This window comes from Campylobacter concisus (genome assembly GCF_015229955.1).
In the GTDB taxonomy this organism is placed as follows: Bacteria; Campylobacterota; Campylobacteria; order Campylobacterales; family Campylobacteraceae; genus Campylobacter_A; species Campylobacter_A concisus_AT.
Window position 1 is genome coordinate 288,356 of sequence record NZ_JAAKYZ010000001.1, and the last position, 56,516, is coordinate 344,871.

The window sequence follows — 56,516 nt, forward strand, 5'->3', positions numbered from 1 at the left end:
AGCTGATCAAAAAAGAGAATATCAAATTTTTCTCTCGCGGCGATAAATCAGGCACCGACAACAAAGAAAAAGGTATCTGGAAAAAAATCATCGGCGAAGTGCCTGAAAAAGACGGCTGGTACATGCAAACGGGCCAAGGCATGCTAGCTACTATCAACGCAGCAGCCGAGCAAAAGGGCGTAACGTTCACCGACCGCGGCACCTACATCAAGTACGAGGACACCAAAAAAGGCGCGCCTGAGATGGTTATCATCAACGAGGGCGACAACGACCTAAAGAACTTCTACTCGCTAATCGCGGTAAATCCGAAGCACTGCGCTAAGGCCGACATCGAAAACGCGAATAAATTTATCGAGTGGGCGACTAGCGAAGAGGGTCAGAAGTTTATCGGCGACTTTAAGCTGCTAAATAAGCCGCTTTTCACGCCTGATGCGAATACTCGCAAGAACTAATTTTTTTACGTGCAAATTTGGGTTAAATTTAGAGCTTAAATTCGCGTGATTAGGGCGCGCTTTGCGCCCTTTTTCTTTCTTAAATTTACTCTTTTTAGTTTTTAAATTTAATCAAATTTGACCGCCCAAACCCGTATCTTTACGGCGTAAAATTTCAAATTTGACCTTTTCGCGAGCCGAATTTTAATCCGCTTAAATTTAAATTTTCCCGCCGAACATCTCGTACATCGCCTTTTCCTCGCCCCAGAGATCGCGGTGCTTTTTGATACAGGATTTTATCGCGCCAACTAGATATAGCACGTCTTGCTCGGTGTGCGTGTAGTGCAAGCTCACGCGCACGAAGCCGGGCTTGCTCTCGGGCATGCGACCCTCCTTGATACCCAGCAGATCGTGAGCGTACGGCCCCGCGCACATCACGCCCGCGCGCGTCTGGATACCGAAGTCATTGCTAAGGCTCGCGGCGAAATCATACGCCGAGACGCCGCGCACGTTAAAGGAAATTATCGGCAGTCGCGGCGCGCCCTTTGGAGCGTAGTTTATGACCTCGTCAATGCCTGCTAGCTCGCGCTCAAAAAGCCGTGCGAGCTCGTCCTCGGCGTTTTTTATTTGCTCGAAGCCCACCTCGTTTCGCAGCGCGTAAGCCAAATTTGCCCGCATAAGCCCGATAATAGGCGGCGTACCGCCTTCTTCTAGCTGCTCGGGATTTTTCAAAAACACGTGCCCTTCGCGGCTAGCGTAGGCGACCGTTCCGCCCGCGGCAAATGTCGGCACGTCGCTACCGAGCAGCTCTTTTTTAATCGCCAAAAGCCCGCAGCTAGCAGGCCCTCCTAATAGCTTATGCGGCGAGAGGAAAATCGCGTCAAAATAGTCACAATCTAAATTTGCGTGCGAACTCAGCGCCGCGCAGTCAAAGGCCACGATGCCGCCCGCAGCTCTGATTAGCTCGCTGATCTTTTTATAGTCGCTAATGACGCCCGTGACGTTCGAGGCGGCGCTAAACGAGCCAATAATGCGGCGTCCGGCATTTAGCTTCAGGATGCGCTCAAGCGCTAGCAGATCGATCTCGCCTGATTCACTAAGTGGCACGCGCATGTAGTCGCAAAGCCCCTCGCGAAAGCTAAGCTCGTTTGAGTGGTGTTCGTACGGCGAAACGAGCACGAGCGGAGGCTGCGCGGCGCGTAAATTTGCCTCGCCGATCGCGCTTCTGGTTGCAGGCGGCAGGTAGATGCCAAGCAGCTCCTGAAATTTCTTGATCGCTGCCGTCGCACCCTGCCCACAGGCGATGAGATAAAACCGCTCGTCAAGGCCTAGCAGCTTTTTTAGGCTCTCGCGCGCGCCCTCGTAGCGCCGCTGCGTGATGATGGCGCTCGAGCTACTGTCGGAGTGTGTGTTGGCGTAGGTTTTGAGAACATCTGCTATCTCGCGCTCTACGGGCTCATAAGCAAGCCCGGAAGCCGCGAAATCAAAATAATGCACGCCCGGTTTTAGGATGATATTTTTTCTTATTTCGTCTAAATTTGCCATTTTTTACTCTTTAAATTTGATACAGTAATTATAGTAAATTTTCGCAAATTTCGGGCTTTTGCTGTGGAAATGATTTAGTAAATTTGGAGGTTAAATTTGAACAAGCTAAATTTAACCGCAAAGCGGCAAATTTAACTTAATAAAGCAGAGAATCGCGAGCCACAGAGGCTCACGACCATTTTATTATTTGTTTATAAAATTTTTCTCTAGCCACTCGATAGCTTTTGCTTCGCTCTCGAAGCGTCCGCTTTTAGCGACCTGATTTTGCCCCTCGTAGAAGCGAATCCTGATACCGTCTTGGACGCTATCTACCTTTATTCTAGTGATCTTGTCTTTGTTTAGATAGACCCTATCGTTTAGTTTTACGTACATTTTTTCTCCCTTAAATTTGATGTGGTTTTATTTCTTTTTATCGTTTGCGTCGTCTTTGGCCGAGTCCTTTTTCTCGCCGTCTTTTTTCAAAAACAGCTCCTTAAAGCGCTTATCCGCAAAGTCCTCGATGTCGTTTTGTAGCTGCCTATAGGCGTTTATGAGCTCATGCGCGCGCTCGTTTAGCGTCGTGCCGGCGTTTTCGCCGCCGCCTTGTTTGGTGGTAAAGAGCTCCTCTTTTAGATTTTTTTGCAAAATTTGCAGATGAGTCCAGCATTTTTTATAGTTCATGCCTAGGATTTCGGCGGCCTTTGAGATCGAGCCGACCTCGGCGATGACGTCTAGGACTTCGGTTTTGCCCTTGCCGAAGATCAGCTCGCCCTCGTCGTTTTCTATCCAAGTTTTGGTTTTTACTCTCATCTTTTTTCCTTTCTTCTCCTTAAAACACCCCAACTGGCAGTATTTTACGTCGATTTTATAGTCTTTTAGCGTCGAGCGGATCGTCTTTAGTCCCACGCCCCCAGCCGCGTCTCTAGCGTCTTTGCACAGTATTCTGCCCTTTTCGTCGGTCATCTGTTTTAGCTGCGTCATCACGGTGTATTTGCCGCGTCCGTTTTCCAGCCCGCCAAACTGCCCCAACTCGCAGTTATCGATCTTTACGCCCATTTTTTCGGCCTCGTCGCTAACCTCGCCGATCTCTACGCCTAGCTTTGCGGCGATCTTAAACGCCGCGCCGCAGTCTAGCCTGCCCTTTGGATTTAACAGTTTTGTTATCAGTTCGCGGATTTGCTCACTCATAGATTCTCTCTGCGCCGCTATACACGTTTATGTTTTCGCCGCGAGCAAAGCCGCACAGCGTTAGGTTAAATTTACGCGCTATCACGACGCCAAGACTAGTCGGAGCTGTACGCGAGACGAGCACTGGGATGCCGTGCATGACGGCTTTTGCGACCATTTCGGAGCTGAGCCTGCCGCTCACCATCAAAAACGAATTTTGCAGCTGCGCGCCGGCTAGTATAGCTTTGCCGACGGCTTTGTCTATGGTATTATGCTGAGCGATATCCTCGCCGATGTAAAACTGCTCTCCGTTCACGAAAAGCTTAGCCGTATGCACGCAGCCCGTCATCTCGTAAAGCTCGCACTGCGTGTAAAACTGCCCCATCTGGCGCAAAATTTCGTCTTTGTTAAATTTGACGTCGGCCTTTACGGAGCGCGCCGCCATAGCCCCCGGGTCGATATTTGCCGTCGAGCTGCGTCCACAGCCGCTGATTATCACCTTTTCTTCGTCAAACTGCTCGAGGCGCTTTTCGTTGATTTTAGCCTTTACCCGCACGCTTAAAGCGTCGCTTGAAAGCTCTATGCTCTCGATATCTTCAGGGCTTGCGATCAAATTTTCGCTGATGAGATAGCCAGCAGCTAGAGCCTCCTGATCGGTCGGAGTCGCCATGAGCGCGCCGAAACGCTTGCCGTTTATGTAGATCTCAAGCTTGATCTCGCGCACCAAAATATCATCAACGACGCTTTTTTGCGCGCCTTTAAATTTGGTGATTTGGGTCGTAAAAATAGGTTGCATGATTTTCCTTAATTTTTGCGAAATGATAGCTTGAAAATCTAAATTTAAGATTTGATTCTAGTGAAATCTTGCTTAAATCAAGCAAAAACTTAAACGTATTTTAGCGCGTTTTTATCGGCATCTGATGATGATTTATATATGCAAATTTAGCATATTTCTTAAGATATTTTTTGACTAAGATTTTATCATTATCTGTTATTTGCATAAGAAATGAAGGAATAATAAAAAATAGCATAAGGCTAGAACGAGATCGCACATAACTTGCCGCATATGTAGGTTAAATCTTGAAAAATCATAAATATAATTTGCGGCCTGACGTAAGACCGAGAAGGAAATTTATATTATAGAGTCGAGTCAAAAAACTAATTTTTATCAAGCCGTATTTTACTGTTATATAGCCCGTGCATGACTCAAACACGCCGACCGTATATAAAAAGCCCTTAATTATATTCATTAAGGGTTTTTATATGAAAACTTAGACATTTTGCCGATGAAAAATCATTTTCGAGCGATAAAGTTTCGTCTAAGTTTTTATATTTTTCTTTTTACCTGACCAAAGAAAAATATAGGCCGTCTGTCAAGACCTTGCAGCTAACTCATTTGAGTTTGCTAAGTAAGTATTAACATATCGTCCTATGTAGGAGTTGTTTGTTATTGATGTTTTGATAAATGATATTAAGTTCTAAGACTGTACGGTGGAATTAGAAGCTGTTATTTTTTTATTAAGTTAAAGTAAATTTTGGTTTATAGGGAAATTTACTTTTGTTTTTTTATTTGGTATTTTAGCACAAATTTTAAAAATTAAGATGTTGCTAGTTTTCTTATAGCATAAATAAAGATTAAAGTATGTACTGTTTTTGAGCAAGAAATAAGAATCAAAAAGAAGAGTATTTTTGTGTGGGATTAAGATTATTTAATAAAACAAGCATCGTTATAATATAGCCGTATTTATTTTTGTAGACGTATTAAAAATCTCGATTTTATCGTGTTAAAAATATATTTATACCATAACGATCTTATTTTTTCCAAATTACTAACAGTCGTATTTGCAAAAAAGCCCCGATTTGATAATCAACAAAGCTTAATATTTTCTTCTGTATTGACTTGAGTATTTGCTAGATAATTAATCTCACTCAAACTATCGCCACTCTTTTACCGCAAGCTTTTATGTAGTTAAAGAATGTTTTATACTTGATATTATACGCTCCGCTTTCTATCCTAGCTACGGCTGATTGGGTTATGCCCATCCTTTTAGCTACCTCGCTTTGAGTTAGCCCGGCTTCGCTTCTGGCGTCTATTAAAGCTTCTATGGCTTTATATTCGTCCTCTAACGCATCGTATTGCGCTTTAAATTCCGGATTTTTTAGCTCTTCTTTTAAAACTTCTCTAAAATTAACGGTTCCCATCTTTAAACTCCCTTAATCTTTGTTCCGCCAAATTTAGTATGCTTTTTGGCGTTTTTTGCGTTTTTTTGACAAAAATTAGCAGGATTATTATTTTTTTGCCGATTTCATAACAATATATGCTTCTAGCTATTCCTTCATCCGACTTTATACGTATCTCAAATAGTCCGTCCTTTAGGCTTTTGGTGTATGGCTCCCCTAAGGTATTGCCCCTAGCCTCTAAGAGCTCGAACATTTTATAACCTCTTTGCCTGAGACCGGTCGGCAGCTCCAAGAACTCGTCTTTTATGGCTTCGCTTGCAAATTCTACGCTCCACATCGCAATCCTTCTGTGTAACTAAGCCGTATTATACCATACATGATATAAAATGCAGTTTGTTTTACGCATTTGTCGCCGAATAAGTAACTTGTATAAACCTACTCATACAAAGATTCCACCATCTCTCGTCCGCTATCTGGCATTAGTTTAGCGTATCTTAAGGTATGGTTGATATCAGAGTGATTCATTAGCTTTTTTATCGTTAGTATCGGAGTGCCCTTTATAGCAAGATGCGAAGCGAACGTATGCCTAAGGGTGTGAATGACTACTCTATTAGTAGCATCGCTTATATCCAAATTTTGATTAAAAAGCTTATTAAGTAACGGCTGTAAGACATTTTGAATAGTGGCTTTTGGTTTATTTACTAAAAAGTCGTTCGGGGATAGGGAGGTATAAATTTGATTGATCATTTCTAGCGCCCTTTTGCTTAAAAACCCCGTATACGTGCTCTTTGTTTTAAAATCGCTTATGGTAACTGATTTAGTAGATAGCGCCAAATCCTTTTTTTTAATGTTTAAAATTCCTTCTAATCTAGCTCCCGTGCAAAGCGCAAGATCAACGAATAGCTCTAAGGCAAAATCTCCTTTAGCCGCTACTTCTTTGCGCAAAAGTTCTATCTCTATAAGCTCTAAAAATCTTTCTCGCTTGTTGTTTGGTTTTTTTAGCTCTATCTTGTACGGGCTAATATGATCGATAAGGTCGTTTTTTATAGCGTGATTAAAAATCGTCCTAACTATACCCATTATAGCGTTTATCCTGGATTGCGACAGCTTTCGTTTGGTTTTAGGCGAGATTATCTGAGAAATATCTTTATGATGCTCATTTATCATCTCGGGTGTTATCTGTGTCGTGGCTAGACCGCCTAACTTATCCTTATGGTAAATTTCGTAATCTCGTCTTTGCTCTTTTATATTGACGGCGTTATCGGGTTCTTTTTCTAGCTTAAATCCGAAAAATGCGTCTGCGATCTCATCAAATTTAAGCGAGTTTTTGTTGTTCTTGGCTATTATTTTCTTGGTTATGCTATCTGGCAATTCGCCATTTCTTTGCTTGGCGTCGAATTCTTTCTTTTTATTATATGCGTAGGTTATATTTACGCCTTCGGATTTTGATCCGATTTTTACGTTGGCCTTTTTGCCTTCAAGCGTAACTCTCATATAAAAAACCACGTCGCCGCTAGCTAGATTATTAAAGAAAATTCCCGGATATTTATTGACTCCAAAAGCAGAGTTGTAATTTTTAAGCTTTCCTGCCATAATACCCCCTAAATTTGTTCCCTATTTGTTCCCGAAATTTGTAAAAATGTATGATATTTTAGTGTAACTTAGAGTATGCTTAAGCTATTAAATGGCGTATTTTAGGGATTTATAGAGTATTTTGGAGTATTTAAGAATTATATATTTTTGAACCCAGCATCCGGAGCCATTTATATTCAAAAATCCTTTTAAAATCCCGATTTTAACGATGTTTCAAGAACTTTAAGTTTTCTTATTTTTTGTATTTTTCCCTTTTATTTACCCTCAGATTTATTTGCTGTTTCAAAGTATATCGTTCTGATTAGTAATCAAAATGCGATTAGATATTCATCTTTGGACGAAGTTAAAACAATTTTTCTTTATTCATTCTAGCTTCATTTAAGACTTTTATAATGCGCTCATCCAAACGAAAGTTGGAAATCAAAAATAAAAGGATCAAAAATGAAAAAAGTATTAGGTGCAGCAGTTTTAGCAGCAGTTTTGGGAGCGACAGGTTTGCAAGCAGCTATCACATCAAAAGAGGCTTTAAGCATAGCTGAGAAAAACTTCCCAGGCTTAAGCGTCAAAGATATCGAGATGAACGTCAAAAAGGGCGTGACTTTTTACAAGATAGAGTCATTTAAAGATGGCGTCAAACAAGAGATCAAGATCGATGCTAACAGCGGTCAGATCGTTAAAGTAGAGAATAAAAATAAAAAACATATCTTGCCGATCGAAGCGGTAGATTTTTCAAAATTTGCTCTTAGCATCGACGAGGCTGTGGCTAAAGCTCAAGCGCTCGAGGCTGGCTGGAGCCTTGATGAGGCAGAGCTTGATAATAAAAATGGTGCTTGGATATACAAAGTAGAGCTTAAGCGCGACAGGAGCGAGAAAAAAGTGATCATAAACGCTCAAACAGGCGAGATAATCGGCAACTATACAAAGTGATCTAGCGCCCTTTTTGGGCGTTAAATTTTATAAAGGTGAAAAAGATGAGTGAAAATTTAGAGCAAAATTTAAACGATAACGTTGGCGAACAGAGTTTAGAGAGAAATTTGAATAAAAATTTAAGCGAAAATAAAGTCGCTGATTTTAGCGAAAACGAGAGAGAAAATTTAAGTAAAAATGCTGCTAATAAAAATAGTTACGAAAATTTAGAGAAGAGCGAGCAAAGCCCTGAAAATTTGGATAAAAATCCTATTGAAGCAAGCAGTAGCGCAGAAATTTTAAGTCAAGCTACCTCTAAATGCAAAGCTCAAAATTTCTTTAAAAAAGCGCTTGAACTTTCGCTTCAAGGTGTGGCGGATGCGCTAATTTGCACTGGTAAGGCTGGAGTGTGGCTATCAAACGTTCAAACTGCTTAAAAGACGAGGCGCAAAGGGCGGAGATATCAAAGATAAATGAAGAGCAGGCTAAATTTGAAAGAGTGGCTTGCATCTTGCCAGAAAAAGTTAAAGAGATCGTCATAGAGCGCCTAAAAACCAAGTCAGAAGAGGTGGAATTTGCACCGATCTATCTAGCGAAAAAACAAAGCTTTGGCACATTTTGCACGGAGTATTTTTATGATGCAAGGGCTAAATTTAATGGTTTTTTATATGATTTTAAGATCGGCGCAATGAATGGTGAAATTTTAAATCTAAAAATAAAAAGCCAAATTTGATAAAATAGCTAGCAAAACCAAGAGAGATAAGATGAAAATTTTAGTCGTTGAGGACGAAATAGACCTAAACAACGTCATAGTAAAGCACCTAAAGAAAAACGGATATAGCGTCGATAGCGCATTTAACGGCGAGGAGGCGATGGACTTTACCGCCGTGGCGCACTACGATCTCATCGTGCTTGATCTTATGATGCCAGTGATGGACGGGCTTACATTTTTGCAAAGATCACGCGTTGCAAAGCTTGCGACACCCGTACTGATACTAACGGCAAAGGACGATGTGGACGACGTCGTAAAGGGGCTCGATGCGGGTGCGGACGATTATTTGGTTAAGCCATTTGACTTTAAGGAGTTGCTAGCTAGGGCGCGCACGCTCATTCGCCGAAATAGCGGCAACGTGGCTAGTGAAATTTGCGCAGGCGAGCTAAAGATCGACCTTTCTAAAAAGTCAGTCGAATTTAGCGGAGAGCAGATAGAGCTAACTGGCAAAGAGTATGAAATTTTAGAGTTTTTGATGCTAAACAAGGGCAGAATTTTAACTCGTGACCAGATCAAAGAGCACGTTTGGGACTTTGAATACACGGGTGGCTCAAACGTCATCGACGTGCTCATAAAAAACATAAGAAAAAAGCTTGGCGAGTGTGATGTGATCCAGACTAAAAGAGGGCTTGGCTATGTTGTTAAGGATTAAACAAGCGCTTGCAAACATACCAATAACGGCGCGCGTAACGCTTTGGTACTCGTTTTTTATCATCGTTATCGTAACGGCTCTAGTTGCTATCTCGGCGGTCGTGGCGGATGAGTTTTTTGAGGATGCGAGCCAAAAAAAGCTAGCCAAATCAGTCACCAAAATCGCCAATGATATGGATGAGTTTGAGCCATATGATGATGGGATATTTTTTATAAAATATAACGCAAAAGGCGATGTGATCGGCGGTTTAGCGCCAAAGCGCTTTCAAATTTCACTTAAAATGAACAGCGGTGCGGTGCAGCTTTATGAAGAAGGCGAAAACCGCTTTTACTACTACGATATCGCAGCTAAAGACAAAGATGTCTGGGTCAGAGGCGTGATAAATGCGGAGAAATTTTTCAAAAAAGAGGGGCTATTTTTACTAGCGCTTGGCGTTCTTGTGCCGGTTTTATTTATCTTTGTGCTTTACGGCGGCTACAAAACGATAAAAAACGCGATGAAACCAGTCACTACGATGTCAAAGACTGCCCTTGAGATAGGCAGCAGCCGGGACTTTTCAAAGCGTATCGACTTGCCTGCTGGCAAAGACGAGCTGCACGCACTTGCGAGCGTTTTTAACCAGATGCTCGACTCGCTTGAAAAGGTCTATCAAAGTGAAAAGCAGCTCACCTCAGACGTCTCGCACGAGCTGCGAACGCCGATATCTGTCATCATGGCTGAGAGCGACTACGCTAAAAACTACTCACAAAATTTGGGCGAGGCCAAGGAGTCGCTGGAGGTCATCTCTAGGCAGTCAAGAAAGATCACCTCGCTTATAGATCAAATTTTAGAGCTCTCAAGGCTGGAGGCTGGCAGAAATTTACAGCTAAAAGATATAAATTTAAGCTCTATCTTGCAAAATTTAGCCAGCGACTATGAGAAGCTAGCAAGCGCAAAGGGGCTAAAATTTAGCTGCGTGGTGGCACCAGATGCCGTAATTCTCGGCGATGAGCTGATGATATCAAGGCTGGTGGATAACTTTTTAAGCAACGCACTTAAATTTGCTTCGGCTAAGATCGAGCTAAATTTAAGCGTATCAAAAACGCACGCACTTTTGTCTGTAAAAGACGATGGCATGGGTATCTCTAAAAAAGATAGCGAGCTAATCTGGAATAAATTTTATCAAGCTGATAGCTCAAGAAACAAAAGCCTAAACACAGGCAGCGGTCTTGGTCTTGCTATCGCTGCAAACGTCGCTAAAATTCACGGCGCAAAGCTTGGAGTAAAAAGTGAAGTTGGAGCTGGAAGCGAATTTTGGGCTGAATTTGAGCTTGTAAATTTAAAGCAAGTGTAAATTTAGGCAGTTTGCTAGGATAAAATTTACGCAAGCGCAAAACAAACACGAGCATAAATTTAAACGTCGCATAAAACGGCGTCTATATTTTTAAGGCAAAGTTAAATTTATAAACTTTTACAGAAATTTCATGGTTAAGTTGCCCAAAAGAGCTCTTAGGGCATACTCATATCATAAGCACCAACAAAGACTATCAAAGATGCGAGATAGATGAAGATAGTAGCGGTTGAGGTCTATATAGTAAGTAAAGCATTAAGATGCGTGATTAAAAGCCTATTTAAAAGAGTTTGTAAAAAGATGTTTTTCAAAGTAATGTAAAGAAATTTTAGCCACTTTGTTTTTGAGCAAAACTCATTCTATCTACGAATAAACCGCACCTTTTTATGCTTTTTATAACTTTGATATCCAACAAACTTTACAAAATTTAGCCCAGAGCCACGAGCTGCAAGGCGCACGATTCACGAGCCACACAAGAAAAAAAACAAAAGTCACATGAGCAAAAAACCAAAAACCAAAAACCAAAAACCAAAAATGCAAAAGGCACTAAATTCAGTGCCTTTTATCGCTATCTTTCGCCAAGCTTTCCACATGCATCAGCGCGGCATCTACTGCAATGCGACATTTGATTTATGTCACTACCTATTGATCTGCGGATGCGGTGGATCTCATCGGTTGAAGGGGATTTTAAATTTTCAAAAGGCGTACCATGCACCGGTATCATCGCCATGCAGTTCATTATGTCAGCTCCCCACTGCTTTGCCTTTGCTGAGATGCTTTGGACGTGGTCCATATTGACCCCGGGGATGACGACGGTGTTTATCTTTACTAGCATGCCAGCCTCTTTTAGCTTGCGGATGCCCTCGTCCTGGCGCGCTAGCAGTATCCTAGCAGCCTCTTCGCCGTAGTAGTTTTTACCTTCATACCTCACCCACGAATAGACCTTCGAGCCAACATCTGGCGTCACGGCATTAACAGTCACTGTCACGTGGCTCACGCCAAGACGCACGATCTCATCAACATGCTCAGGCAGAGCTAGTCCATTAGTTGAGAGGCATAGCAGGGCATTTGGGAAGTGGGACTTACACTTTTCAAAGGTCGCTAGTGTCTTGTCAGCGTCGCACATCGGATCTCCAGGTCCAGCGATGCCGATGACGGAGATGTCTTGTCTAAATTTAAAGAGCTTTTCTAAAAATTTCACCGATTCATCTGGAGTTTGCACCTTTGCTGTTACGCCAGGGCGGTTTTCATTAGCGCAGTCATATATGCGGTTGCAGAAGTTGCACTGGATGTTGCAGTGTGGGGCAACTGGTAGATGCACGCGTCCGTAGTTAGCGGAGGCCTTTTTGTTAAAGCAGGGGTGGCTGTCTAGATCAGCCTTAGTGCGAAAAATCATTAGTTCTTTTTCCTTCCAAATTTAATGGCATTTGCATGGCAGACATTGAGGCAGTCTCCGCAGTTTGTGCAGTTTGTCTCATCAGGTCTTGTCCCCATTTCGCACTTACGCAAGCACGCGTCGCAGTTGTCACAAGCGCTTGTTTTATAGACGCGAAAGATCGAAAATTTACGCAAAATTTCAAGCACGCCACCTGATGGACAGACGAAACGGCACCAAAGGTTGGCTACGATCAGCGAGGCTAGCATGATTGAGACGATGATCACCGTGCGAGTGACCCACTCCCACTCGCCAAAGCGAAGTGATAAAGTAACGGCAGTTAGGTACTCATCGCTCGTTCTTATAGGTATCATCATGCGAGGATTGCCCCAGACGAAATAGACCCAAAGGCTGATTGCTATGGCAATTAGCATGCCTATTTGAGCGATTATCAGCTTTTTGCTGCGAATTTTTAGCTTGAAAAAGGCAAATTTACCAAGCATTTGATTGACAAAGCCTGCTGGACAGACCCAGCCACAAAATGCCCTACCAAAGAGGATGACAAGTGCTGGGATAAATAGCCAAAATCCAAAAAACAGCGACGTGATCCGCCCCCAACAGGTGATGATAGGGCAGTTTTGGCAATTCACAAAAGGCACCACAAAAGGGCATCTAAAAATGCCGTAATATGCCCATTGACCGATGCCAGCTATAAAGATGAGCTGCACTAGGCGTCTTATCTTTGTTGTGGGAGAGTTTTTGCTTTTCTTTTTTAAATTTACATTGCCGCATGCACTGCCATTAGAGCATGCGCTATTACAGCTACTACACATCTTTTACACCAAACCTTTCTATAAGCTCTAGCCCACGCGCTGAATAAATGGAGGTAAAGCCATGTTTTTCAAAAATTTCTTGCCCCTCAGTGCCGCAAACAAAGTCTGCAAAGTCATTTGCGAGCCTTTCATCTTTTACATATTTCATTATATTTAGCGTAAAAGTGAGCGGTCCAGGCGGGATGAGCTTTTCATCGATGGGCATATACTCGATCTTGTCTTTAAACCTATCGTGCGTTGTTAGGCGCTTTTCGATGATCGAAGCATCGCCCTTGCCATCAACTAGCTCGCACATCATATTTATGACGCATGATCCATTTGCGACCATGTTTTTCATCACCGCATCAGTTAGGTTTGAGTTTTTTAAGATCCCTTTGACCGGGCCACTGCCAGGGGGCGATGATCTAAGAGGCAGCATCACTCTAACTCCTGGCTCAGCAAGGTCTTTTAAGTCGCGAATGCCAGCAGGGTTGCCTTTTGGCACGACTAGGACGTAGTCAGTAAAGCATAGAGGCCTAAAGTGGAGGCTAAGACCAGCTTTGCGAAGTTTTTTAGAAAGCTCTAAAACCCTTGCTCCAAAGAGCTCGGTCGTGCTTTGAAGTGCTAAAAGCGACTTGCCAAGAGCGCCAGCAAAGGCGCCGGTGTATTGGATGTTGTGCCCTGTTCTTGACTCGTAAATGGCGTTTAGCTCGTTAAAAGCTTCAGACAAGCCTCCACACGACCAAACCTGAAGCGAGTCAGACTTAAATGGCGTAAAGCCAGCCAGCATCGTTTGTGGCGTGGCAGCAGCCGCTGTGGCTAAAGCACCTTTTAAAAAGCCACGGCGTGATATACCGGTTTGTTTTAATTCCACGAAATCTCCTTTTGGGATTTAGAAATGTAAATTTGATATTTTCGGCACGCGAAACTTGTGAAATTTGACTTTTGAAATTTGCAAAAATGGTAGTTGAAGGTAAATTTATGCAAATGTAAATTGCGACCGCAATCTAAATTTGAGTGATTATAGCCAAATGCTAACTTAAAAATCGAGATAAATTTAAAAGATGCAGGGGTAAATTTTCTAAAGTAAATTTATCGTTTAAAAAATAATTAAGATTTTAGTCGTCAATTTGATGTATTATTTTTGAAATAATATAAAAATGTATTGTTAATTTTTACATTTTTTGATATACTTCGGTCATAAAAGCATTAGTATTATTTTTAAAATAATACAGAAAGGGGCATCTTAAAATGATAAAAATAAGCGACATATCTGAGATAAAAACTGGTCTAGTTTTAATCCGCAAAAAGGCGGACAAAAATGTAGATGAGAAATTTCGCTATAAAGTAGTCTCGTTAAAGTCCTTTAACGAAAATGCACTCTTTGATGACACATTTGCCGATGAGTTCATATCAAGCGAAAAAATAAGCGATGAGTATAAAGTGAGCCGTGGCGATGTTTTACTGCGCCTTAGAGAGCCAAATTTTGCCGTTTATATAGACAAGGACTATGACGATCTTATCTACACATCTTTGATGGTTCGCATAAGAGTTAAAAACGCTAAATTTGATCCGCATTTTGTGGCTCATTATCTAAACAGCAGCGCCGTTAAAAGAGCCCTTGCGCCAGATGTTTCAGGCACTACAATAGCGATGATAGGCGTTGCAAGTATAAATAATCTAAAAATACCGCTTGTAAATTTGCAAACTCAAAACAAGATAGTAAAATACCTAAATTTAGCTCGCCAGGAGAGCGAAATTTTACAAAATTTAGCAGCCCAAAAGCAAAGATACCACAAAAGCATATTTGAAAATTTAATAAAAGAGGAGAGCTAAGATGCAAAAGACCACACAAGATACCATAAATAACGTAGTTTGGAAGGCTTGTGACACATTTCGTGGCACGATGGATGGAAGCGACTATAAAGACTATGTTTTAACGATGCTTTTTGTTAAATATCTATCTGATTTTTATAAAGAAAAGCTTGAGTTGCTAAGAGCCGAATACGGTGACAAGAGCGAGAGGATCGAAGCAAAGCTAAAGAAAGAGAAATTTAAGCTTGATGAGAGTTGCACCTTTGAGTATCTTTTAGCGCACAAAGAGGCTGCAAATTTAGGCGAGATAATGAACAAAACGCTAGAAAAGATCGAAGAGGACAACAAAGATAAGCTCGAAGGCATCTTTAGAAGCATAGATTTTAATAACAAAAACAAGCTTGGTGACACAAAAGAGAGAAACGCTATCTTGAAAAATTTACTTGAGGACTTTAGCGACGCTAGGCTAGATCTTCGCCCATCTATGCTTGAGGGCAACGACATAATAGGCGACGCATACGAGTATCTTATAGCTCACTTTGCAAGCGACGCTGGCAAAAAAGGCGGAGAGTTTTATACGCCAAGAGAGGTTTCGACGCTTCTTGCAAAGCTAGTTGAGCCAAAAGAGGGCGATATGATCTATGATCCTACTTGCGGCTCTGGTTCGCTTCTTATCAAGGCTTCAAAAGAGGTCGGCAGTAAAAATTTCCGCCTTTACGGACAGGAGAAAAACGGACAAACTCACGCACTTTGCAAGATGAATATGTTTTTGCACGAGATAAATGACGCCGTGATCGAGTGGGGCGACACGATCAGAAATCCTCTTCATCTACAAGACAATCTTATAAAGACCTTTGATATAGTCGTGGCAAATCCCCCTTTTAGCCTAGATAAATGGGGCGCTGACTTTGCTCTAAACGATCCTTTTATGAGATTTGCTAGCTATGCTTTGCCGCCAAAGAGCAAGGGCGACTATGCATTTGTCGTGCATATGATAAAAAGCCTAGGTAGTAACGGCAAAATGGGCGTCGTGCTTCCACATGGAGTGCTATTTCGCGGAGCAAATGAGGGCAAGATCCGCCAAAAGCTGATCGAAGAAAATTTGCTTGACGCCGTCATTGGCCTACCGGCAAATTTATTTTATGGCACGAGCATCCCTGCTTGCATACTTGTTTTTAAGAAAAACCGCGCAAACGAAGATGTGCTATTTATCGACGCTAGCAAAGAATTTGAAAAAGGCAAAAACCAAAACTCGCTAACCGAGCAAAACATAAAAAAGATAGTCGCTACCTACAAAAACAGAAGCGAGATAGAAAAATACTCCCACCTAGCAAGCCTTAGCGAGATAAAAGAGAATGGCTACAACCTAAACATCCCTCGCTACGTAGATACCTTTGAAGAAGAAGAGCTTGTAGATATCGAGGCTGCAAAGGCTGAGATTTCACGCCTAGAAGCCGAGCTAAAAAGCGTTCAAAGCAAGATGAGCGAGTATCTTGCGGAGCTTGGACTATGAGCGAATTTAAAAATTTACCGAGCGGATGGAGTGTCGTGAGGCTTGGGGATGTTTTAAAGATCGGGAGCGGAAGAGATTATAAACACTTAGAGCTTGGAAATATACCAGTATATGGAACAGGTGGCTATATATTATCTGTTGATGAATTTTTGTATGATGGTGAAAGTGTATGTATCGGTAGAAAAGGGACTATCGATAAACCTATATATTTAAATTGTAAATTTTGGACAGTAGATACCTTATTTTATACATACGGATTTAAAAATTCTTTGCCTAAATTTATTTACTATATATTTTCGACTATAGATTGGCAAAAATACAATGAAGCAACTGGCGTTCCAAGTTTGTCTAAAAACACTATATGTAATATAAGAGTAAAACTACCATCATTAGACGAGCAAAAAAAGATAGCGGAAATTTTATCTACTTGGGATAAGGCTATAAATTTAACTATAAATTTGATAGAAAGCAAAAAGCAGTTTAAAAAAGCTCTTATGCAAAATTTACTCACAGCCAAAATCCGCTTTCCCCAATTCAAAGACGAGTGGGAAGAGACAAAGCTTGGTAAAATTCTAAAAGAGCGTAAAACGTATCAAAACAAAGGTTTTGATTTGGAGCATGTATCTTTAACAAAAGACGGAGTTGTTCCAAAGTGTGAAAGATATGATAGGGATTTTTTAGTAAAAGATGATAATAAGCAGTATAAAATAACAAGATTAAACGATATTTGCTACAATCCAGCAAATTTAAAATTTGGTGTAATTTGTAAAAATATTTATGGCGATGGCATCTTTTCACCCATATATGTAACATTTGAATGTTGCAATGAGCTTGATAATGATTTTGCTGGATTTTACCTAACTCAAAATGATTTTATACAAAAAGTTAGAAAATTTGAAGAGGGGACCGTGTATGAAAGAATGGCAGTTAGTCCAGAGGATTTTTTAAGGTTTAAAATAAAGCTTCCAAATTTAAACGAACAACAAAAAATCGCAGAGGTTTTAACGGCTTGTGATAATGAGGTAAATTTACTAAATTTAAAGCTGGAAAATTTGAAAAAACAAAAACAAGGCTTGATGCAAAAACTACTAAGCGGAAAGGTAAGAGCAAAATGATAAATTTGGCTAAATTTATATTAAATTTTAGTTCTTTTGTTTGGATAATAATGTTATTTGTTTTGTCTAACTTATCAAATGGAGAAAATTTTTTAAATAAATATTTTGATTTTAGGATAAATTGTTATTTTTTTGATTTTCCGATTGAAGTATTTTATTTCATAATTACTATTTTTATTAACGTGTTGTTATATTTTTGCATAAATTATTTTTTAAAAAATAAAACATGTGATAATTTAAAATTTGAAAAAATATATCCAGTTTATAGTGAATATGTTGCAAGTTACTTCGCTGTTTGTGCAGCGGTTTTTTCAATGAGCTTTTTAAATAATATAAGTTGGCTTTCAAGTATCATAATTTGCATTTTTCTATTTTTCGTATTTTATATGAATAATATAGGCTATCTAAACCCATTTCTTTATGTGGTCGGTAAGAGAATTTACAAAGTAGAATCGATCGAAGGTAGCTTTATTATAATTATTGATAAAAGTGAACAAGTAAAAAAGAAAAAAGAAATTCAAGATTTAGTAAAAATAGATGAAAACGTGTTTTATCATATAAAAAAGGATGAAAAATGAACTCAAGATTAATGGCTGCAGGAGATGGTATCTATAGCGTTTTTAATAAAGACAACGATGAGATTACTATAAAAAGTGACAATGATGTATTTTTTAATAAGGTTAATATTTCTGAAGTGTATGAATATATACGTAATCCAGATAGAGCATTATGCAGGACAGACAATAACATGTGCGATGAATGGTTTTTTGTTAATCTTGATTCTTTAGATGAAGATTTGCAAAATGAAATTTTAGGACTTTTTAATGTTTTCGATAATACCGGTAGCTATCCAAATTTATCAAAAGATTGTTTTTTAAAAATAAAATACTTTTTTTATGGCTTTGACTCTGGAAAAGATAAAATTATAAATATACAAAATATCAAAAGTGGAAATCTTATTAAAGCTACATCATTTTTTGAATTTGGCAGTAGTGATGTAAAGTATAAAAAATTTGAAAAAATTTTAAAGTTTTATAATAAAGTTGATATTTTTATAGAGAAAAATAGAAAAAAAATATATTTTCAAGATTTTAATCAGTTAAAGTACTTTAATGGCAAATTTATAGAAATTTACAAAGAAGCTACTGAAGAAGATTGCACAAAATTTAAAGATACTGTAAATCAAACACTTAGTTTGTTTTCTATGAACATCCAACATTCTAATATAAGAAGTAGAAATAGCAAGAAATTAAAATATATACTTGATAATAATATGCTTGAAAAATTTAAAGGAAAAGAAGAGTCGATAAGACATTATATGGATAAATATGGTATTTCTAGCAATCTTGAATACAAAGATAATAGATTTATTATAAAAGAAAACAAGCATCTTACTAGCTTAATAGAAATATTTTTTGAGCAACATTATACTGGTGCCATAACAGAACAGCACTTATTGGCAAGTGGAAACGAGATAATAGAAAATAGTTAAATTGAAATAGGAATAAAAAATGACCCCAGATACTTCAGAAAATAAGATCCAGCAAAACAGCATAAATTTACTTCAAAGCTTGGGTTATAAATTTATAAGCAGGGAGGAAAATTTAAAGCTTCGTGGCGGTAAAACTAGCGAGGTTTTGTTTAGGGAAATTTTAACCAAAAAGCTTGGCGAGATAAACGGTTATGAGTATAAGGGCAAGCGATATAAATTTAGCCAAAGCAGTATATTAAAAGCAGTCGATGAGCTAGCGGGGGTTTCACTAAACGAAGGGCTAATAGTCGCAAATGAAAAGATCACGAATTTGCTCTTGCTTGGCACTAGTATCGAGGAAAATTTAGAGGATGGCACAAGAAGGAGCTTTTCTTTTAAATTTATAGACTTTGAAAATTTGCAAAACAACAACTTTTACGTAACGGAAGAATTTGAAGTAAGCAGGGCAAATCAAGGCGAGGCGCAAAAACACAGAAGGCCCGATCTTGTGCTTTTTATAAACGGCATACCCATAGTCGTAATCGAGCTTAAAAAATCAAGCGTGAGCTTTGAAAACGGCATAAAACAGCTTGAAAAAGAGCAGGGCAAAGATGAGATAGTGCATCTTTTTAAATACATCCAGCTAACCATCGCAGCAAATGGAAGCGGGGCAAGATACGGTACAACTGGAACGCCGTTTAAATTTTATAGCGTGTGGAAAGAACAAGACGAAGCAAAAGCAAAAGAGAGCTTAAAGAGCGTGATAAATGGTAGAGAGGTAAGTGCGCTTGATATGACGCTCTTTGCGCTACTATCTAAAGATAGGCTGCTAAGGCTAGTTAGGCACTATATAGTGTTTGATAAAAGGATGAAAAAAGTTTGCAGATATCAGCAGTTTTTTGCTATCGAAGAGACGCTAAAGAGGGTATCGGCGAAAAAAGACGGAGCAAGAGCGGGCGGACTCATCTGGCACACGCAAGGAAGCGGCAAGTCGCTCACGATGGTGATGCTAACAAAGCTTTTAAAGCAAATTTACATAAACTCAAAGATCATCGTCGTAACTGATAGGATAGATCTAGACGGACAGATACACGAGACTTTTGAAAACACGGATGTAAAAGCAGGGCGAGCAAGTAGCGGAAGCGATCTGATAGAAAAGCTTCAAAGCGGCATTAGCGTGATAACTACGCTCGTGCATAAATTTGAAAAGATGAAAAATCAAAAGGTAGTGATAAGAGATGGCGATATATTTGTGCTAGTGGATGAGAGCCACCGCACGCAAGGTGGAGACCTGCATAAGGCTATGAAAAAGGCGTTGTCTCTTGCTTGTTATATAGGATTTACCGGCACGCCACTTTTAAAACGCGAGAAAAACAGCTTTGCGAAATTTGGCGGAGAAATTCATAGATATACGATAGATGATGCGGTAAAAGACGGAGCTGTCTTGCCGCTACTTTACGAGGGGCGATACGTGGGTCAAGAGGTGCTAGACCCTGATGGGCTAACTAGGAAATTTGATCTCATATCAAGAGAGCTTGGCGATGAGGCCAAAAGGGACTTGCAGCAAAAGTGGGCAAGGTTTGAGCGTGTGGCATCAAGCGAGCAAAGGCTGGAGCTAATAGCTGTGGATATAAATGAGCATATCAAAAAGACTTTGAAAAAAAGTGGTTTTAAAGCGATGCTTGCAACACAAAGAAAATACGACGCCATAAAATATCATCAGATATTTGAAGAATTTGGAGAGATAAAAAGTGCTTATGTGATATCAAGCAACGAGCACGAGGAGCTTGAGGGCGGGCATAAAGAGTATGTCGCAAAGGCGTGGCAAGAGACTATAAGGGGCTACGGCAGCGAGGAAGAGTATCTAAAGCATGTGAAGGATGAATTTGTTTACGGCGATGAGATAGACCTGCTTATAGTCGTGGATAAGCTTTTAACAGGCTTTGACGCACCAAGAGCAAGCACGCTTTATATAGATAAACAGCTAAAAGAGCATAATCTGCTCCAAGCCATAGCTAGAGTAAATAGGCTTTATGATGGGAAAGACTACGGCTATATTATTGATTATAGAGGGCTTTTAGGCGAGCTTGATGAGGCGCTTACTAGCTATGCTTCGCTAAGTGGCTTTGACCCAGAGGATATAACTGGAGCCGTGATAGACGTAAGAAGCGAGATCATAAAGGCAAAGACTTACTATACTCATCTGGACGATCTTTTTAGCAGTGTGAAATTTAAAGACGATCTAGAAAGCTACGTGGCGGTTTTAGAGGACGTGCAAAAACGAGATGACTTTAAAGAGTGGCTATCACAGTTTGCTAGGGCGTTTAAACTGGCGCTTTCAAGTGAGAAAATTTATGACATATTAAGCGAAGAGGAGATCAAAGCTTATAAGCAGAGGGTTAAATTTTATAACGAGCTAAGAAAGGCGGTGCAACTAAGGTATCACGAGGCTTGCGACTTTGGCAAATACGAAGCGCAGATGCAAAAGCTGCTTGATACTTATGTAAATGCACAAGGGGTCAATGAGCTTACAAAGCTCGTAAATATCTTTGAGACGGAATTTGACGATGAGGTGCAAAGGGTTGAGGGTAAAAATGCAAAGGCTGATACGATCATCAGTGCCGTAAGCGCGGTGGTAAAAGAGAAAATGGACTCAAATCCAGCGTTTTATAAATCAATAGCGCAGCAGATACAAGACATCATCGACGAGTATAAAGCAAAAAGGCTAAGTGAGGAAGAAAAACTTGTCAAAGCAAAACTACTAAAAGACCTAATAACTGGTGCTTTAAAGCCAAATGAAGACAGGTATCCAAAAGAATTTAATGGTAAGAAAATTTTGTTTGCTATTTATGATAATTTGCTTGACATTTTGGGAGATGTGGAGCTTGTGGATGTTGAGGTGGTTGCTAAAAATTTGAGCGTGAAATTTTATGAAATTTATGAAGAAGCCTCAAAAAAACCGGAATGGCACAAAAATAAAGACGTAGAAAATGAGATAACAAGTCAGATGGAAGACGCTCTTTGGGAGATAGAGGACGAATACGGCGTTTCTATCGATGAGAAGGAGAAAATTTACCAAACTATCCGTGGAATAGAGATAAGCTTTTATGTTAAATGAGGTGAAAATCATCAAAAAAGAGGTGAAAAATATCACCTTAAAAGTTAGACCAAATGGTGAAGCGATCCTAACGGCGCCAAAAACGGCAAGCGATGAGCATATAAAATTTATCATAAAAAAAAGAGCTAAATGGATAGTGCAAAAGCGCGCGTTTTTTTCCTCGTTTAAGACGCCCGAAAAAGAGTACGTAAGCGGCGAAGACTTTAAATATCTTGGGCGAAGTTATCGGCTAAAAGTGGTGCAGTCTAAAGAGGAGCGTGTAAAGCTACAAAGGGGCTATCTGGAGCTCTTTGTGAAAGATAAAAGCGACCTAGAGCGAAAAGAAAATTTAGTCTATGAGTGGTATCATGAAAAGGCGACGTTATATTTTTTTAATATCTTGCAAGAATTTAACAAGATAGTAAAACAAGATATCAAAAGCGTAAAGATAAGGCAGATGAAAACAAGATGGGGGAGTTGCAACCCATATAAATCATATATAAATTTAAACATAGAGCTTATCAAAAAGCCAAAAGCATGCATCGAGTACGTCATATTTCACGAGCTTGCTCACCTGCTGTATCCAAATCACTCAAAGAAATTTTATGACTATCTAACGCTTTATATGCCTGATTGGCAAAAACGCAAGGAAATTTTAGAAAGAGTTTAGAAAATTTGGCTTAAATTTTGGACTATTAAACATTTTTGTATTTTAAAAGTATTTTAAAATCTAAGGAAAAGTGATGAAAAATTTTTAATTTTTTAATGTTGATAAAGTAGGTGGTGGGTTCACCAGGACTCGAACCTGGGACCATCCGGTTATGAGCCGGATGCTCTAACCAACTGAGCTATGAACCCACAGTTGAAAGAAAATCGTATTATACAAGAAAAAGCTTATCTAAATATAAAAAATAGTCTTTTTTATGTGGAGCATAAAATGAATAAATTTAAAAAGAAAAGCCCTAAAATAGGGCTTATAAATTATTTATAATTTTTTATCGCAGCGTCTAAAATCTCTTTTGCAGCATTTGCATCTTTAAATTCTTTCACTTTAACCCATTTGTTTGGCTCAAGAATTTTATAAGTTTCAAAGAAATTTTTGATCTTATTTAGCGTTGCAACTGGTAAGTCTTCGTAGCTTTTTATCGCTTCATATCTTGGATCGATCTTTGTAACTGGCACAGCCAAAAGTTTCTCGTCCATGCCCGCTTCATCTTCCATCACCAAAACGCCTATTAAGCGGCAAGGGATGACGCTGCCAGCTTGGAGTGGATACTCGTTTAGCACCAAGATATCAGCTGGATCGCTATCGGCTGCAAGTGTATTTGGCACAAAACCATAGTTTGCTGGGTAGAACATCGCTGAGTAAAGCACGCGATCGACCACGACTGCACCGCTATCTTTATCGATCTCGTATTTGATATTTGAGCCATAAGGTATTTCGATTACGGCATTGATTTTGTCTGGGTTTGAGCCAGCTTTGATTTTTGAAACGTCCATATATTCGTCCTTTATGTTAGAAATTTTCGTGATTTTAGTATTTTTTGCATTAAATGCGTGTAAATTTTAACTACCTTATGATTTCTACGCTATCTACGTCGATCTCTGTTTTCATAAGGTCTTTATCTATCTCGCCTCTTATTCGTAAAGGTGTATCTTCATTGACTGTTATGTTGCCCCATTTGTTATTGTCGATTTCAACAACAATAACATCACCATTTTTATCAATAAATTCATATTTGTCTGATTTTATATGTGATTTTATCTTACCTTCTAGCACAACTTTGGTGTCGTCGTTTAGTTTTAAGGCATCTTTTACGCTTATCGTTTCGCTTGGGTGCTTTGATATAAAGCCTCCAGCCATCGCAATGCTAGCAGATATTGCAGCGATTATGATCTTTTTCATTTTTATCCTTTAAAATTGGTTGTGAAATTTTAAGGGATAGTATATTTTTGATATTAATAAAAGGTAAGTTTTTACATAAAATCTTTTGTAACAATCTTATAGATGTTTTTAGCGGTAATTGGTAGTGCTCTATCTGCATTGCCGCCAAGAAAGCCATATCTAATCTCGACAGTAACGTTAAATTTGGCCACCTCTTTGCCACTTTGATCTACTAAATTTACAACTGCGAGAGTCTCAGATTTACCAGCTCCACCTATGCCCAGAGTTAAGTGTCTAAGGATCCTAACTCCATTTTTTGTTCTTTGTATATCACATTTTATGATTAAGTCGTCACCGTATTGGTCTTTCTTTTTTAAAAAGGTATTTATGTATCCTTCTAGCTTTTTATCAAGCTCGGTTTCGCCACAAACCGCTTTAGCACCGCTGTACTTATGTGTAGTATCCTTTTCAACCATCTCTATATACTTTTTGGCACATCCTGTAAAAGTAAAAATGGCTATGATCGCAAGTAGTATTGTAAATTTAAATTTATGCATAATTTCATCTTTGTTTAGGTCTGTTAAAAATAGGTTTAGAATTGTAGGGAAGTTACATTTAAAATAAAATTAAAAATAAGCATATTTGAATGATATTTATTTAGGACCTTGCACCTTTCGATGCAAGGTCTGCGAGTTCATAAAAGTTTAGCTAGTAAATTTTTGATATCAGCTACGATCTCGTCGATGCCACGCTCACCATTTACTACGTGAAGTAGCTCTTTTTCGCTGTAAAATTTGCGGATAGGCACGATCGGATCAAGATAGACTTTCATACGGTTATTAAAGACTTCGTTATTATCGTCAGCACCTCTTGCACGTCCAAGTACTCTAGCTCTTGCCACATCTTCGCTAACATCTACTTCGATGACGCCTTTTAGAGAAATTTCTTTTTGCTCGCTTAAGACTTTGTCAAGCTCGGTCATTTGCTCAACGCTTCTTGGATAGCCGTCTATTATGATGTTTGATTTATTTGAGCTTTTGATAGCTGAGACGATCGCATTTACGACGACGTCAAGTGGGACCAAATTTCCTTTTGAGATAAAGCCGTCTATAAGCTCGCCAAGCTCGCTACCGCTTGCGACTTCAGCTCTTAAAAGATCGCCAGTTGAAAAGTGCGCAAATTTCTCATCTTGTTGTGCGATGATCGATGCATCTGTTGTTTTGCCGGAGCCTGGAGCGCCGATGATTAAAAATAAATTCTTCATTCTTTCCCTTTTTTATATTTTTTGAGCGCCTTTGAATGAGTTTGAAAATTTCACCCTGTAGCAGACTATATGTCTAGCTTTGGGATGAAATTTTCTGCACAACATCCAAAATCATCTCAAAAATTTAATCTTTAAATAAAATAACTCAAATTTAGACATCTAAAAGTCTAAATTTTAAGCCCTTTGCTCTTTTTCTCTTATCCTTAGTCCTAGCTCCCTAAGCTGTTCGTTACTAGCGTGGCTTGGTGCCTTTGTTAGTGGGCACTGAGCACGTTGTGTTTTAGGGAAGGCTATGACGTCACGGATCGAGCTTGCTTTATTGACAAGCATATTTAGTCTATCAAAGCCGATCGCGATACCACCATGTGGAGGCGCACCAAATGTCAAGGCATCAAGCAAGAAGCCAAATTTCTCACGCTGTTCCTCTTCGTCTATACCAAGAAGCTTAAAGACTTTTTGTTGGATATCATTTTTGTGAATTCTTATACTTCCGCCGCCAAGCTCAAAGCCGTTAAGCACGACGTCGTGAGCGATAGAGAGGATATCCTCAAGGTCAGGCTCGTCTATATTTTTTGGCATAGTAAATGGATGGTGCATCGCAGAGTAGCTTCCATCGTCATTTTGCTCAAACATTGGGAAGTCAAGCACCCATAAAAACTCAAGTTTGTCTTGATCGATGATGCCCATTTGCTCAGCTAGGAAAATTCTAAATCTTCCCATATAATCAAGCACGATCTTCTTCTTACCAGCACCAAAGAATACAACGTCACCAACTTTTAGTTCACATCTTGAGACGATCTCGTCAAGATCGCTTTGTTCAAAAAATTTGCAAAGTGGGCCTTTTAGTCCTTCTTCTTTCATTTGGAAGTAGCCAAGCCCTTGCGCGCCAAATTTACGTACAAATTCCTCAAATCTATTCATCTCACGCTTGCTAAAGATGTTGTCGCCATTTGGCACTTTTAGTGCTTTGATGCGGTTTTTCTTCTTATCTTTTGCAATTGAGCTAAAAATTTCATTGCTTGAGCGCTCGAAAATATCGATAACATCGATCATTTTTAGATCGTATCTAAGATCAGGCTTGTCTGAGCCGTAAGTCTCAGTGGCCTCTTTGTAGCTCATACGTCTAAATGGCGTTTTAATATCGTATCCGCAGGCTTTAAAGATATCTTTTAGCATCGTCTCAGCCATATTTATGATATCTTCTTGCTCGACAAAGCTCATTTCTATATCTATTTGAGTAAATTCTGGTTGGCGATCAGCTCTTAAGTCTTCGTCGCGAAAGCATTTTGCTATCTGGAAATATTTATCAAAGCCAGAACACATCAAAAGCTGCTTAAATAGCTGTGGGCTTTGTGGGAGCGCGTAAAATTGACCCGGATATACACGGCTTGGTACTAGGTAGTCTCTCGCACCTTCTGGAGTTGCGCGTGTTAAAACTGGAGTTTCAAACTCGATAAAGCCCATTTTATCTAGGCTATTTCTAGCTGCGATCGCTGCGCGAGAACGCATTTTAAATATATTTTGTAAGCGCTCGCTTCTAAGGTCTAAAAAGCGGTATTTTAGCCTAATGTCCTCATTTACGCTCTCATCGCCTATCATAAATGGTAGCGGCTCGCTCGGATTTTCGATGATTAGCTCACTTACTATTACTTCTATCTCGCCAGTTTTTAGCTTTGGATTGGTTAGTCCTTCGCCTCTAGCTCTTACTTTTCCTTTTGCTTTTAAGACATATTCATCTCTTACTTTTGCAGCCACGTCATGTGCTTCTTTGCTATCTGCCGGATCGCAAACTAATTGTATAAGCCCACTAACGTCTCTTAAGTCGATGAAAACAACGCCGCCATGGTCTCTATATGTGTTTGCCCAGCCACAAAGTATTACTTCTTTACCGATATCAGCTTTGCTAAGATCGGTGCAATAATGACTTCGCATAAAATGCTCCTTTGCAATGTTTTTTAGGCAATTATAATCGCTTTTTTCTTTTGAAAAGCTTTGTTAAAATAAAATATGTTACAATCATTTACATGAAAAATGAACAAAAATTTAATGCTTTTTGCATAAAAAAAGTAGGACTTATTGCTAAAGATTATCCATTATTTAGGCAAGATTTAGAAAAATTAGAAAAAATTTTAAAAAAGTATAACGCAGAAATTTTGCTTGAAAGAAATTGTGCTAAGCGTGTAGAAAAAAATGGTTTTGAGCTGATAAAACTAGCCAAAGAGTGCGAATTTTTGATCACTCTTGGTGGAGATGGCACGATCATTTCAACTTGTAGAAAGCTAGCTCACATCTCGCCACTTGTCCTTGGCATACACGCTGGTAGACTCGGATTTCTAACCGACATAATGATTAATGAGAGTGAGAAATTTTTTAAAGACTTTTTTGATGGTAAATTTGAAGTAGAAATGCCTTTTATGCTTGATGTGACGCTTCATAAAAATGATGGCAAAACTGAGCAAAAGATAGCATTTAACGATGCAGTCATTGTTAGTAAAAATGGTGGTTCGATGACGCATATCGAGGCACTTTTAAATGAAAAATATTTTAATTCATATTTTGGAGACGGCGTTATAGTAGCGACACCTGCTGGAACAACGGCATATAACATGAGCGCAAATGGCCCTATTATCTATCCATTAAGCGAAGTTTTTACAGTAACTCCTATATGCTCGCACTCACTTACACAGCGTCCAGTCGTGCTTACCAAAAATCATACGGTCAAATTTAGAACAAATAGCGACGCCATTTTAGTAATAGACGGACAAGATAGATTTGATATGAGTAAAATTTCAGCCGTCAGCATGAGCCTTAGCAACAAAAAAGCGAGACTGATACGTCATATTGGTAGGGATTATTTTCAAATTTTAAAAGAGAAACTTCACTGGGGTTATAATGATTGATCGAATTTTGATTAAAGATTATCTAAATTTTAAAAATGTCGAGCTAAATTTCAAAGAGGGGCTTAGCGTATTTACGGGTGTTAGCGGTGCTGGTAAGTCGGTGCTGATGAGTGCCATAATGGCTATTTTTGGGCTAAAAGATAGCGAGGCAAGGCTGATAGAAGCTGACGTGGAGCATAAATTTGAGCTTGATGAGTTTGGTATAGAAAACGAAGATGTCAATATTTTCAAGCTTTTAAAAGATAAGAGCACGAGATATTTTATAAACCAGCAAGCCATCTCAAAGAAAAATTTAGCCCAAGTGGCGCGTGAGCACATCAAATATCTCTCGGCAAAAGAGGCAAACGAGTTTGAAAATGAGAAATTTCTAAATTTGCTTGATAGGCTTGAAATTTCAAAAAATGAGAAATTTAAAGAGATAAAACAGGAATTTGAAGAGGTTTTTTTAGAATTTTCTAAAATTTCAAAAGAGCTAGCCACTATCAAAGAGGAAGAGAAAAAGGTCGAGGAGCTAAAAGAGCTTGCTAGCTTTGAGATCGAGAAGATAAGAAGCGTAGGCCCTAAAAAAGGCGAGTTCGAAGAGCTTATGGAGACTAAAAAAAGGCTTAGTAAAAAGGATAAGATAAATGAGGCGTGGGCTAGAGCCGAGCGGATATTTGAGCTAGAACACAGCGTAAATGAGGCGCTAAGTATCAGCGACCTTGACAATGGCTTTTTTGAAGATGCGATGAACGAGCTAAGGGTCGCAAGAGATAGCCTAAATATGGAGGAGCTTGACGATATCGACGTCGAGAGCGTGCTTGATAGGATAGAAGCTCTTAATGCCATTATTAGGCGCTACGGCAGCGAAGAGGAGGCGTTAGAAGCGCTTGATAAAAAGGAAAAAGAGCTTGCTAGATATGAAAATTTAAGCTTTGAAAAGAGCGAGCTTGAGAAGAAATTTGAAATTTTAAACAAAAAGGCAAATGAGCTGGCTGAAATTCTAAACAGAGCAAGGAGTGCAAATTTAAAAGAGCTTGAGGCTATGATAAATTTATACTTAAAAGAGCTTTATATGCCAGATATCGCGCTGAGGATCGAGGCTAAAAAGCTTGATATTTTGGGGCTTGATGAGGTTTGTTTAAATTTAAATGAGACTTCGCTTAAAAATTTAAGCTCAGGCGAGCTAAACCGCCTAAGGCTGGCCTTCATAGCTGCCTCTAGTGAGATCACAAAAACGGGCGGTGATGTCATCATTTTAGACGAAATAGATGCAAATTTAAGTGGAAAAGAGGCGATGAGCATCGCAAATGTCTTGCTTAAGCTTGCAAATTTTTATCAAATTTTTGCCATTTCACATCAGCCACAGCTTAGCTCAAAGGCAAATTCACACTTTTTAGTAGAGCGTTACGGCGAGAACTCAGTCGTAAGAGAGCTTGATAAAGAGGAGCGCGTAAATGAGCTTGCGCGTATGATAAGCGGCGAACATATAAGCGAAGAAGCAATAAATTTTGCTAAAGGGCTTTTAAAGTAGCTTAATTTAAATTATTAATTTAAGCTTTGTAAATAAATTTATTTGATAAAATCGCCACTAATTTGATAAAAATTTTTGTAGGAATAATATGGAAAGAATCCTTGTAGTTGATGATAATAAGGCGTTAGCAAAGCTGATTGTTATGCAAATGGAAAAGACTATCGATGACATGACAATTGATGTCGCATACAGTTTTGCCGAGGCTAAGACGCTAATTAGCGAGCATGACAAAGATTATTTTATGACTATTTTGGATTTAAATTTGCCAGATGCTCCAAATGGCGAAATTGTTGATTATGCACTTTCCAAAGAGCTTTCGGCTATCGTTTTAACAGGTAGCATTGACGATGAAACAAGGCAAAATTTTATAAATAAAGATATTGTGGATTATGTTTATAAAGGAAATATGGATGATATCAACTATATCTTCCAAATGATAAATAGACTGAGCAAAAATAGACAATATAAGGTTTTGGTTGTTGAAGACTCACTTCCTTTTAGAAATATGATAAAAAAGATATTAACCAGCCTTCAGTTTAAGGTTTTGGCCGCAGCTCACGGCGAAGAGGCAATGAGTTATTTTGCGGATAATCCTGATATAAATCTTATAATAACTGATTATAGAATGCCGGTAAAAGACGGTCTTGAAGTTTTAAAAGAGGTCAGAAAAGAAAAAGATAAAAATAGTCTTGGTGTAATCGTTATGACTTCGCCTAGCGAAAAGACTGACGCATCAATATTTTTAAAAAATGGTGCGAGCGATTTTATAGCAAAACCATTTTCAAAAGAAGAGCTAATATGTCGTGTTAATAATACGATTGAAGCGATGGAAAATATAAACAAGATAGCAAATTTTGCAAATCGCGACTTCTTAACAGGAGTTTATAATAGAAGATTTTTTTATTCTGACGTAGAAGAGTATGTTCAAGTAGCTGAAGAGACTAATGAGCCTTACGCTTTTGCGATGATTGATGTTGATTATTTTAAGAAAATAAATGATAAATATGGCCACGATGGTGGAGATAGGGTACTAAAATCAATCGCAAAAATTTTAAATGACAATACAAAAGGAAGTGATATTGTTGCTAGATTTGGCGGCGAAGAATTTTGCGTTGTCCTTAAAAAAATAAATAAAGAAGAAGCTGTTAAATTTTTTGTAAATTTAAGAGCCAAAGTGGCTGAAAATGAGGTAGTTATAAAAAAACAAAAAATAAGAGTGACCATATCTATAGGTGTATCTTTTGGCAATGGGCATTGCGAGATAGACGATATGCTTGAGGCTTGCGATTCAGCACTTTACACCGCAAAAGAAAATGGTAGAAACAGAGTAGAAATAGCTTTATGATTATAGATACGCATTGTCATTTGGATAGTAAAGTTTATGATCCTGACCTTGATAAAATTTTAGATGAAGCCAGAAATTTAGGGCTAAAAGGCTTTATTATCCCGGGAGCTGATATTAATGATTTACCAAAAGCGGCTAAAATAGCGCATGAAAATTCTGACATTTTCTTTGCCGCCGGAGTTCATCCATATGATAAAGAGAGTTTTAGTATTGAAATTTTAAGAAATTTTGCCAAAGGTGAAAAGTGTGTGGCGATTGGTGAATGTGGTCTTGACTACTTTCGCTTGCCAAAAGATGAAAATGAAAAGATAAAAGAAAAAGAGGATCAAAAACGTATTTTTTTAGCTCAACTTGATTTGGCTGTTGAGTTAAAAAAACCCGTTATTCTTCACATTAGGGAGGCTAATGAGGACTCTTTTAATATCTTAAAAGAGTATGCACCAAAGCTTGAAGCTGGAGCGATTTTGCACTGTTATAATGCTTCGCCACTTCTTTTAGAGCTTTGTAAATTTGGGAATTTTTACTTTGGCATAGGCGGTGTTTTAACATTTAAAAATGCTAAAAATTTAGTCGAAATTTTGCCAAAAATCCCATTTAATAGGATAGTTATTGAAACTGACGCTCCTTATCTCACGCCAGAACCAAATCGTGGCAAGAGAAATGAGCCGGCGTTTACGACATTTGTTGCTAAAAAGATAGCTGAAATTTTAAACCTTGAGTTTGAAGTTGTTTGTGAAAAAACTTCAAATAATGCCAAAAGGTTGTTTAAGTGCTTTGCTTAAATTTTGGGCATTGCACTTGTTTAAGATGCTAACATCTTAAGTTTTGACACGAAAAAGGATAGAAATGAAAGCAATGCTTAAAATATTTTTAATGTTTGCATGTAGTACCTTGCTACTAGCAAATACACCTGAAAAAAGCTCATACGACACTCAGGTAAAAATTTTAAAAGAGCTGGATATTGACGCTAGCTTTATGAAGACTTCTCACTATGCAAAGATGAGGCAAGGTATCAAACAATCACAACTTGAAACATTTACAGAAGCTCTAAAAAATGGTTATATGTATATACCGATGGTAAAAGAGCAGATCAAAAAATCCGGCGTACCTGAGTCATTCTTTTATCTAGCCATGATAGAATCAGGCTTTTCAAATCACACAGTCTCAAACGCAAAAGCTACTGGCATGTGGCAGTTTATGGAGCAAACGGCTAGACTGCATGGTCTAAAGGTAGGACAGTATGTCGATGAGAGAAAAGATCCAGTAGAGTCTACTATTGCAGCAACAAATTATCTAAAGTCGCTTAAAAATCAATTTGGCAAGTGGTATCTAGCAGCTATGGCCTATAACTGTGGCGATGGAGCCTTAAAAAGAGCCATACAAAAAGCTGGCACAGATGACCTTGTAACGCTTCTTGACGCAGAGAAAAAATACCTTCCAGCTGAAACTAGAAATTTTGTTATTAAAATTTTAAGAGCAGCATATACTGCAAAAGACGCAGACTTCTTGATGTCTAAAGATTCATCTTTATTGAATATAAACGGAGGACTAAAGCTTGTAAAAGTAAAAGTTCCAGGCGGTACAAATTTAGCTCAAATAGGCGATAGTATCGGTCTTAGTACAAAAAAGATGAAAAATAACAACCCGCATTTAAAATTTGTATTTACTCCACCAACTCTAAAAGATTATTATGTTTATATCCCTGAAAACAAAAAACAACTTTTTGCAGAAAATTTCAAGCCATTTAATGGTAAAAATAATTTTTATGCCTATGTCGTAAAAAAAGGTGAAACACTACTTTCTATCTCTAAAAAAACAGGTGTTAGTCATAGAGCGATTAAGGACTACAACGAGCTTAGCACAAATGCCGTAAGCTATAATCAAAAACTAATTATTCCATTTTCCGCACAAAATAAATCTCAAAACTATATAGTCCAAACTGGTGACACGATAGCTTCTTTATCTAAGAAATTTAATGTGAGCGAAAAAGATTTAAAAGATGCAAATTCTTTTGCTAGTTCAAATTTAAATGTTGGAGCAAATATTGTCATACCATAAGAGCCTAAAATTTTATATAGGACTAAGTTTTACTCTTTTAGTTACTGGTTGCTCTTGGAGTGGAGCACCATTTACACCAAGTGGCCCAACTAATGTAAAGGGCAACAATTCAGCTTCTATCCAAAAAGCAACAATGAGGCCTTACACGATAAATGGCAAAACATACTACCCAACCGTTGTAAGCGTGGGTGATAAGGCAAGTGGTACGGCAAGCTGGTATGGTCCAAATTTTCATGGCAAAACAACCTCAAACGGCGAAATTTATAATATGTACAACATGACTGCAGCACACAAAACTTTGCCGATGAATACGATCCTTAAGGTAACAAATTTAAGAAATCAAAAAAGCGTCATTGTTCGTGTAAATGATCGCGGACCTTTTGTGGCTGATAGAGTTTTAGACCTTTCAAAGGCAGCTGCAACTAAACTTGATATTATCGGTACAGGCACAGCTCCAGTCAGTATGGAAGTCATAGGCTTTAATGAAGATATAAATGCTGTTGCAAGCATTAACACTCAAGCAAAACCGACAAGCACTGGCATAAAAGTGCCAAATCCAGTCTCTCCAACAGCTCCAACTGGAGGCATTATTATTTCGTCAGAGCAACGGGTTGTAGGTGGAGATTTTATGGTGCAAATTGGCTCATTTAAAAACCTTGAGGGCGCAAATAGATATCAAAGAGAGCATCAAAGTATAGATGGCTATAAGTCGGTAGTTAAGACATTTACCATAGACGGCTCGACCATTTATAGAGTATTTTTAAATGGCTTTAGAAGTGAGGACGAGGCTAGAGATTACGCAAGAAGCGGTAAATTCCAAGGTGCATTTATAGTAAGAGGTTAGGGCGTGAGAGAAGAAATTTTAGAACTAACTAGAAATACAAAAGAGACACAAATCTCAATGAAGCTTAAAATTTATGGCTCCGGGGTTGCAAAGATAGATACTGGCATTGGCTTTTTTGACCATATGCTTGAAGCTTTTACAAAGCATTCTTTGCTAGATCTTGAAATTTCATGTAATGGCGATACGCATGTGGATTTTCATCACAGCGTTGAGGATGTAGGCATAGTTTTGGGTCAGCTTTTAAAAGAGGCTTTATATCCTTTAAGTGGCGTTGAGAGATTTGGCGAGGCAAGTGTCGTTATGGACGAAGCTGCTGTTTTTTGCGCGCTAGATCTTAGCAATAGAGCCTACCTCGTATATGAAAATTTTAACCAAAACGCTAAAGTAGGGGAGTTTGACACTGAGCTTGTGGAGGAATTTTTTAGGGCAGTTGCTATAAATTCTGGTATCACGCTTCATCTAAATCAAATTCGCGGTAAAAACACTCACCACATCATTGAAGCAACGTTTAAATCATTTGCTGTAGCACTTCGTAGAGCACTTGCTAAAAACGCAAGGATAGGCACTCCAAGCACAAAGGGTGTTTTATGATAGAGATTATATTTTTAGATATTGATGGCTGCCTGACTGATGGCAAAATCATCTATAATGCAAACGGCGAAGAGCTTAAATTTTTTGATGTAAAAGATGGTTACGCGATAGAAAGCTGGCTAAAACTTGGCAAAAAAGTAGCTATCATTACAGGTAGAAAGTCAGCCATCGTTGAGCGAAGGGCTGAAGATCTAAAGATAAATCACGTCTATCAAGGTGTTGGTGATAAATTTGAAGTGGCGAGTGAGATATTAAAATTTGAAGGGCTTAGCTTTAAAAACGCAGCAGCTATCGGCGATGACTACAATGACTATAAAATTTTAAATGCAGTTGCTTGGAGCTTTAAGCCAAAAGATGCGATAAAAGAGCTTGATGTAAAGACAAAACTAAAGCACAAAGGTGGCAATGGCGCGGTTAGAGAAATGATCGAGCTTATTATAAAATCAGAAAATTTATATGACGAGTGGTCGAAGCGTTGGTTGTAAAAATTTTCTACTTCGTCGTGGCCATTTTTAGTGTCGTGATGATATTTTTGGCGGCTCAAGATCCATACCTTGCAAATGTTTTAAAGATCGACACAAAGATATCAAATATGCAAATAAATGATGTGATAGATTATGAGATAAATTCCACGAAAATAAGCGGAGTCTACGAGGCTGATGAGCTAAATAGATACAATGATAAAGATGAATTTTTGAGTTTTAAAGCAAAAATTTTAAGAGGAAATTTAAAACATTTTTTAAGCTCAGACAAAGCAATCTCACAAAATGACGAAATCATTTTTCAAAAGAATGCGAACTATGAAAACAACGATAGTTTGAGGTTTATAAGTGACGAAGTGATATATGGAACAAAAACAAAAATAGTAAGATCTGAAGCAAATTTTACGCTCATAAGAAATAATGATAAGGCACTGGGTGAGAGTGGAAGCTATGATCTTGGCAAAAAACAAACGCAGGTAAAAGGGTTAAGGGCATGGGTAGAAGAAAATCAGCGATTTTAGCGGTGATATTGGGTTTTACATTTTTAAATGCAGAGCAAGTTGAAATCACATCAAATGATTTTTTTGCAGATGAGAATAAGCAAACTAGTGAATTTATAGGTAATGTAAATATCAAAAAGGGCTCATTTGATGAGCTTAAGGCAGATAAGGTGGTCGTCTATTTTGACAAAAAACGCCAGCCTATAAAATATGTGGCCACTGGCAATGCTAGAGCAAAAATTTTTATAAAAGATAAGCACTACGACGGCAAAGGCAATACTCTTACATACGAGCCAGCAAAACAGATCTATACTGTTAGTGGAAATGGCTATTTACATGAGGTAGAAACTGATAAAAATGTTTATGGCGAAAAGATCGTTGTCAATCAAAAAGATGGCACATATAGCGTAAATAGTGATGAGAAAAAGCCTGTTAAATTTATCTTTCAGGTAGAGGAAAAAGATAAGTGATAAGGCCACTAAGTGCTAAATTTATCACATCAAGTCCAAGTATAAAAGAGGCTCCAAGTTTCGTAACAAGCGAAGTCGTCTTTTTGGGGAGATCAAATGTTGGTAAAAGCAGCTTCATAAATACACTTGTAAATCAAAAAAATCTAGCCAAAAGCTCATCGACTCCTGGCAAAACTCAGCTTATAAATTTCTTTGAGGCTGAGTTTTGTGAGCAAAAAGACGAGCAGGAAGAAAAAGATAAATTTAAGCTCATTTTGGTTGATTTGCCAGGCTTTGGCTATGCAAAAGTGGCAAAGTCAAAGCATGATGAATGGCGTAAAAATTTAGATGAGTTTTTGAAATTTAGAAGCGACATTAGACTTTTTATACATCTAATTGATGCTAGGCATTTTGATTTAGATATAGACGTAAATGTGGATGCTTATCTAAAAAGCTTTTTAAGAGCTGATCAGAAAATTTTAAATTTATATACAAAAAGCGATAAGCTAAATCAAAGCCAAAAGAGTGCGGTAATGAAATTTGATCCAAGCGGCATCTTGGTCTCAACTCTTAATAAAAGTGGTATCGAAAAGGCTAGAGAAGCCATCATAAATAACGCTCTTGGTAGATAAAATGCAAACCATAAGCAGCTTAGATATTAAAATTTTTAAAGAATTTTGGTGGGCTGTTTTTTTATTCTCATACGAGATCGCAACTACGCAATTTGGCTTTTTGCCACCACTCATTGGTATTTTTTTTACTTATATGATTTTGGAGTATTCAAGAAAACAAAAGCAATACGACGAGTTTAAGCATAATTGGTACTTTGCGATAATTTTTATAATATTTGCTGAGCAAATTCATGGATTTCATCTTTTTTCAACAATTATTGCATTTTTGCTTTTTTATAATTTTATTTTAGACTGGCTATATACCACGATGAAGTGGCGAAACTGCCTACTTATCATCTTTGTAGCAGCTGGATATACTTTAACATTTCTTGTAAATAATCTATTTGCTTACGTTTTAAATGAGCAAAATTTAGCATTTTCGTCTGAATATCTATTTTTTATAGCATTTGAAAGTATCCTTGCTATCGTTCTTTTTAGGGATAAAGTGCTATGAGGATGCGCATCGTCTTTAGTGTGATCGCTCTTTTTTGGATTATACTTTTGGGACGAATTTATCACCTAAGCATAAACTCAAATACCTACTACAACGAGATTGCAGAACAAAACGCGATAAAGACTATTTATATTCCACCAGTTAGAGGTATCATCTTTGACGCACATGATAAGCCAATGGCTGTTAATCGTCTTGGTTTTTCGGTATCCATTAGACCACATTTAAGTGCTAATAAAAAGGTAAAAATTTTAGATGATGAGCTAGCTTACATTGGCTCACTATTTAGCGATCTAAATGTTACAAAGCTTAAAAATGAATACATAAAAAATGACTCAGCTTATAACCAAGATTTTATAAATGTGGTTGAATTTATTGATTATGATAAATTTTTGCCATTTTTTGCATCACTTTCTTTGCGTGAAAATTTAGAGATAAGGCCCGCTTCAAAACGCCACTATCCGTATAACGACCTAGCTTCTCACATCATCGGCTATGTCGGTAGGGCAAATCAAAAAGATATGGATAATGATCCTTTGACAAAGCTTACAAATTACATTGGAAGAAGTGGCGTGGAGCGGTTTTATAATCCGATCTTACAAGGAATTCAAGGGTTTAAAAAGATAAAGGTAAATGCTTTAAATGAAGAGATCGAGCAGATAAACTTTCAAGCGCCACAAAGTCAAAACATCAAGCTTGCAGTCGATCTTGAGCTTCAGCAGTTTGTGGCTGATGTCTTTGGCAAAGATGCAGGAAGCGTCATAGTCATGAGTCTAAAAGACGGTGCTATCATAGCTGCTGGTAGCTTTCCAGAGTATGATCTAAATCCATTTGTACTTGGAATTTCTCAGCCTGAATGGGAAGAGCTTGTAAAAAACGTCGATCATCCTTTTACAAATAAGCTAATAAACGGCCTTTATCCGCCAGGTTCGGTCGTAAAAATGGGTATGGCACTTGCGTTTTTGGATAATGGCATGAGTAAATACGATAGCTTTTTTTGTAGTGGCTCGTATGAGCTTGGAGGGCGTAAATTCCGCTGCTGGAACTCTCATGGACATGGAAATGTTAATATGAATACGGCAATTAGAGAGAGCTGTGATGATTATTTTTATAAAGGTAGTCAAAAGATAGGGATCGATGCTATTGTGCCGATACTGGAGCGTATGGGTTTTGGTAGAAAAACCGAGGTTGATTTGCCAAATGAGTTTGTGGGGACTTTGCCAAGTAGAGAGTGGAAGATGAGGAAGTACGGCAAAGCGTGGTTTCAAGGTGAGACCCTCATCACCTCTATCGGACAGGGAAATTTCTTGGTCACGCCTATGCAAGTGGCAAAATATACAGCAGGCCTTGCAACTGGGTTAAATGTGACTCCACATTTTTTAAAGAGCATTGATGACAAGGATGTTGATTTTACGCCAACAGATGATGCTTTTACGCCGTTTGAAAAATCACAGTTACCAGCCATTAGGCATGCAATGTATGAAGTGGCAAATCACCCAAGAGGCACGGCAAATAGGCATTTTATTGGAAGCCTAGTTAAAGTTGCTGCAAAGACAGGTACTGCCCAGGTCGTTGGAATTTCTCAAACTGAAAAGAAACGTATGAAAGAAGAGGATATGGCGTATTTGCAAAGATCTCATGCATGGATGACTACATATGCGCCCTATGAAGATCCGCAATATGTCATTACAATGGTTATCGAGCATGGTGGCCATGGCGGAAGTGCGGCTGGGCCAAAAATCGCTCAAATTTATAATAAACTCGTTGAAATGGGATATATAAATTTAGAAAAAATCCAAAGTGATCAAAATAAAAAACAAGACAATAAGAAAAAATAAGATCACTAAAAAGTCGTGGTAGTGACTATTTACTTAGAAATTTTTACCTTGTGTTTAGTGCGTTTTTGGCTAAATTTATCAACTACTTTTTAATCCTCTTTATTAAATTTTGGCAAACTTGACTGAGGATTTATGTTTTTGGCAGGTAGCAAGAGTCTAAGCGTTGATATATCTTTAAATTTGCTAAATACCCTTGTTTTAGAGACTCATAAGGAAAATTTTTGATTTTTATATGCGATTTTATCAGTGGCGTTTGCCTTTTTAAAGCCATTTAGCCTTAGCCTGCAGCTATCGCAAAGTCCGCATGCCTCGTCATCGCTTTCGTAACAGCTCCAAGTAAGCTCTAGTGGCGAGCCAAGCTCAAGAGATTTTGCTACGATGTCAGCCTTACTTAAATTTACAAGTGGAGTAATTATCTCACACGAAAAACTAGGTGATGTGCCTAAAATTATGGACCCGTTTATACTTTTTATGAAGCTTTCTTTGCAGTCAGGATAGCCTGAACTATCTTCTTCTACGACACCGATATAGATAGCTTGTGCATTTTCTTTTTCAGCAAGTGCGGCAGCGACCGAGATAAAAATACCATTTCGAAAAGGCACGTAAGTATTTGGCACATCTTTTTCCACTCCGTCTTTTCTTATTTGCAAGCTTTCATCGGTTAAAGAATTTCCGCCTATTTGGGCAATAAAGCTAACATCCAAACTCATCTTTTTTGTAATGCCTAATCTTTCACAAATTTCGTTAAATGCACGTTTTTCGCGTTTCATCGTTCTTTGGCCATAGTCAAAATGAAGCGCTACGATCTCATATCCAGCCCTTTTTGCCATTACAGCACAAAGCGTACTATCCATACCGCCGCTCATTATACAAACTGCTTTTTTCATATTTTGCCTTTTATTTTTGCTAGAATTATACAAAAAGTTACTAAGGAAAGAGCCTAAAATGATACTTTGCGAAGAGAGCTATCCAAAAATTTTAGATGAAATTTGTGAATATTTGACACTAGGAGAAATCGAGCTAGTCTTTGTCGATAAAGAAGAAATGAGAGAACTGAATAAAACTGAGCGGGGCATTGATAAAACGACAGATGTTTTAAGCTTTCCGCTTGAGCTTGTCATTCACGCCCCACTTGGCTCAATCGTTATAAACAAAGATATGGTAAAAGAGAAAGCTGCAGAGCTAAATCATAGTGAAGAGGCCGAAACCGCACTACTTTTTACACATGGATTGCTTCATATCTTGGGATTTGATCATGAAAAAGATGATGGCGAAATGAGAGAAAAAGAGTGCGAGGTTATCAAGAAATTTGAGCTGCCTAAAAGTCTAATAGTAAGAAGCGAGGATGTTAGGCTGATTGATCTTATAAATAATAAAAACTTAAAAGAGTAGATTTTCTTCAGATGTTTTGTGAAGCTCTTCTAAAAGCTCCTCTTTTTGGCATAAAATCAATATGTAGATAAAATTTTTAAGCTTTTTTATCTCGCTTAAATTTTTAAAGTAGATTGCGTTTTGTACTTTTAACAAAGAGCCTTCTGGCAAGCAAATTTTTATCTCATCAGGGCTAAATTTTTTATTTAAAAATATACTTTGGCTTATGAATAAATCTTCATCACTTTCAGTAATTATGGCTCTAAAGCTATTTCCAAAACTAGTAGGAATAAAATTTTTATCTATAAAAATCGGGTCAAAATGCCCGTGAATCCTACCTTCGTAAGGCTTAAATGAAATTTTATTGCTATCAAGAAATTTTAAAAGCCCATAAAACATCCCAGCAAAAACTCGTGGTATGTTTAAGTTTTGATAGTATGTTTGCTTAAAAACTGTGTTTGTAAAAAAGATCGAGCTCGGATTTATCTCGTGCATAGTTGTATCTGTGTAAATGGTCTCAAAAAGAGGCGATATTCGCTGAAGTGTTCTTGTATCATCGCCAAAAAAGACATCAAAGACCTTTGCATGAAAAATTTGATTAAAAAGCTCAGTGATATTTTTTGACATGACGTGTGCGTTAGAGCCAAGCTTTGATTTTTCTAAAAAGTCATTTATAAAAGGATTTACGGCGCAAAATTTTAGATCTTTATGAGTAGCCTCAAATCTCATGAGCTTTATCATGGCGGTCTGTAAGCTACTAACTTTTAAAAAGGCGATCTCTTTGTCAATAATTGGCACATTATCTTCGCTAATTATGGCGTATGCGCCTTGTTTAATCGCTGTTTCTATATCGCTATCGTTTGCGTTTAAGCAAATATATGCAAAGCCACGTCTTACATGCTTTAGCTCGAAAACAAACTCGCTTACGCTAGTTATCGTCGGTGCGTTTAGAGCCTCGGCATTTATTAGACGAGTTAAATTTTCTATTGTCATTTAGCCAACGATCGCACCATTTTTAACTTTGCCTTGCGTACCAAGAAGCGTTAGCGAGCCATCAGATGCGCTTAGGATCATGCCTTGAGAGACATATTTTTTCATCATCGTTCGCTCTTTTAAATTTGCTAAAACGCAAACTTGTTTGCCCACAAGCGAGCTAGGCTCGTAGTATTTTGCAATGCCAGATAAAATTTGACGTGACTGCTCCTCGCCAAGATCTATCTTAAATTTAAGCAGCTTCTCGCTACCTTCAACTCTCTCGCACTCTAGCACTTCACCTACTTTTATCACCACCTTTGCAAAGTCATCAATGCTAATGATTTCGTCCTCTTTTTTCTCCTCTTTTGGCTCAGCTTTTGCCTCAACCTTTGGCTCATTTGCCTCGCTCATTAGCTCTTTTTCTATCCTTGGGAAAAGTGGATCTGTAGCTTTTGCTACGAAATTTGAAATTTCATTTTTTAAGACAAGAGTTTCATAAGAAGCCGTATCTATGCTAAAGCCAAGCGTGTCAGCTATCTTGGCACAAGTTTTTGGCATAGCTGGGCTAAGTAGTATCGCTACTTTTGCAAGTAAATTTGCGCAAAGTGCCACAAGTGCGTTTGCCTCGTCAGTTTTGCCAGCTTTGATAAGCGACCATGGCTCATACTTCGCAACGGCTGCATTTGCAAGCGTTACGACCTTCCAAAGATCTTCTAAATAGCGATTTGTTGCTAAAATTTCTAAATTTTTTATAGCTTCATCAAGGTAGCCTTTTGCTTCATCAAGCTCAGCTTTGTGAAATTTGAGCACATCTTTTGAGCCGATTTTATAGTCGCTATACTTTGCGCTCATGCCAATAATGCGGCTTAGCAGGTTGCCAAGTCCGTTGCCAAGTTCTGAATTTATGCGCTCAATCAAAGCCTTTTGGCTGTAATCGCCATCTTGCCCAAACGGCACCTCTCTAAGCAAAAAGTATCTGAAATTTTCAAGTCCGTAAGCATTTGCAACCTCTCTTGGGTTTATAACATTACCCTTACTTTTGCTCATCTTTTCGCCATTTATGGTCCACCAGCCGTGCGCTGCTACGTGTTTTGGTAATGGCAAGCCAAGACTCATCAAAAATGCCGGCCAGTAAACTGCGTGAAAGCGTAAAATGTCCTTACCAACGATGTGAGTAGTGTATGGCCAAAGATCCATTCTAGCGTCATCTCTTGAATATCCTAGTGTTGTTAGGTAGTTTATAAGCGCGTCAAGCCAGACGTACATAACGTGCTTTTCATCGTTTGCGCTCTTTGGTAGCTTTATGCCCCAGTCAAAGCTCGTTCTTGTTACAGAGAGATCTTTTAGTCCACCTTTTACAAAGCTTACGACCTCGTTTTTCTTACCCTTTGGGATGACGCAAAGCTCGTCGTTTTCGTACCATTTTAAAAGCGCATCTTCATATTTTGAAAGCTTAAAAAAGTAGCTCTCTTCTTTAACTAAAGATGTAGCTCGGCCGCAGTCCGGACAGTGATTGTCTTCTAGTAGATCTCTTTGATTAAAAAATGTTTCGCAACTAACGCAATAAAATCCCTCATATTCGCCTTTGTAAATATCGCCATTTGTTTGCATCTTTTCAAAGACATTTTGTACGGTTTGCTTGTGCTCTTCGTCAGTCGTTCTTATAAAATGGTCGTAGCTTATTTCAAACTCATCCCAAAGTGATCTAAATTTAGCGCTAATCTCGTCAGCATACTCTTTTGGAGTCTTGCCTCTAGCACGTGCTGCTTGCTCGATCTTTTGTCCGTGCTCGTCTGTGCCTGTCATAAAGTATGTTTCTTTGCCTTGCAGGCGGTTAAATCTAGCAAGTGTATCAGCGATGATAGTCGTGTAGGCATGGCCGATGTGTGGCACGTCGTTTACATAGTATATTGGGGTCGTTATATAAGCTTTTTCTTTCATATTTTTCCTTTAATTTTAAAAATCAAATCCGCCATCGCTGCCAGTATTGCCTTTTGACATCGAGTTGTAGCAGCTATTTACGTACTCTTTTCTTGTCTCGCAGTCAAAAAATACTTCGCAGTTAAAGCAGCTTTTTTGCCCTTTTTGGCTTTGGCACTCTTGCAAAATTTTTGCTTTTTGCTTTAAGGCTAGCTCAAATGCGTCAAGTGGCTCGTTTACTTGTGTTTCTTGCATTATTTTTGCTCGTAAAATTTATGCAAAAGAGAAATTTCATCACGTGAGCCAAAGAAGCATGGCGTTGTTTGGTGATTTTTTTCTATTTTTATATCAAAAAGTGTTTGATTTTTGCCGTTTGTCGTTGCGCCCTTTGCGTTTTCATATATGAAGGCAAATGGCAACACTTCAAAGACTACTCTTAGCTTGCCATTTGGATGATCGCTCGTTGCTGGGTAGCTAAAAAGACCGCCACCTTTTAGTAAAATTTGATGCAAATCGCTCACCATTGCACCTGAGTATCTTAGTCTGTAGCCCTCGTTAAATAGCTCGTTTATAAAATTTCTATGCGTTTGGCTCCAGCCCTTTTGCGTGGCTCCCGTGGCATTTAGCTTGCCTTTTTCTTTTAGCTCAAGCTCTTTTACAAATTTAAATTCGCCATCTTTGCCAAGTCTATAAAATTTAGGCAAAGCGCCCTTTTTCTCTGCAATTACAAGTTCAAGTCTTGGGCCATATATGCTGTAAGCTGCGGCTATTAAATTTTCTGGTTTTACTTCGTTTTCATAGATACCAAAGATCGAGCCAACGGCGAAATTTACATCAACTAGGCTTGAGCCATCAAGAGGATCGTAAGCGATGATAAATTTAGCATTTTTATTTATCTCAAGAGCGTCCTCTTTCTCTTCGCTAATTAGCGCTTTTACGTAGGCAAGCTCCTTAAATTTAGCTGTGATGATCTCGTCGCTTTTGACATCAAGCTTTAGTTGTGTGTCGCCAGTTGCGTTTTCGTGAGTTGTGTAGCCAAGATCGGCGTATTTTATCACTTCGCTTATCTCTTTTGCGATCTCTTTTATGGTGTTAAAAATTTGATTTAATTCTTGCATTATACAGCCTTTGCATTTTTGATTATCCACGCACAAATAGCGTCTATATCGTCTAAATTTATATTTTTTATCTCGTAAGGAATTTGTTTTTTGTATGTTGCGATCGCATCTGAAAAGCTAAGATATTTTTCATCTATTTCATCTTTAAAAACACTTAACCTTGGTAGTGGAAGCGTCTTTAAACCCTCAACTAAGAGCATATCAAACTCGCCTAGCATTTTAATGACATCGTTAATTTCTTGTGGTTTTTGTGAAAAATAAGTTGTTCTAGTCGGACTCATCACCACCACATCTGCTCCAGTTTGAGAAAATTTAAAGCTATCCTTGCCTTCAACATCAAATTTGGCCTTGTCGCCTGGATCATGTTTTACTATCGCGACTTTCAAACCATCATCTATAAATTTTTTTGCTACCTTTAAAATAAGAGTCGTTTTCCCGCTATTTGAAGGGCCAGAAAAAGCAATAGCAAGTCTTTTCATAAGAACCTTTTTTGTTAAAATTTCTCGCGATTATAACTTATGTTGGCTTTAAAATTTATGAGTGAAATTTAAAAATTAAAATGCTAAAATGGCAGAAATTTTAGAAAATTAAGAGTTTTTATGAGTAAATTTATATCGTTTTTTGTATTTATTTTGATGATATTTGGCTGTGCTGGTGAAAAAGTAATTGTACATGAGCCGTTAAAAAATGAGCTTTTGGCCTACACAAGCAAGAGCGAGATCATTGACGGCACCGATAGAACGCTAATTGTAGCAACTTATCTAAATCCTATTTATAACTCAGATTTAGATGCAAGCAAAGAGCACTTTTTGGTGGCTATAAACCCAAAAGAGCACGCTAGCGAGCTAAATAATATCAAGGTAAATAATGACTCAAATGCCACAAACGCAAGGCTACTTGATGAAAATGATGAGATGTTAAAATTTGCTGGATTTTCGATGCTTTGGGCGCTCTATTATGAAGTGACCGCACCAAGCAAGCAAAGCGATGATCTAGCACTTAGTTTCGAAATTTATCAGTCAAAGCCGGTTTTGTTAAATTTTCGAAAAGTTGCGAAATCTTTATATTGGAACCAGTAAGCGCCATATAGATCACGTAGTTGGCAAGCACCTTTTTGCCGTAGTTTCTAGTTTCTCCGACTGGGACAAGCTCGATCGACAAAAATGGCTCAAATTTTCCCTCTTTAAACATATCATCTCTTGTGATAAGCTTTTTAGTAAAGCCAATACCGCCGTTGTACGCGTATGCGGTAAAGAGCGGATGATAGAGAAATTTATCAAGATAGTTTAGGTGGTGATTTGCAAATTTAAAGGCAACATCAGTTTTAAAAAGATCGTCCTGGTCAAAATTTGGAATTTTTAGCTCTTTTTTGCCGATCGCATTTGCAAGAAATGGCATAAACTGCATCATTCCAAGGGCGTATGAAGTAGAAACTACGCTTGGGATAAAGAGACTCTCTTGTCTAGCCAGAGCATAGATCATCGATTTTCTCTCGTTGCTGATACCCTCAAGCTCAGGAGAACTTGGCATTAAGAAGTATTGCTTCTCCCAGCCATGTGCCTTTTGCATGAAAAATGCATAGGCACCGATACTTTCGTTTGTATAAAATTTCTTCGCAAATTCGCTTGCTTGCGTGGCATTCATATCTTTTACAAGGGCTGCAGTTTTGTTCCATAAAAACGGATCGCTCACGTCAAAATTTTCGATATTTTGCTTGCTAGGTTTTGGTACGATGACTTCAAGTGGTTCGCCACCGATCAAATCTCTTGCGTAAAGCGAGTAGATATTCGCGTCCTTGCTGGCACTTAGCTCTTTTAAAAAGCTTTCGTTTTTGCTTATCTGGTACTGCCAAAAGGTTGTATTATCTCTTTGCCACGCCCTTTCAAATGTACTCTTGGCTCTTGCAAAAAGGCTAAAGGCGATATCGTCTTGTCCTAGTAAAATGGCATTTAATCCAAGCGTAAAAGCATCACTTTTTTCAGTGACAGCTGGATCGATGCTTAGCAAATTTCTTCTAAAACCTTCATATTTTTTATTAAAAACAATATCGTTTAATAAATTTGTAAAGCCCTTTTGTGAGTAGAGCTTGGTCATGAAATTTGCATCAAAACTTTCGCTAAAAAGTATACTTTTATTTTGCGGGCTAGAGGCGTTAAATAGCTCTAAAAAGCTCTTTGTATCGTTTAAATTTGCAAAAGCTTTAGCCGGATTTGCTTCATTTAATACGAGTAAAATTTTTGATTTTTCTGGATTTGTCTTTGCAAGATTGGCTGCTAAAATTTCACGAGTGTGATTATCAAGCTTTAAGCTAAAAGAAATGGATGTTAGCAAATTTTGGCAGGTTAGATTTGCCTGGGTGATATTTTTTGCATTTACACCAGGGCATTTGCTAGGAGCCGCTTTTGGAGGTAAAATTTTATCGATTGATTTTTGAACAAGGCCTGCTTTTCTAAACACATCACTAGAAAGATCTGCTATCTGCTCTTTTGTGTAACTGCCCTCGTTGATAAGGCGGTTGATGTAGTAGTCTTTTGCAAGGCTTTTTGGCTCGTTTTTTAGCTCTTCATAGGTATAAATTTTAGCTAAAAGAGCAACACAAGCAAGAGAGAGAATACTAAAGTGACGCAGCAAAACCAAATAAAAGCCTTATTAAAAATTGATCTAAAAATTGAAGTGCTAAAAGCACAATAAGCGGTGTAAAGTCGATACCGCTAAAATTTGTTTTTATATAGCGTCTAATAAAGCTATAAACCGGCTCAGTTAGCCTATAAAGTAGCTGTACGACTGGCGAGCCAGGATCAGGTCTGACCCAGCTAATCAGAGCTGCTGCGATGATGACCCAAGTATAGACCGTAATAATAAGGTGTAAAATGTTTGCAATCGCTGAAAATAGGGTGGAAAGTATCATTTTTGCTCCTAGATTAAAATTTTGGCCAGATCATCTTTGATAAGAGGATAGAGCTCGCTTAGCTCAGGGCCGTGAAGGTCGTTTGTAAGAAGCGCACGTAGCGGCATGAAAAAGTTTTTACCTTTTAAATTTGTAGCGCTCATAAGCTCTTTTTTAAACTCATCAAAGCTCTCGCATGTTTTTAAATTCTGAGCTGCTTTTTTGATGATTTCAAATTCGTTTTTATACTCATCCGGAGCTATTTTTGGTGAGTATATAGCCTCTACTTTTGCCTTTATCTCAGGTACTAGGGAGCTCTCTTGAGTGTAAAATTTAACTAGCTCAACCTTGCTATCATCCACGCCAAAGATCTCTTTTATGCGCTCTTTTGAAGCAAGCTTGATGTGTTCTCTATTTATTTGCTCAAGTTTTTTCACGTCAAATCTAGCCGGTGAGCGTGAAATTTTGGTTATATCAAACCACTTTACCGCATCTTCGATCGTAAAAATTTCAGTTGGAGTTTTGTTGCCAAGAAGTATCAAATAGTTTGCGATCGCCTCAGGTAAAAATCCCTGCTCAAAGAGCCATTTTACGCTTGATTCGTTCTCGCGCTTGCTCATTTTTTTGCCATCTATATTTAAAAGGATAGGCAAATGCGCGTAGTTCATCTTGCCAGTGTAGCCAAGCCCCTCGCGTATGAGGTCTTGCTTTGGTGTGTTGCTCACGTGATCCTCACCGCGTATGACAAAGGTCACGCCCTCAAGCATATCATCAACCGCGCAGGCAAAGTTATAAGTTGGAGTTTTGTCCGCTCTCATGATGACAAAGCTATCAACTGCGTCTGGCTCAAAGCTTAGCTCGCCTTTTATAGCGTCTGTAAAGCTCATAGTGCGTGTTGGCTTTTTCATTCGGATAACAAACGGCTTCTCGCAGTTTAAAACTTCAGTATCGCTTAGTCTCTCGCAGGTGCCGTCATATCTATATGCCACACCTTGCTCTTTTGCTTTTTGTTTTTTTGCCTCGAGTTCTTCTTCGGTACAAAAGCAAGCAAATGCCTTCTTATCGATGAGTAGTTTTGAAGCTAGCTGTCTGTGGAATTTTAAGTTTTCGCTTTGGATGTAAATTTGCTCTGGTTTTATGCCAAATTTGCTTAAAATTTCTAAGATATCTTTCTCTTTTCCTTCAATATTTCGCTCTTTGTCTGTATCTTCTATACGTAAAATAAAACCACTTTTATCTTGCAAAGAACAAATATAATTAAAAATAGCTGCACGTAAATTTCCTATGTGCATATCTCCTGTTGGAGAGGGTGCAAAACGATACATAAGCTCATTCCTTACGTTAAATTTTGAGTTTGGATTATAACACCAGCTTGATAAATTTAAAGTTATGTAATTTGATTTTTTTAGCCGAAGCAAAGCATTTCTTGAATAAAATCCGAACAAAAATTTAACATTTTTAGGAGAAACAATGAGTTTTATAAGCGAATTTAAAGAATTTGCGATGCGTGGAAATGTCATAGATATGGCTGTTGGCGTTGTTATAGGTGGCGCGTTTGGAAAGATCGTTTCATCACTAGTTGGTGATGTTATCATGCCTGTTGTTGGCGTTTTAACTGGCGGTGTAAATTTCACTGATCTTAAGCTTACACTAAAAGAAGCGGTAGAGGGAGCGCCTGCCGTTACGATAAACTATGGCTCATTTATACAAACAATGGTTGATTTTTTAATAATCGCATTTTGTATTTTCTGCGTCATCAAAGCTTTAAATACACTTAAAAATAAATTACCAAAAGAGGAGCCAGCTCCAGCAGAGCCTGAAACTCCAGCCGACATTGCACTTTTAACTGAGATTAGAGATCTACTTAAAAAATAATTTCATACATTTCAAAGGGAAAATTCCCTTTGAAAATCTATTAAAATTTATCTTATTTTTATATGCTAAAATATTTTTTATTTTAAAAAGGCGAGTAAAAATATGATAGAAAAAATCCCGTTTTTTCAAGGCTTAAACGAAGAAGATTTAGCCAAACTTGAAGCCATAAGTGTCGTAAAAAAGTATAAAAAGGGTGAATTTTTATTTATAGAAGGCGAGGAGCCAAAATGGTTAATATTTTTGATAAGTGGCTCTGTCAAGCTTTATAAAACCACAGCAAATGGAAAAGAAATTTTTATTCATCAGCTAGCCCCTATGAATTTTGTAGCTGAAGTCGTAAATTTTGAAAATATTGTCTACCCAGCTAGTGCTATTTTTACCATATCTGGCGAGGTATTAAAGATAAATTATGAAAAATTCGCGGCTGAATTTTTAATAAAACCAGAAATTTGTATGAAATTTTTAAAGTCAATGTCTGAAAAGATAAGAATCACAACAAATCTACTTCATCAAGAGTTAATTTTAAGCTCAGAAGAAAAAGTGGCTAGGTTTATTTTAGACCATGAAGATTTATTTAACGAGCTAAAACATACAAAAATTTCATCAATACTTAATATGACTCCAGAAACTTTTTCGAGAATTTTAAATAAATTTAAAACAAATGGTTTGGTTAAACTTGACGAGAAGAACCAAATTTTGGAAAAAGATGTAGGTGGACTGCAAGAAATTTATTCTTATTGAAAGTTAATATCAAATAAATATTTTTATTTACTTAAAGAAAAAATTTATATATCTTTTGATAGTATTCACTTAAAATTTTCGTAAAAATTTACGATATATTGATAAATTCAGGAGGAAGTTTTGGCTGAAGTTAAGAAGAAATTTTTTGTTTGGTCATCTGTTATTATCGGCATTGTGATCGGACTTATTGCGTCTATGGGTATTGCTGATGCACTTCATGCAACTGGTAGTGGCTACATCTGTACCATTTGTCACACGATGGATCCTATGAATGCTGCATATCATGAAGATGTACACGGCGGCAATAACAAGCTTGGCATAAAAGCTGAATGTTCAGCCTGTCACCTAAATCATACAAGTGCCTATACCTATGTACTTACAAAACTTAAAGTATCGATAAATGATGGTTATAAGACATTTTTTACAGATACGGACAAGATCGACTGGCGTAAAAAACGCGAGCATGCATCTCACTTTGTCTATGATAGTGGATGTTTGACTTGCCACTCAAATTTAAAAAATGTTATTCAAGCTGGTAAATCATTCTTGCCACACAGAGATTATTTCGTTCTTGGAAATCCTAATAAGAAATCATGTGTTGACTGCCATGAGCATGTTGGTCACAAGAATTTAGGACTACAAATCGATAAATTTGAAGCAATTAAAAAACAAGAAAACAATAAAACCAAGTAAGGAGGAGAGATGTTTAAAAAGTCGCTAATGTTATTAGCCTGTCTAATGTCTTTTGGCTTTGCCGCAAACATGGATGCAAATAAATCTGACGCTTTAAACCTTAATGTTGTAAAAAACATTAAAGTTGCTCACAAAATGTCAGACTTATCAAAAAGCTGTGTTGAGTGCCACGCTAAAGAGACACCCGGCATAGTTGCCGATTGGAAAAATAGTCGCCACGCTCACGTTGGCGTAAGTTGTATGGATTGTCACTCTGTAAATGCAGATAATCCTATGGCTTCAGTTAAGGTGCATCCAAAAGATTCTAACAACCATGTTTCAATGCTAGTTAGCCCAAAAACTTGTGCTAAGTGTCACGAAAATGAGGTTGAAGAATTTGTTAAGAGTGGTCACGCAAGAGGTGCTATGCAAATGTATGCTAACCCTGTGATAGTAAAACTAATGTATCACTATGAAGGTATGGATCATCCAGAATACAAAATGGCTCCAGACGCTACTGGTTGTTCTCAGTGCCACGGAACCGTCATCAAACTAGACGCTGATCACAAACCTACAAAAGAGACTTGGCCAAACTACGGTATAGGTAATGTTTATCCTGATGGTGGCGTAGGCGGATGTAAATCATGCCACAGCGCACACACATTTAGCATAGCTGAAGCTAGAAAACCAGCTGCTTGTGCATCTTGCCACCTTGGACCTGATCACCCAGATATTGAGATCTTTAACAACTCAATGCACGGACATATCTATAATAGCGAAGCTCACAAATGGAATTTTGATGCTGCTCCTGATACATGGGATGTACCAGACTTTAGAGCTCCAACTTGTGCAGCTTGCCACATGAGTGGTGTTGGTGAAACAACAACAACTCACAATGTTTCAAGAAGACTAAAATGGAACCTATGGGGCGTCAGCAGTAAGCTAAGAACAGCTGGTGATGAACAAGCTGCTGTTGTTTACGAAAAAACTGGCAAACTAAACGTAGGAACACCTCTAGCAGGTCATCCAAATGGACCAGAAGCAGCAAGAGCTGAGATGAAGCTAGTTTGTAAAGCTTGCCATACATCAACTCATACAGATAACTTCTTCATTATGGGTGATAAACAAGTAGAGCTTTATAACGTTTACAATGCTGAAGCAACTAAGATGCTTGAAGAGTTGAAAGCTAAAAACCTACTACTAGAAGATGCTTGGTCAGATGAATTCCAAGATGTCTATTATCATATGTGGCACCATGAAGGTCGTCGTATGAGACAAGGCGCTCTAATGGGTGGTCCTGACTACTCACACTGGCATGGTGTATTCGAAGTTAAAAATGATATAAGAAAACTTCGTGAGATCTACAAACAAAGAATTGAGACTGGTAAAGTTAAATAATTCTTTATAAGGTGGGTTTTCTCCCACCTTATTTTCTTAAATAACTATTAGATTTACTCAACTTTAAATCATTTTTTATACGTCCAAAACTATACAATTTTTAAGACTAGTAACATTAAATATAAAATATTAATTTTTATAGTACAAATTTAAAAATATAAAATATAATTTTCTATTTTTTACAAGGAGAATTTTTGGGGCTTTTGAGAATTATTATTGGAGCATTCGTATTTAGTTTTCTTATAAATTTTTATTCGTATAATCGTTTCATAAAAAAGGTCTCATTTTTTATACCATATCTTGCAAAAATCAGGATACTTTTATATGTTATTTGTATCCTTGAGTTTATATTTGTTCTTCAGATCAGGTTTTCCTTCCTAAGCATTGAGCTTTATTTGATCACTGGTACACTCATAGGTTTTTCACTATTTTTATTTGCTGTTAGTCTATTTTACGATATATTACGTAGCATTTTTTCTAAAAGTAGTTTTAGTCCAACAAGACGAAAATGTATAAAATTTTGTTTCGACATTACATTTGTCATTTTTGTAATTGCTTGTTTTTTAAAAGGTATTTTCAATGCTTTAACTCTACCAAAGATCAGACAAGTAGATATAAAAATAAAAAATTTACAAAGCAACCTAAAAATAGCCATGATAACTGACGTACATATAGGAGAATTTCTACAGAAAGATTTTATGAAAAAACTCGTCAATGACATAAATTTGGCAAATCCTGACATCGTAGTGATAGTGGGCGACTTGGTTGATGTAAATGCTGCTTTTATAGGAGATTTTTTGGAACCATTAAAGAGTCTTAAAAGTACCTATGGAACTTTCTATGTCCCTGGCAATCATGAGTATTATCACGGGATAGATGGCATTTTAGAAAAGATCAGTTCTCTTGGCATAGAAATTTTAGGTAATAAAAACAAAAAAATTGCGAGTATAAATCTAGCTGGCGTTTACGATTTGGCTGGCATTAGGTTTAAACATTTAGAGCCAAATTTGGATGAAGCATTGACAGGACGTGATCCATCGCTACCTACTATCTTGCTCTCTCATCAGCCAAAATTTATAAAATCAATGCAGCAAGACGTTGATCTGGTGCTTTGCGGTCATACACACGCTGGTCAAATTTTTCCTTTTGGCCTTTTGGTTTTACTTGACCAGGGATTTTTACATGGCCTTTATAAGATTAATGATAAAATGCAAGCTTATGTTAGTAGTGGTGCTGGATTTTGGGGGCCTCCTGTTAGAATTTTTGCTCCAAGTGAGATTGTAATATTAAACTTAAGTAAGGAATAAAATGAATAAAGACAATCTATTTTCTCAAATTTTTGGAAAGGTTGCAAGGATTAGCTTTTTTAAACCACTTCAAGAGGCCATAAATTCTTTTTACATAAAGCTGTTTAAGATAGATATGAGCGAGTTTAAACCAGCAAATGAATATAAAAATTTAAATGAGCTTTTTACTAGAAGGCTCATAAAACCAAGAGATTTTGATGCAGCAGATGAGATGTTTATAAGCCCAGTTGATGGTACTTGTCTTAGTTTTGGCAGCACAAAGGAACTAAAGGCCTTTAGCATAAAAGGCATGGAGTATAGTGTAAGTGAGCTATTGGGGCAGAGCAAGCTTGAGGGCGAATATGACTTTGCAAATATCTATCTTAGCCCAAAAGATTATCATCATTATCATGCGCCTTGTGATATTGCCATTAAAAAAGCCATATACATTCCGGGTAAACTTTACAGCGTGGCTGCAAAATGGCTTGCAAAAGTAGACAGCCTTTATACAAAGAACGAACGCGTAGCGCTATCTTGTGAGACGAAAAATGGTAAAAAACTTTGGCTTGTTTTTGTAGGTGCGCTAAATGTCGGAAAGATGAAATTTTGTTTTGATGAGCGTATACAGACAAATGCGATGGCAAATTTTACACAAATTTACGAGTATGAAAATTTACATATCAAAAAGGGCGAGCGCCTTGGGAATTTCGAGCTTGGCTCAACTATCGTGATACTTAGCGAAAAAGATGCGATTGAATACAATCTCTTTGAAAATAAAGAGCTTAAATTTGCTGAGACCATCGGAATAATAAAATAAATACGCTAGGCGTATAAGTAAAATTTTTATACCTTACTTGGACGGTGTCTTATTTGCTTAGACTTTGGTTGTAAGTTTTATATAGTCTTTAAAAAAATATTATAGATTTAAAAGTTTGTAAAAGATGATGAATACATTATTTTATCTATCGAAATCTTTCTTGCTTTAATTGTGTTCTTCATTAAGCCATCAACCTCTGCAACTAAGAGCTATTATCTTTACTTATAAAACCCATATTGATATCACAGAGCTGATAGTATTTACATCATTGCTTGTATAGAGAAGCTTATGTATCAATAAAGATATTAATAAGACGATATAACTTAGTATATTTTTCAAAAGAATTTTTATCAACTATAATAAGGAAGTTTTAATTCACCTTATACAGCCCAAGGATTAAATATTTTTTTGACTATTTAGCCCAAAAGAGGGCTAAAATTAAACATTAAATCTAAAGTGCATAACATCGCCATCTTGTACGATATAGTCTTTGCCCTCAAGTCTCATCTTGCCAGCCTCTTTGGCTCCGTTTTCGCCGCCATGTGCGATGTAGTCATCATAGCTTATCACTTCAGCTCTGATAAAGCCCCTCTCAAAGTCGTTGTGGATGACGCTTGCTGCTTTTGGCGCTTTCCAGCCATTTGTGATCGTCCAAGCCCTTACTTCAACGACGCCAGCTGTGAAATAGCTTATCAAATTTAGCTTAGCAAAAGATGTTTTGATGATCTTTTCAAGTCCGCTCTCGCTCGTGCCAAGAGAGACTAAAAACTCGTGAGCCTCCTCGTCGCTTAGTCCGATTAGTTCCTCTTCTACTTTGGCGCAAAGCTTGATCACCTCGTGGTCTGAGGCTTTTGCATACTCTTTTAGCGCTTTTACAAATTTATTATCTTCGCTAAGCCCCTCTTCATCGACATTTGCACCATAAACTACCTCTTTGGCGCTTAAAAGTCTTAGCTCCCTATTTAGTGCTAAAAACGCCTCGCTATCTCTTTGCTCAAAGCTACTCGCACTTTTGCCCTCGTTTAGGTGAGCCAAAAGTAAATTTGCTATCTCAAGTGCCTCTTTTGCACCTTTTGCATTTGCCTTCGCCTCTCTTGTGAGCTTTTCTATCTTTTTGTTTAGTTGCTCAATATCAGCTAGTATCAGCTCGGTTTGGATGATCTCGATGTCTCTTACTGGATCGACGCTGCCCTCGACGTGAGTGATGTTCTCATCCTCAAAGCAGCGAACGATATGCAAAATAAGCTCGGTCTCTCTGATGTTTGATAAAAATTTATTGCCAAGCCCCTCGCCTGAGCTAGCCCCTTTTACAAGGCCTGCGATATCTACGAATTCGATGGTTGAGTATTGAATTTTATTAGGACTAACTATCTTTGCAAGCTCATTTAGGCGCTTATCAGGCACTGGCACGATGGCTTTGTTTGGCTCGATAGTGCAAAACGGATAGTTCGCACTCTCAGCGTTTTGCGCCTTTGTAAGCGCGTTAAATGTCGTTGATTTGCCCACATTTGGTAGGCCTACTATTCCAACTGAAAGTCCCATCAATTCTCCTTGCTAAGTGCTTGTAAAAAGTATAAATTCATCCTAACTCCTGCTCCACTCGCACCTGCTTGGTTATATCCCCAAGCCTTTTCGCGGTACGCTGGACCTGCGATATCAAGGTGTAGCCACTTATCTTTATACTCATCTTTGATAAATTTGGCCAAAAACATGCCAGCCGTGATCGCGCCGCCATATCTGCTTGAGGCGCAGTTGCTAACGTCTGCGATCTGGCTTTTGATAAGCTCGCTAAGATAAGGGTTAAAATCAAGTGTAGTCGCTAGCTCGCCGCTATCTTTTATCTTGTTTTTAAACTCGCTTTTTAGGCTCTCGCTGTTGCCCATGATGCCTGTTGTGTATTCGCCAAGTCCCACGACGCAAGCGCCAGTTAAGGTTGCCATGTCGATTAAGATATCTGGCTTAAAGTCCTGCGAGTAGCTTAGGCAGTCAGCCAAGACCAAACGTCCCTCTGCGTCGGTGTTTCTAACCTCTATGCTAATGCCGCTTCTAGACATTAGCACGTCATCAGGTTTGTAGGCGTTACCACCGATCATATTTTCGGTTGCGCCTAAAATAGCGTGGATTTCAAATGGTAAATTTAGCTCTGCTGCACCCTTTATGATGCCTAGAGCTGCTGCTGCACCGCTTTTGTCTGATTTCATAGTGAGCATATAATCAGCCGGCTTCAAGCTAAGTCCGCCGCTATCGTATGTTAGGCCTTTACCAACAAAGATGATGCGTTTTTTAGACTTTTTAGGCTTGTATGTTAGGTGGATGAGCCTTGGTTTATGCACGCTTGCGCGATTTACCGCCAAAAATGCGTTCATATTCTCTTTTGCTAGAAATTTCTCGTCATAGACCTCGCACTTTATGCTTACGATGTTTTTGGCTAAATTTTGCGCATCCTCGGCCATCTTTTGTGGTGTGTAAATTTCTGGGATTTCATTTACGATATCTTTTGTGAAATTTGTAGCATTTGCTATTATCTCTGCCTCTTTAAAGCCCTCGTTTGCTGCCTTTAGATCGACCTTTTTGCTAGAAAATTCTTCAGTAGAAAAGATGATCTCTTTAAGGGTGTATTTCTCTTTTTTCTCTTTATATTTATTAAATTCATAGCTCCCAAGCAAAAAGCCCTCAGCAAGTGCTTCAAAGCTTAGTTTTTGGCACTCCACTACGTAAGAAGCTAGCTTTATACTCTTAATGTTTAGTGACTTTAGAGCGTTGTAAGCTTTAGCGGCTGCAACTCTAAGCTCGTCAAGATCAAGCTTAGAAAGTGGCACGTAAGCCCTTTTTGCCTCGCTTAGGATGAGTACACTATCGCCTTTATAATTATTAAATTTAATAGCCTCTTTATCGCTTATAAATTTATGTT

Annotated in this window: 60 protein-coding genes and 1 tRNA gene (2 of these 61 running past the window's edge); 34 read left to right on the plus strand and 27 right to left on the minus strand. The window is 38.1% G+C overall.

The genetic code is table 11. The features are described from left to right. Positions 1–452, plus strand: partial view of a tungstate ABC transporter substrate-binding protein TupA gene (gene tupA / locus G6W45_RS01480; protein ID WP_194167285.1) — the 3' portion only. It extends 367 nt beyond the left edge of the window; only the last 452 of its 819 coding nucleotides appear in the window; the start codon falls outside the window, past its left edge; it ends in the stop codon at positions 450–452. A gap of 198 nt (positions 453–650) precedes the next feature. Here the strand turns inward: tupA and G6W45_RS01485 are convergent, their stop codons facing one another. The 7 genes from G6W45_RS01485 to G6W45_RS01515 form a co-directional block, all read right to left on the minus strand. Further along, positions 651–1,976: an aminotransferase class V-fold PLP-dependent enzyme gene (locus G6W45_RS01485; protein ID WP_194167286.1), complete on the minus strand. Its 1,326-nt coding sequence runs from the start codon at positions 1,974–1,976 to the stop codon at positions 651–653. Between the two features lie 183 nt (positions 1,977–2,159). Beyond that, entirely contained in the window at positions 2,160–2,348 is a 189-nt protein-coding gene (locus tag G6W45_RS01490) for a hypothetical protein (RefSeq protein ID WP_004320751.1), read from the minus strand. A gap of 27 nt (positions 2,349–2,375) precedes the next feature. Then, positions 2,376–3,143, minus strand: coding sequence for a winged helix-turn-helix domain-containing protein (locus G6W45_RS01495; RefSeq protein ID WP_194167287.1), 768 nt, complete (start codon positions 3,141–3,143; stop codon positions 2,376–2,378). Beyond that, on the minus strand, positions 3,136–3,918 hold the full coding sequence (fdhD, locus tag G6W45_RS01500) for a formate dehydrogenase accessory sulfurtransferase FdhD (RefSeq protein ID WP_194167288.1): 783 nt from the start codon (positions 3,916–3,918) through the stop codon (positions 3,136–3,138). The genes G6W45_RS01495 and fdhD overlap by 8 nt, the downstream gene beginning before the upstream one ends. A 1,133-nt stretch (positions 3,919–5,051) precedes the next feature. Continuing rightward, the gene (gene relB / locus G6W45_RS01505; protein ID WP_087576737.1) at positions 5,052–5,324 is read right to left on the minus strand and encodes a type II toxin-antitoxin system RelB family anti-toxin; all 273 of its coding nucleotides are present in this window, start codon (positions 5,322–5,324) and stop codon (positions 5,052–5,054) included. Next, entirely contained in the window at positions 5,311–5,640 is a 330-nt protein-coding gene (locus G6W45_RS01510; protein WP_194167289.1) for a type II toxin-antitoxin system RelE/ParE family toxin, read from the minus strand. The genes relB and G6W45_RS01510 overlap by 14 nt, the downstream gene beginning before the upstream one ends. Before the next feature lie 98 nt (positions 5,641–5,738). Then, on the minus strand, positions 5,739–6,896 hold the full coding sequence (locus tag G6W45_RS01515) for a tyrosine-type recombinase/integrase (protein WP_194167290.1): 1,158 nt from the start codon (positions 6,894–6,896) through the stop codon (positions 5,739–5,741). Positions 6,897–7,337: 441 nt separating this feature from the next. Between G6W45_RS01515 and G6W45_RS01520 the strand changes: the two genes are divergently transcribed. From G6W45_RS01520 to G6W45_RS01535, 5 genes are read left to right on the plus strand one after another with little or no spacing between them, the layout of a single operon-like run. Continuing rightward, complete coding sequence (locus G6W45_RS01520; protein WP_194167291.1) at positions 7,338–7,823, plus strand: PepSY domain-containing protein; 486 nt, start codon at positions 7,338–7,340, stop codon at positions 7,821–7,823. Between the two features lie 44 nt (positions 7,824–7,867). After that, positions 7,868–8,239: a hypothetical protein gene (locus G6W45_RS09735; RefSeq protein WP_242039022.1), complete on the plus strand. Its 372-nt coding sequence runs from the start codon at positions 7,868–7,870 to the stop codon at positions 8,237–8,239. After that, the gene (locus G6W45_RS09740; protein WP_242039023.1) at positions 8,212–8,535 is read left to right on the plus strand and encodes a hypothetical protein; all 324 of its coding nucleotides are present in this window, start codon (positions 8,212–8,214) and stop codon (positions 8,533–8,535) included. Before G6W45_RS09735 ends, G6W45_RS09740 begins: the two co-directional genes overlap by 28 nt. Positions 8,536–8,566: 31 nt before the next feature. Then, entirely contained in the window at positions 8,567–9,226 is a 660-nt protein-coding gene (locus tag G6W45_RS01530; protein WP_194167292.1) for a response regulator transcription factor, read from the plus strand. After that, a complete protein-coding gene (locus G6W45_RS01535; protein ID WP_194167293.1) occupies positions 9,210–10,559 on the plus strand; it encodes a HAMP domain-containing sensor histidine kinase in 1,350 nt (449 codons plus the stop codon). The genes G6W45_RS01530 and G6W45_RS01535 overlap by 17 nt, the downstream gene beginning before the upstream one ends. A 565-nt stretch (positions 10,560–11,124) precedes the next feature. On the opposite strand, the gene nifB is transcribed toward G6W45_RS01535, so the two are convergent. The 3 genes from nifB to G6W45_RS01550 are packed head-to-tail and all read right to left on the minus strand — an operon-like array spanning position 11,125 to position 13,617. Beyond that, the gene (nifB, locus tag G6W45_RS01540) at positions 11,125–11,952 is read right to left on the minus strand and encodes a nitrogenase cofactor biosynthesis protein NifB (RefSeq protein ID WP_194167294.1); all 828 of its coding nucleotides are present in this window, start codon (positions 11,950–11,952) and stop codon (positions 11,125–11,127) included. Continuing rightward, positions 11,952–12,764, minus strand: a complete 813-nt coding sequence (locus G6W45_RS01545) for a 4Fe-4S binding protein (protein ID WP_194167295.1) — start codon at positions 12,762–12,764, stop codon at positions 11,952–11,954. Before G6W45_RS01545 ends, nifB begins: the two co-directional genes overlap by 1 nt. Continuing rightward, entirely contained in the window at positions 12,757–13,617 is an 861-nt protein-coding gene (locus G6W45_RS01550) for a substrate-binding domain-containing protein (RefSeq protein WP_021087798.1), read from the minus strand. The genes G6W45_RS01545 and G6W45_RS01550 overlap by 8 nt, the downstream gene beginning before the upstream one ends. 377 nt (positions 13,618–13,994) lie before the next feature. Here G6W45_RS01550 and G6W45_RS01555 point away from each other — a divergent pair, with 377 nt between their 5' ends. Genes G6W45_RS01555 through G6W45_RS01585 form a run of 7 tightly spaced genes read left to right on the plus strand, consistent with a single transcriptional unit; the run spans position 13,995 to position 22,424 of the window. Beyond that, positions 13,995–14,579 (plus strand): restriction endonuclease subunit S, encoded by a 585-nt coding sequence (locus G6W45_RS01555; protein ID WP_194167296.1) that lies wholly within the window; start codon positions 13,995–13,997, stop codon positions 14,577–14,579. Between the two features lies 1 nt (position 14,580). Next, positions 14,581–16,071 (plus strand): type I restriction-modification system subunit M, encoded by a 1,491-nt coding sequence (locus G6W45_RS01560; RefSeq protein WP_194167297.1) that lies wholly within the window; start codon positions 14,581–14,583, stop codon positions 16,069–16,071. Further along, positions 16,068–17,186 carry a restriction endonuclease subunit S gene (locus tag G6W45_RS01565; protein ID WP_194167298.1) on the plus strand — a complete coding sequence of 373 codons (1,119 nt, stop codon included), beginning with the start codon at positions 16,068–16,070 and terminating at the stop codon, positions 17,184–17,186. Before G6W45_RS01560 ends, G6W45_RS01565 begins: the two co-directional genes overlap by 4 nt. Continuing rightward, complete coding sequence (locus tag G6W45_RS01570; RefSeq protein ID WP_194167299.1) at positions 17,183–17,764, plus strand: KwaA family protein; 582 nt, start codon at positions 17,183–17,185, stop codon at positions 17,762–17,764. Before G6W45_RS01565 ends, G6W45_RS01570 begins: the two co-directional genes overlap by 4 nt. Further along, the gene (locus G6W45_RS01575; RefSeq protein WP_194167300.1) at positions 17,761–18,678 is read left to right on the plus strand and encodes a hypothetical protein; all 918 of its coding nucleotides are present in this window, start codon (positions 17,761–17,763) and stop codon (positions 18,676–18,678) included. Before G6W45_RS01570 ends, G6W45_RS01575 begins: the two co-directional genes overlap by 4 nt. Positions 18,679–18,697: 19 nt before the next feature. After that, positions 18,698–21,775 (plus strand): type I restriction endonuclease subunit R, encoded by a 3,078-nt coding sequence (locus tag G6W45_RS01580; RefSeq protein ID WP_194167301.1) that lies wholly within the window; start codon positions 18,698–18,700, stop codon positions 21,773–21,775. After that, positions 21,765–22,424, plus strand: coding sequence for a M48 family metallopeptidase (locus G6W45_RS01585; RefSeq protein ID WP_194167302.1), 660 nt, complete (start codon positions 21,765–21,767; stop codon positions 22,422–22,424). The genes G6W45_RS01580 and G6W45_RS01585 overlap by 11 nt, the downstream gene beginning before the upstream one ends. Before the next feature lie 111 nt (positions 22,425–22,535). On the opposite strand, the gene G6W45_RS01590 is transcribed toward G6W45_RS01585, so the two are convergent. From G6W45_RS01590 to aspS, 6 genes are all read right to left on the minus strand, one after another. Next, a tRNA-Ile gene (locus G6W45_RS01590) sits at positions 22,536–22,612 on the minus strand. Between the two features lie 123 nt (positions 22,613–22,735). Then, positions 22,736–23,254 carry an inorganic diphosphatase gene (gene ppa, locus G6W45_RS01595; RefSeq protein WP_194167303.1) on the minus strand — a complete coding sequence of 173 codons (519 nt, stop codon included), beginning with the start codon at positions 23,252–23,254 and terminating at the stop codon, positions 22,736–22,738. Between the two features lie 70 nt (positions 23,255–23,324). Continuing rightward, a complete protein-coding gene (locus tag G6W45_RS01600; protein WP_194167304.1) occupies positions 23,325–23,660 on the minus strand; it encodes a NirD/YgiW/YdeI family stress tolerance protein in 336 nt (111 codons plus the stop codon). Between the two features lie 71 nt (positions 23,661–23,731). After that, positions 23,732–24,196: a DUF4410 domain-containing protein gene (locus tag G6W45_RS01605; protein ID WP_194167305.1), complete on the minus strand. Its 465-nt coding sequence runs from the start codon at positions 24,194–24,196 to the stop codon at positions 23,732–23,734. 137 nt (positions 24,197–24,333) lie between these two features. Then, the gene (locus G6W45_RS01610; RefSeq protein WP_194167306.1) at positions 24,334–24,903 is read right to left on the minus strand and encodes an adenylate kinase; all 570 of its coding nucleotides are present in this window, start codon (positions 24,901–24,903) and stop codon (positions 24,334–24,336) included. Between the two features lie 174 nt (positions 24,904–25,077). Next, positions 25,078–26,835 (minus strand): aspartate--tRNA ligase, encoded by a 1,758-nt coding sequence (gene aspS / locus G6W45_RS01615; protein WP_194167307.1) that lies wholly within the window; start codon positions 26,833–26,835, stop codon positions 25,078–25,080. A gap of 92 nt (positions 26,836–26,927) precedes the next feature. On the opposite strand from aspS, the gene G6W45_RS01620 reads away from it, so the two are divergent. The 13 genes from G6W45_RS01620 (at position 26,928) to mrdA (ending at position 38,545) form a co-directional block, all read left to right on the plus strand. Continuing rightward, a complete protein-coding gene (locus tag G6W45_RS01620; RefSeq protein ID WP_194167308.1) occupies positions 26,928–27,803 on the plus strand; it encodes an NAD(+) kinase in 876 nt (291 codons plus the stop codon). Then, entirely contained in the window at positions 27,796–29,316 is a 1,521-nt protein-coding gene (locus G6W45_RS01625; RefSeq protein ID WP_194167309.1) for an AAA family ATPase, read from the plus strand. The genes G6W45_RS01620 and G6W45_RS01625 overlap by 8 nt, the downstream gene beginning before the upstream one ends. 88 nt (positions 29,317–29,404) lie before the next feature. Then, positions 29,405–30,661, plus strand: coding sequence for a GGDEF domain-containing response regulator (locus G6W45_RS01630; RefSeq protein ID WP_194167310.1), 1,257 nt, complete (start codon positions 29,405–29,407; stop codon positions 30,659–30,661). Then, entirely contained in the window at positions 30,658–31,443 is a 786-nt protein-coding gene (locus G6W45_RS01635; RefSeq protein ID WP_194167311.1) for a TatD family hydrolase, read from the plus strand. The genes G6W45_RS01630 and G6W45_RS01635 overlap by 4 nt, the downstream gene beginning before the upstream one ends. 64 nt (positions 31,444–31,507) lie before the next feature. After that, complete coding sequence (locus G6W45_RS01640) at positions 31,508–32,719, plus strand: lytic transglycosylase domain-containing protein (RefSeq protein ID WP_084040887.1); 1,212 nt, start codon at positions 31,508–31,510, stop codon at positions 32,717–32,719. Next, positions 32,706–33,563, plus strand: a complete 858-nt coding sequence (locus G6W45_RS01645; RefSeq protein ID WP_194167312.1) for a septal ring lytic transglycosylase RlpA family protein — start codon at positions 32,706–32,708, stop codon at positions 33,561–33,563. The genes G6W45_RS01640 and G6W45_RS01645 overlap by 14 nt, the downstream gene beginning before the upstream one ends. 15 nt (positions 33,564–33,578) lie before the next feature. Next, complete coding sequence (gene hisB, locus G6W45_RS01650) at positions 33,579–34,154, plus strand: imidazoleglycerol-phosphate dehydratase HisB (RefSeq protein ID WP_194167640.1); 576 nt, start codon at positions 33,579–33,581, stop codon at positions 34,152–34,154. Then, entirely contained in the window at positions 34,151–34,639 is a 489-nt protein-coding gene (locus tag G6W45_RS01655) for a KdsC family phosphatase (RefSeq protein WP_103604770.1), read from the plus strand. The genes hisB and G6W45_RS01655 overlap by 4 nt, the downstream gene beginning before the upstream one ends. Continuing rightward, positions 34,630–35,157, plus strand: a complete 528-nt coding sequence (locus G6W45_RS01660) for an LPS export ABC transporter periplasmic protein LptC (protein ID WP_087578521.1) — start codon at positions 34,630–34,632, stop codon at positions 35,155–35,157. The genes G6W45_RS01655 and G6W45_RS01660 overlap by 10 nt, the downstream gene beginning before the upstream one ends. After that, positions 35,130–35,606, plus strand: a complete 477-nt coding sequence (gene lptA / locus G6W45_RS01665) for a lipopolysaccharide transport periplasmic protein LptA (RefSeq protein ID WP_072594780.1) — start codon at positions 35,130–35,132, stop codon at positions 35,604–35,606. The genes G6W45_RS01660 and lptA overlap by 28 nt, the downstream gene beginning before the upstream one ends. After that, positions 35,603–36,217 carry a ribosome biogenesis GTP-binding protein YihA/YsxC gene (gene yihA / locus G6W45_RS01670; protein WP_194167313.1) on the plus strand — a complete coding sequence of 205 codons (615 nt, stop codon included), beginning with the start codon at positions 35,603–35,605 and terminating at the stop codon, positions 36,215–36,217. Before lptA ends, yihA begins: the two co-directional genes overlap by 4 nt. 1 nt (position 36,218) lies before the next feature. Beyond that, positions 36,219–36,710: a hypothetical protein gene (locus tag G6W45_RS01675; RefSeq protein ID WP_085657841.1), complete on the plus strand. Its 492-nt coding sequence runs from the start codon at positions 36,219–36,221 to the stop codon at positions 36,708–36,710. Continuing rightward, positions 36,707–38,545 carry a penicillin-binding protein 2 gene (gene mrdA / locus G6W45_RS01680; RefSeq protein WP_194167314.1) on the plus strand — a complete coding sequence of 613 codons (1,839 nt, stop codon included), beginning with the start codon at positions 36,707–36,709 and terminating at the stop codon, positions 38,543–38,545. The genes G6W45_RS01675 and mrdA overlap by 4 nt, the downstream gene beginning before the upstream one ends. Before the next feature lie 206 nt (positions 38,546–38,751). On the opposite strand, the gene queC is transcribed toward mrdA, so the two are convergent. Continuing rightward, positions 38,752–39,465: a 7-cyano-7-deazaguanine synthase QueC gene (gene queC / locus G6W45_RS01685; protein WP_275944593.1), complete on the minus strand. Its 714-nt coding sequence runs from the start codon at positions 39,463–39,465 to the stop codon at positions 38,752–38,754. A gap of 25 nt (positions 39,466–39,490) precedes the next feature. On the opposite strand from queC, the gene ybeY reads away from it, so the two are divergent. Next, positions 39,491–39,937, plus strand: coding sequence for an rRNA maturation RNase YbeY (ybeY, locus tag G6W45_RS01690; RefSeq protein WP_084108568.1), 447 nt, complete (start codon positions 39,491–39,493; stop codon positions 39,935–39,937). Here the strand turns inward: ybeY and G6W45_RS01695 are convergent. From G6W45_RS01695 to mobB, 5 genes are read right to left on the minus strand one after another with little or no spacing between them, the layout of a single operon-like run. After that, positions 39,926–40,909 carry a ferrochelatase gene (locus G6W45_RS01695; RefSeq protein WP_194167316.1) on the minus strand — a complete coding sequence of 328 codons (984 nt, stop codon included), beginning with the start codon at positions 40,907–40,909 and terminating at the stop codon, positions 39,926–39,928. The two genes, ybeY and G6W45_RS01695, sit on opposite strands and share 12 nt — an antisense overlap. Further along, on the minus strand, positions 40,910–42,832 hold the full coding sequence (gene metG / locus G6W45_RS01700) for a methionine--tRNA ligase (protein ID WP_194167317.1): 1,923 nt from the start codon (positions 42,830–42,832) through the stop codon (positions 40,910–40,912). 15 nt (positions 42,833–42,847) lie between these two features. After that, positions 42,848–43,066 (minus strand): hypothetical protein, encoded by a 219-nt coding sequence (locus G6W45_RS01705; RefSeq protein WP_085657632.1) that lies wholly within the window; start codon positions 43,064–43,066, stop codon positions 42,848–42,850. Beyond that, entirely contained in the window at positions 43,066–43,929 is an 864-nt protein-coding gene (locus G6W45_RS01710) for a class 1 fructose-bisphosphatase (RefSeq protein ID WP_242039024.1), read from the minus strand. Before G6W45_RS01710 ends, G6W45_RS01705 begins: the two co-directional genes overlap by 1 nt. After that, positions 43,929–44,408, minus strand: coding sequence for a molybdopterin-guanine dinucleotide biosynthesis protein B (gene mobB / locus G6W45_RS01715; protein WP_103604169.1), 480 nt, complete (start codon positions 44,406–44,408; stop codon positions 43,929–43,931). Before mobB ends, G6W45_RS01710 begins: the two co-directional genes overlap by 1 nt. Before the next feature lie 120 nt (positions 44,409–44,528). Here mobB and G6W45_RS01720 point away from each other — a divergent pair, with 120 nt between their 5' ends. Continuing rightward, positions 44,529–45,008 carry a hypothetical protein gene (locus tag G6W45_RS01720; protein WP_194167319.1) on the plus strand — a complete coding sequence of 160 codons (480 nt, stop codon included), beginning with the start codon at positions 44,529–44,531 and terminating at the stop codon, positions 45,006–45,008. Here the strand turns inward: G6W45_RS01720 and G6W45_RS01725 are convergent. The 3 genes from G6W45_RS01725 to gltX are packed head-to-tail and all read right to left on the minus strand — an operon-like array spanning position 44,929 to position 48,141. Further along, positions 44,929–46,566, minus strand: coding sequence for a lytic transglycosylase domain-containing protein (locus G6W45_RS01725; protein WP_194167320.1), 1,638 nt, complete (start codon positions 46,564–46,566; stop codon positions 44,929–44,931). The genes G6W45_RS01720 and G6W45_RS01725 overlap by 80 nt on opposite strands. Next, on the minus strand, positions 46,544–46,837 hold the full coding sequence (locus G6W45_RS01730; RefSeq protein ID WP_103648839.1) for a YggT family protein: 294 nt from the start codon (positions 46,835–46,837) through the stop codon (positions 46,544–46,546). The genes G6W45_RS01725 and G6W45_RS01730 overlap by 23 nt, the downstream gene beginning before the upstream one ends. Before the next feature lie 8 nt (positions 46,838–46,845). Next, positions 46,846–48,141: a glutamate--tRNA ligase gene (gene gltX / locus G6W45_RS01735; protein WP_194167321.1), complete on the minus strand. Its 1,296-nt coding sequence runs from the start codon at positions 48,139–48,141 to the stop codon at positions 46,846–46,848. A gap of 145 nt (positions 48,142–48,286) precedes the next feature. On the opposite strand from gltX, the gene mscL reads away from it, so the two are divergent. From mscL to G6W45_RS01765, 6 genes are all read left to right on the plus strand, one after another. Beyond that, the gene (mscL, locus tag G6W45_RS01740; protein ID WP_103593047.1) at positions 48,287–48,691 is read left to right on the plus strand and encodes a large-conductance mechanosensitive channel protein MscL; all 405 of its coding nucleotides are present in this window, start codon (positions 48,287–48,289) and stop codon (positions 48,689–48,691) included. Between the two features lie 102 nt (positions 48,692–48,793). Beyond that, the gene (locus tag G6W45_RS01745) at positions 48,794–49,432 is read left to right on the plus strand and encodes a Crp/Fnr family transcriptional regulator (RefSeq protein ID WP_084108542.1); all 639 of its coding nucleotides are present in this window, start codon (positions 48,794–48,796) and stop codon (positions 49,430–49,432) included. A 120-nt stretch (positions 49,433–49,552) separates the two neighbouring features. Next, a complete protein-coding gene (locus tag G6W45_RS01750) occupies positions 49,553–50,125 on the plus strand; it encodes a cytochrome c3 family protein (RefSeq protein ID WP_009294580.1) in 573 nt (190 codons plus the stop codon). Positions 50,126–50,134: 9 nt separating this feature from the next. Then, positions 50,135–51,502: a multiheme c-type cytochrome gene (locus G6W45_RS01755; RefSeq protein ID WP_194167322.1), complete on the plus strand. Its 1,368-nt coding sequence runs from the start codon at positions 50,135–50,137 to the stop codon at positions 51,500–51,502. A 653-nt stretch (positions 51,503–52,155) separates the two neighbouring features. Beyond that, complete coding sequence (locus G6W45_RS09750) at positions 52,156–52,809, plus strand: metallophosphoesterase (RefSeq protein WP_275944598.1); 654 nt, start codon at positions 52,156–52,158, stop codon at positions 52,807–52,809. A gap of 1 nt (position 52,810) precedes the next feature. After that, the gene (locus tag G6W45_RS01765; protein WP_194167324.1) at positions 52,811–53,605 is read left to right on the plus strand and encodes a phosphatidylserine decarboxylase; all 795 of its coding nucleotides are present in this window, start codon (positions 52,811–52,813) and stop codon (positions 53,603–53,605) included. A gap of 438 nt (positions 53,606–54,043) precedes the next feature. Here the strand turns inward: G6W45_RS01765 and ychF are convergent, their stop codons facing one another. Continuing rightward, positions 54,044–55,147: a redox-regulated ATPase YchF gene (gene ychF / locus G6W45_RS01770; RefSeq protein ID WP_194167325.1), complete on the minus strand. Its 1,104-nt coding sequence runs from the start codon at positions 55,145–55,147 to the stop codon at positions 54,044–54,046. Then, positions 55,147–56,516, minus strand: the 3' portion of a protein-coding gene (locus tag G6W45_RS01775) for a leucyl aminopeptidase (protein WP_194167326.1). Its footprint extends 82 nt past the window's final position; the window shows 1,370 of its 1,452 coding nt (coding positions 83–1,452); its start codon lies off the right edge, out of view; its stop codon occupies positions 55,147–55,149. Before G6W45_RS01775 ends, ychF begins: the two co-directional genes overlap by 1 nt.

What these genes read in the sequence shown, in the direction of transcription:
- G6W45_RS01485 (WP_194167286.1), bottom strand. Translation starts at nt 1,976, where the DNA reads ATGGCAAATTTAGACGAAATAAGAAAAAATATCATCCTAAAACCGGGC.
- G6W45_RS01490 (WP_004320751.1), bottom strand. Translation starts at nt 2,348, where the DNA reads ATGTACGTAAAACTAAACGATAGGGTCTATCTAAACAAAGACAAGATC.
- G6W45_RS01495 (WP_194167287.1), bottom strand. Translation starts at nt 3,143, where the DNA reads ATGAGTGAGCAAATCCGCGAACTGATAACAAAACTGTTAAATCCAAAG.
- fdhD (WP_194167288.1), bottom strand. Translation starts at nt 3,918, where the DNA reads ATGCAACCTATTTTTACGACCCAAATCACCAAATTTAAAGGCGCGCAA.
- relB (WP_087576737.1), bottom strand. Translation starts at nt 5,324, where the DNA reads ATGGGAACCGTTAATTTTAGAGAAGTTTTAAAAGAAGAGCTAAAAAAT.
- G6W45_RS01510 (WP_194167289.1), bottom strand. Translation starts at nt 5,640, where the DNA reads ATGTGGAGCGTAGAATTTGCAAGCGAAGCCATAAAAGACGAGTTCTTG.
- G6W45_RS01515 (WP_194167290.1), bottom strand. Translation starts at nt 6,896, where the DNA reads ATGGCAGGAAAGCTTAAAAATTACAACTCTGCTTTTGGAGTCAATAAA.
- G6W45_RS01520 (WP_194167291.1), top strand. Translation starts at nt 7,338, where the DNA reads ATGAAAAAAGTATTAGGTGCAGCAGTTTTAGCAGCAGTTTTGGGAGCG.
- G6W45_RS09735 (WP_242039022.1), top strand. Translation starts at nt 7,868, where the DNA reads ATGAGTGAAAATTTAGAGCAAAATTTAAACGATAACGTTGGCGAACAG.
- G6W45_RS01530 (WP_194167292.1), top strand. Translation starts at nt 8,567, where the DNA reads ATGAAAATTTTAGTCGTTGAGGACGAAATAGACCTAAACAACGTCATA.
- G6W45_RS01535 (WP_194167293.1), top strand. Translation starts at nt 9,210, where the DNA reads ATGTTGTTAAGGATTAAACAAGCGCTTGCAAACATACCAATAACGGCG.
- nifB (WP_194167294.1), bottom strand. Translation starts at nt 11,952, where the DNA reads ATGATTTTTCGCACTAAGGCTGATCTAGACAGCCACCCCTGCTTTAAC.
- G6W45_RS01545 (WP_194167295.1), bottom strand. Translation starts at nt 12,764, where the DNA reads ATGTGTAGTAGCTGTAATAGCGCATGCTCTAATGGCAGTGCATGCGGC.
- G6W45_RS01555 (WP_194167296.1), top strand. Translation starts at nt 13,995, where the DNA reads ATGATAAAAATAAGCGACATATCTGAGATAAAAACTGGTCTAGTTTTA.
- G6W45_RS01560 (WP_194167297.1), top strand. Translation starts at nt 14,581, where the DNA reads ATGCAAAAGACCACACAAGATACCATAAATAACGTAGTTTGGAAGGCT.
- G6W45_RS01565 (WP_194167298.1), top strand. Translation starts at nt 16,068, where the DNA reads ATGAGCGAATTTAAAAATTTACCGAGCGGATGGAGTGTCGTGAGGCTT.
- G6W45_RS01570 (WP_194167299.1), top strand. Translation starts at nt 17,183, where the DNA reads ATGATAAATTTGGCTAAATTTATATTAAATTTTAGTTCTTTTGTTTGG.
- G6W45_RS01575 (WP_194167300.1), top strand. Translation starts at nt 17,761, where the DNA reads ATGAACTCAAGATTAATGGCTGCAGGAGATGGTATCTATAGCGTTTTT.
- G6W45_RS01580 (WP_194167301.1), top strand. Translation starts at nt 18,698, where the DNA reads ATGACCCCAGATACTTCAGAAAATAAGATCCAGCAAAACAGCATAAAT.
- G6W45_RS01585 (WP_194167302.1), top strand. Translation starts at nt 21,765, where the DNA reads ATGTTAAATGAGGTGAAAATCATCAAAAAAGAGGTGAAAAATATCACC.
- ppa (WP_194167303.1), bottom strand. Translation starts at nt 23,254, where the DNA reads ATGGACGTTTCAAAAATCAAAGCTGGCTCAAACCCAGACAAAATCAAT.
- G6W45_RS01600 (WP_194167304.1), bottom strand. Translation starts at nt 23,660, where the DNA reads ATGAAAAAGATCATAATCGCTGCAATATCTGCTAGCATTGCGATGGCT.
- G6W45_RS01605 (WP_194167305.1), bottom strand. Translation starts at nt 24,196, where the DNA reads ATGCATAAATTTAAATTTACAATACTACTTGCGATCATAGCCATTTTT.
- G6W45_RS01610 (WP_194167306.1), bottom strand. Translation starts at nt 24,903, where the DNA reads ATGAAGAATTTATTTTTAATCATCGGCGCTCCAGGCTCCGGCAAAACA.
- aspS (WP_194167307.1), bottom strand. Translation starts at nt 26,835, where the DNA reads ATGCGAAGTCATTATTGCACCGATCTTAGCAAAGCTGATATCGGTAAA.
- G6W45_RS01620 (WP_194167308.1), top strand. Translation starts at nt 26,928, where the DNA reads ATGAAAAATGAACAAAAATTTAATGCTTTTTGCATAAAAAAAGTAGGA.
- G6W45_RS01625 (WP_194167309.1), top strand. Translation starts at nt 27,796, where the DNA reads ATGATTGATCGAATTTTGATTAAAGATTATCTAAATTTTAAAAATGTC.
- G6W45_RS01630 (WP_194167310.1), top strand. Translation starts at nt 29,405, where the DNA reads ATGGAAAGAATCCTTGTAGTTGATGATAATAAGGCGTTAGCAAAGCTG.
- G6W45_RS01635 (WP_194167311.1), top strand. Translation starts at nt 30,658, where the DNA reads ATGATTATAGATACGCATTGTCATTTGGATAGTAAAGTTTATGATCCT.
- G6W45_RS01640 (WP_084040887.1), top strand. Translation starts at nt 31,508, where the DNA reads ATGAAAGCAATGCTTAAAATATTTTTAATGTTTGCATGTAGTACCTTG.
- G6W45_RS01655 (WP_103604770.1), top strand. Translation starts at nt 34,151, where the DNA reads ATGATAGAGATTATATTTTTAGATATTGATGGCTGCCTGACTGATGGC.
- lptA (WP_072594780.1), top strand. Translation starts at nt 35,130, where the DNA reads ATGGGTAGAAGAAAATCAGCGATTTTAGCGGTGATATTGGGTTTTACA.
- G6W45_RS01675 (WP_085657841.1), top strand. Translation starts at nt 36,219, where the DNA reads ATGCAAACCATAAGCAGCTTAGATATTAAAATTTTTAAAGAATTTTGG.
- mrdA (WP_194167314.1), top strand. Translation starts at nt 36,707, where the DNA reads ATGAGGATGCGCATCGTCTTTAGTGTGATCGCTCTTTTTTGGATTATA.
- ybeY (WP_084108568.1), top strand. Translation starts at nt 39,491, where the DNA reads ATGATACTTTGCGAAGAGAGCTATCCAAAAATTTTAGATGAAATTTGT.
- G6W45_RS01695 (WP_194167316.1), bottom strand. Translation starts at nt 40,909, where the DNA reads ATGACAATAGAAAATTTAACTCGTCTAATAAATGCCGAGGCTCTAAAC.
- metG (WP_194167317.1), bottom strand. Translation starts at nt 42,832, where the DNA reads ATGAAAGAAAAAGCTTATATAACGACCCCAATATACTATGTAAACGAC.
- G6W45_RS01705 (WP_085657632.1), bottom strand. Translation starts at nt 43,066, where the DNA reads ATGCAAGAAACACAAGTAAACGAGCCACTTGACGCATTTGAGCTAGCC.
- G6W45_RS01710 (WP_242039024.1), bottom strand. Translation starts at nt 43,929, where the DNA reads ATGCAAGAATTAAATCAAATTTTTAACACCATAAAAGAGATCGCAAAA.
- mobB (WP_103604169.1), bottom strand. Translation starts at nt 44,408, where the DNA reads ATGAAAAGACTTGCTATTGCTTTTTCTGGCCCTTCAAATAGCGGGAAA.
- G6W45_RS01720 (WP_194167319.1), top strand. Translation starts at nt 44,529, where the DNA reads ATGAGTAAATTTATATCGTTTTTTGTATTTATTTTGATGATATTTGGC.
- G6W45_RS01730 (WP_103648839.1), bottom strand. Translation starts at nt 46,837, where the DNA reads ATGATACTTTCCACCCTATTTTCAGCGATTGCAAACATTTTACACCTT.
- gltX (WP_194167321.1), bottom strand. Translation starts at nt 48,141, where the DNA reads ATGTATCGTTTTGCACCCTCTCCAACAGGAGATATGCACATAGGAAAT.
- mscL (WP_103593047.1), top strand. Translation starts at nt 48,287, where the DNA reads ATGAGTTTTATAAGCGAATTTAAAGAATTTGCGATGCGTGGAAATGTC.
- G6W45_RS01745 (WP_084108542.1), top strand. Translation starts at nt 48,794, where the DNA reads ATGATAGAAAAAATCCCGTTTTTTCAAGGCTTAAACGAAGAAGATTTA.
- G6W45_RS01755 (WP_194167322.1), top strand. Translation starts at nt 50,135, where the DNA reads ATGTTTAAAAAGTCGCTAATGTTATTAGCCTGTCTAATGTCTTTTGGC.
- G6W45_RS09750 (WP_275944598.1), top strand. Translation starts at nt 52,156, where the DNA reads ATGATAACTGACGTACATATAGGAGAATTTCTACAGAAAGATTTTATG.
- G6W45_RS01765 (WP_194167324.1), top strand. Translation starts at nt 52,811, where the DNA reads ATGAATAAAGACAATCTATTTTCTCAAATTTTTGGAAAGGTTGCAAGG.
- ychF (WP_194167325.1), bottom strand. Translation starts at nt 55,147, where the DNA reads ATGGGACTTTCAGTTGGAATAGTAGGCCTACCAAATGTGGGCAAATCA.